This is a genomic window from Bradyrhizobium sp., from assembly GCF_016213215.1.
Lineage (GTDB): Bacteria > Pseudomonadota > Alphaproteobacteria > Rhizobiales > Xanthobacteraceae > Bradyrhizobium.
In genome coordinates this window covers 113,553-156,652 of the sequence record NZ_JACRAW010000163.1, presented here as the reverse complement: position 1 = coordinate 156,652, position 43,100 = coordinate 113,553, and the positions used below count along the sequence as shown (strand labels likewise).

Annotated in this window: 40 protein-coding genes, 2 pseudogenes and 1 riboswitch; of the genes and pseudogenes, 18 read left to right on the top strand and 24 right to left on the bottom strand. The window is 62.7% G+C overall.

Annotated elements, in window-relative coordinates:
- Positions 1-399 precede the first annotated feature (399 nt).
- Positions 400-654, top strand: a complete 255-nt coding sequence (locus tag HY852_RS27480; protein ID WP_291608107.1) for an MAPEG family protein — start codon at positions 400-402, stop codon at positions 652-654.
- A gap of 161 nt (positions 655-815) precedes the next feature.
- Here HY852_RS27480 and HY852_RS27475 read toward each other — a convergent pair whose 3' ends face one another.
- Positions 816-1,490, bottom strand: a complete 675-nt coding sequence (locus HY852_RS27475) for a hypothetical protein (RefSeq protein WP_291608106.1) — start codon at positions 1,488-1,490, stop codon at positions 816-818.
- Positions 1,491-2,112: 622 nt separating this feature from the next.
- Between HY852_RS27475 and HY852_RS27470 the strand changes: the two genes are divergently transcribed.
- The 3 genes from HY852_RS27470 to HY852_RS27460 all read left to right on the top strand — a co-directional run bounded on the left by HY852_RS27470 (position 2,113) and on the right by HY852_RS27460 (position 3,603).
- Complete coding sequence (locus tag HY852_RS27470) at positions 2,113-2,505, top strand: nuclear transport factor 2 family protein (RefSeq protein ID WP_291608105.1); 393 nt, start codon at positions 2,113-2,115, stop codon at positions 2,503-2,505.
- Positions 2,506-2,723: 218 nt separating this feature from the next.
- Entirely contained in the window at positions 2,724-3,059 is a 336-nt protein-coding gene (locus HY852_RS27465; RefSeq protein WP_291608104.1) for a hypothetical protein, read from the top strand.
- A gap of 67 nt (positions 3,060-3,126) precedes the next feature.
- A complete protein-coding gene (locus tag HY852_RS27460; RefSeq protein WP_291608103.1) occupies positions 3,127-3,603 on the top strand; it encodes a hypothetical protein in 477 nt (158 codons plus the stop codon).
- Positions 3,604-4,584: 981 nt separating this feature from the next.
- Here the strand turns inward: HY852_RS27460 and HY852_RS27455 are convergent.
- Positions 4,585-5,034, bottom strand: a pseudogene (locus HY852_RS27455) (integrase core domain-containing protein); the annotation flags it as partial.
- A 505-nt stretch (positions 5,035-5,539) separates the two neighbouring features.
- Here HY852_RS27455 and HY852_RS27450 point away from each other — a divergent pair.
- Positions 5,540-6,013 (top strand): VOC family protein, encoded by a 474-nt coding sequence (locus tag HY852_RS27450; RefSeq protein WP_291608102.1) that lies wholly within the window; start codon positions 5,540-5,542, stop codon positions 6,011-6,013.
- Between the two features lie 116 nt (positions 6,014-6,129).
- On the opposite strand, the gene HY852_RS27445 is transcribed toward HY852_RS27450, so the two are convergent.
- Both HY852_RS27445 and HY852_RS27440 read right to left on the bottom strand, forming a co-directional pair.
- Complete coding sequence (locus HY852_RS27445) at positions 6,130-7,329, bottom strand: extensin family protein (RefSeq protein WP_291608101.1); 1,200 nt, start codon at positions 7,327-7,329, stop codon at positions 6,130-6,132.
- Positions 7,330-7,685: 356 nt separating this feature from the next.
- Positions 7,686-9,545, bottom strand: a complete 1,860-nt coding sequence (locus tag HY852_RS27440) for an EAL domain-containing protein (protein WP_291608100.1) — start codon at positions 9,543-9,545, stop codon at positions 7,686-7,688.
- 319 nt (positions 9,546-9,864) lie between these two features.
- Here HY852_RS27440 and HY852_RS27435 point away from each other — a divergent pair, with 319 nt between their 5' ends.
- A complete protein-coding gene (locus HY852_RS27435) occupies positions 9,865-10,638 on the top strand; it encodes a DUF2147 domain-containing protein (protein ID WP_291608099.1) in 774 nt (257 codons plus the stop codon).
- A gap of 254 nt (positions 10,639-10,892) precedes the next feature.
- Positions 10,893-12,284, top strand: coding sequence for a FecR domain-containing protein (locus HY852_RS27430; protein ID WP_291608098.1), 1,392 nt, complete (start codon positions 10,893-10,895; stop codon positions 12,282-12,284).
- Between the two features lie 155 nt (positions 12,285-12,439).
- Here the strand turns inward: HY852_RS27430 and HY852_RS27425 are convergent, their stop codons facing one another.
- Entirely contained in the window at positions 12,440-13,048 is a 609-nt protein-coding gene (locus HY852_RS27425; RefSeq protein WP_291608097.1) for an NUDIX hydrolase, read from the bottom strand.
- A gap of 81 nt (positions 13,049-13,129) precedes the next feature.
- Positions 13,130-13,990, bottom strand: a complete 861-nt coding sequence (gene asd / locus HY852_RS27420; RefSeq protein ID WP_291608096.1) for an archaetidylserine decarboxylase — start codon at positions 13,988-13,990, stop codon at positions 13,130-13,132.
- 35 nt (positions 13,991-14,025) lie between these two features.
- On the opposite strand from asd, the gene HY852_RS27415 reads away from it, so the two are divergent.
- The gene (locus HY852_RS27415) at positions 14,026-15,687 is read left to right on the top strand and encodes an aminotransferase class III-fold pyridoxal phosphate-dependent enzyme (protein WP_291608095.1); all 1,662 of its coding nucleotides are present in this window, start codon (positions 14,026-14,028) and stop codon (positions 15,685-15,687) included.
- A gap of 298 nt (positions 15,688-15,985) precedes the next feature.
- On the opposite strand, the gene HY852_RS27410 is transcribed toward HY852_RS27415, so the two are convergent.
- The 3 genes from HY852_RS27410 to HY852_RS27400 all read right to left on the bottom strand — a co-directional run bounded on the left by HY852_RS27410 (position 15,986) and on the right by HY852_RS27400 (position 18,555).
- On the bottom strand, positions 15,986-16,618 hold the full coding sequence (locus tag HY852_RS27410; protein WP_291608094.1) for a hypothetical protein: 633 nt from the start codon (positions 16,616-16,618) through the stop codon (positions 15,986-15,988).
- 156 nt (positions 16,619-16,774) lie between these two features.
- Complete coding sequence (locus HY852_RS27405; protein ID WP_291608124.1) at positions 16,775-17,464, bottom strand: methyltransferase domain-containing protein; 690 nt, start codon at positions 17,462-17,464, stop codon at positions 16,775-16,777.
- 35 nt (positions 17,465-17,499) lie between these two features.
- Positions 17,500-18,555 (bottom strand): glycosyltransferase family 1 protein, encoded by a 1,056-nt coding sequence (locus HY852_RS27400; RefSeq protein ID WP_291608093.1) that lies wholly within the window; start codon positions 18,553-18,555, stop codon positions 17,500-17,502.
- A gap of 259 nt (positions 18,556-18,814) precedes the next feature.
- Here HY852_RS27400 and HY852_RS27395 point away from each other — a divergent pair, with 259 nt between their 5' ends.
- On the top strand, positions 18,815-19,477 hold the full coding sequence (locus HY852_RS27395) for a L,D-transpeptidase (protein ID WP_291608092.1): 663 nt from the start codon (positions 18,815-18,817) through the stop codon (positions 19,475-19,477).
- A gap of 59 nt (positions 19,478-19,536) precedes the next feature.
- Here the strand turns inward: HY852_RS27395 and HY852_RS27390 are convergent, their stop codons facing one another.
- Together HY852_RS27390 and HY852_RS27385 are read right to left on the bottom strand one after the other, a co-directional pair.
- Positions 19,537-19,983, bottom strand: a complete 447-nt coding sequence (locus HY852_RS27390; protein WP_291608091.1) for a hypothetical protein — start codon at positions 19,981-19,983, stop codon at positions 19,537-19,539.
- 35 nt (positions 19,984-20,018) lie between these two features.
- Positions 20,019-20,216: pseudogene (locus tag HY852_RS27385) on the bottom strand (antibiotic biosynthesis monooxygenase); the annotation flags it as partial.
- 86 nt (positions 20,217-20,302) lie between these two features.
- On the opposite strand from HY852_RS27385, the gene HY852_RS27380 reads away from it, so the two are divergent.
- Complete coding sequence (locus HY852_RS27380; protein ID WP_291608090.1) at positions 20,303-20,779, top strand: MarR family winged helix-turn-helix transcriptional regulator; 477 nt, start codon at positions 20,303-20,305, stop codon at positions 20,777-20,779.
- A gap of 120 nt (positions 20,780-20,899) precedes the next feature.
- Here HY852_RS27380 and HY852_RS27375 read toward each other — a convergent pair whose 3' ends face one another.
- From HY852_RS27375 to HY852_RS27340, 8 genes are all read right to left on the bottom strand, one after another.
- Entirely contained in the window at positions 20,900-24,238 is a 3,339-nt protein-coding gene (locus HY852_RS27375) for an adenylate/guanylate cyclase domain-containing protein (protein WP_291608089.1), read from the bottom strand.
- Between the two features lie 532 nt (positions 24,239-24,770).
- The gene (locus tag HY852_RS27370; RefSeq protein WP_367116432.1) at positions 24,771-25,046 is read right to left on the bottom strand and encodes a DUF3551 domain-containing protein; all 276 of its coding nucleotides are present in this window, start codon (positions 25,044-25,046) and stop codon (positions 24,771-24,773) included.
- Positions 25,047-25,286: 240 nt separating this feature from the next.
- The gene (locus HY852_RS27365; protein WP_291608087.1) at positions 25,287-28,622 is read right to left on the bottom strand and encodes an adenylate/guanylate cyclase domain-containing protein; all 3,336 of its coding nucleotides are present in this window, start codon (positions 28,620-28,622) and stop codon (positions 25,287-25,289) included.
- Positions 28,623-28,759: 137 nt separating this feature from the next.
- Positions 28,760-29,326 (bottom strand): hypothetical protein, encoded by a 567-nt coding sequence (locus tag HY852_RS27360; protein WP_291608086.1) that lies wholly within the window; start codon positions 29,324-29,326, stop codon positions 28,760-28,762.
- A 461-nt stretch (positions 29,327-29,787) separates the two neighbouring features.
- Positions 29,788-30,066 (bottom strand): DUF3551 domain-containing protein, encoded by a 279-nt coding sequence (locus HY852_RS27355; protein WP_291608123.1) that lies wholly within the window; start codon positions 30,064-30,066, stop codon positions 29,788-29,790.
- A gap of 81 nt (positions 30,067-30,147) precedes the next feature.
- Complete coding sequence (locus tag HY852_RS27350) at positions 30,148-30,657, bottom strand: DUF1269 domain-containing protein (protein WP_291608085.1); 510 nt, start codon at positions 30,655-30,657, stop codon at positions 30,148-30,150.
- A 135-nt stretch (positions 30,658-30,792) separates the two neighbouring features.
- A complete protein-coding gene (locus HY852_RS27345) occupies positions 30,793-31,248 on the bottom strand; it encodes a hypothetical protein (RefSeq protein ID WP_291608084.1) in 456 nt (151 codons plus the stop codon).
- 256 nt (positions 31,249-31,504) lie between these two features.
- Positions 31,505-31,723, bottom strand: coding sequence for a hypothetical protein (locus HY852_RS27340; protein ID WP_291608082.1), 219 nt, complete (start codon positions 31,721-31,723; stop codon positions 31,505-31,507).
- Between the two features lie 307 nt (positions 31,724-32,030).
- Here HY852_RS27340 and HY852_RS27335 point away from each other — a divergent pair, with 307 nt between their 5' ends.
- Positions 32,031-33,599, top strand: a complete 1,569-nt coding sequence (locus tag HY852_RS27335) for a DUF4403 family protein (RefSeq protein ID WP_291608081.1) — start codon at positions 32,031-32,033, stop codon at positions 33,597-33,599.
- A gap of 112 nt (positions 33,600-33,711) precedes the next feature.
- Here HY852_RS27335 and HY852_RS27330 read toward each other — a convergent pair whose 3' ends face one another.
- The 3 genes from HY852_RS27330 to HY852_RS27320 all read right to left on the bottom strand — a co-directional run bounded on the left by HY852_RS27330 (position 33,712) and on the right by HY852_RS27320 (position 35,080).
- The gene (locus HY852_RS27330; protein WP_291608080.1) at positions 33,712-33,927 is read right to left on the bottom strand and encodes a dodecin family protein; all 216 of its coding nucleotides are present in this window, start codon (positions 33,925-33,927) and stop codon (positions 33,712-33,714) included.
- Positions 33,928-34,110: 183 nt separating this feature from the next.
- Complete coding sequence (locus HY852_RS27325) at positions 34,111-34,638, bottom strand: PRC-barrel domain-containing protein (RefSeq protein ID WP_291608079.1); 528 nt, start codon at positions 34,636-34,638, stop codon at positions 34,111-34,113.
- Between the two features lie 241 nt (positions 34,639-34,879).
- Positions 34,880-35,080, bottom strand: coding sequence for a hypothetical protein (locus HY852_RS27320; RefSeq protein ID WP_291608078.1), 201 nt, complete (start codon positions 35,078-35,080; stop codon positions 34,880-34,882).
- A 272-nt stretch (positions 35,081-35,352) separates the two neighbouring features.
- Here HY852_RS27320 and HY852_RS27315 point away from each other — a divergent pair, with 272 nt between their 5' ends.
- From HY852_RS27315 to thiC, 6 genes are all read left to right on the top strand, one after another.
- On the top strand, positions 35,353-35,895 hold the full coding sequence (locus tag HY852_RS27315) for a transglycosylase SLT domain-containing protein (protein WP_291608077.1): 543 nt from the start codon (positions 35,353-35,355) through the stop codon (positions 35,893-35,895).
- Between the two features lie 108 nt (positions 35,896-36,003).
- Positions 36,004-36,149: riboswitch (TPP riboswitch) on the top strand.
- Complete coding sequence (locus tag HY852_RS27310) at positions 36,137-37,153, top strand: FAD-dependent oxidoreductase (RefSeq protein WP_291608076.1); 1,017 nt, start codon at positions 36,137-36,139, stop codon at positions 37,151-37,153. Its footprint overlaps the riboswitch before it by 13 nt.
- On the top strand, positions 37,144-37,341 hold the full coding sequence (thiS, locus tag HY852_RS27305; protein ID WP_291608075.1) for a sulfur carrier protein ThiS: 198 nt from the start codon (positions 37,144-37,146) through the stop codon (positions 37,339-37,341). Before HY852_RS27310 ends, thiS begins: the two co-directional genes overlap by 10 nt.
- Before the next feature lie 144 nt (positions 37,342-37,485).
- Positions 37,486-38,268, top strand: a complete 783-nt coding sequence (locus HY852_RS27300) for a thiazole synthase (RefSeq protein ID WP_291608074.1) — start codon at positions 37,486-37,488, stop codon at positions 38,266-38,268.
- Positions 38,255-38,863 (top strand): thiamine phosphate synthase, encoded by a 609-nt coding sequence (locus HY852_RS27295; protein WP_291608073.1) that lies wholly within the window; start codon positions 38,255-38,257, stop codon positions 38,861-38,863. Before HY852_RS27300 ends, HY852_RS27295 begins: the two co-directional genes overlap by 14 nt.
- A gap of 238 nt (positions 38,864-39,101) precedes the next feature.
- Positions 39,102-41,000: a phosphomethylpyrimidine synthase ThiC gene (gene thiC / locus HY852_RS27290; protein WP_291608072.1), complete on the top strand. Its 1,899-nt coding sequence runs from the start codon at positions 39,102-39,104 to the stop codon at positions 40,998-41,000.
- A gap of 210 nt (positions 41,001-41,210) precedes the next feature.
- Here thiC and HY852_RS27285 read toward each other — a convergent pair whose 3' ends face one another.
- Positions 41,211-41,789 carry a DUF2380 domain-containing protein gene (locus tag HY852_RS27285; protein ID WP_291608071.1) on the bottom strand — a complete coding sequence of 193 codons (579 nt, stop codon included), beginning with the start codon at positions 41,787-41,789 and terminating at the stop codon, positions 41,211-41,213.
- A 187-nt stretch (positions 41,790-41,976) separates the two neighbouring features.
- Positions 41,977-42,414 (bottom strand): hypothetical protein, encoded by a 438-nt coding sequence (locus HY852_RS27280; protein WP_291608070.1) that lies wholly within the window; start codon positions 42,412-42,414, stop codon positions 41,977-41,979.
- Positions 42,415-42,680: 266 nt separating this feature from the next.
- Between HY852_RS27280 and HY852_RS27275 the strand changes: the two genes are divergently transcribed.
- Positions 42,681-43,064, top strand: coding sequence for a RidA family protein (locus tag HY852_RS27275; protein ID WP_291608069.1), 384 nt, complete (start codon positions 42,681-42,683; stop codon positions 43,062-43,064).
- Positions 43,065-43,100: the final 36 nt, after the last annotated feature.

Genomic DNA, 43,100 nt, shown 5'->3' with positions numbered 1-43,100 from the left:
GCAAAACGCCTCCGCGGGCTTGACGCCAGCTTCGGGCGCCAGGACCACACGATTTGGCCGTCCGCGCACGTCCCCGCCCGGCTGCCGAAGGCTGGCGTGTGCTCACCCTCGAAGCCTTGAGCGAAGACGCTTTCAGCGCCGCTCGTCCGCGCGGGGGCACATCGCTCACGGACATAAAGCCCGCCCTGCAACGCTCCTCGCGCACGACGCAGTCGCGTCCACCGCATCCCAACCCGCGCTTCTGACGACTCGCGAACCGCCCCTCGTGTGGGTGAGACAGGTCGCATATACGCCAAATCCGAATTCTGGAAAAGCGAAATATCTTTGCAGAGAGGGCTTGACAGAGTTTTCCGCGATTTGCCCGGCGGGCAGTCAATTTGCATTCCGACTGTCGCCTTCATGGAGCGCCTCGCCCGCGCTTATGCCAACTGCATCGAGGGTCTGCCGATTTTCGGCGGCTTGTTGGCGATTGCGATCATGACATCAAGGACGGCAATCACGGATCCTTTGGCATCTCGGTTCCTTGGCGCACGAATCGTGCAGTCGATTATCCATCTCGCTTCAACCAGTCCGATAGCGGTAAGTCTCCGCTTCACCGCTTTCGCCGTCCAGATGGCGATAGGCGTTTATTGGTCGTGGAAGCTGATGTCGTAAGGACGCACGCGAGCAATCAATAGCGATAGACGTTTTGCCAGCGGGTTGCTGCGAACGTCTGAATGTTGCCGGGCCGCACGCGACGCTCGTCCAAGGGTCAGCTGGGAGCAGGAGGCGAGCCGAGCAAGCCGCGCACGTGTCTTGGTCTACAGTCCGTGGATTTAAGCGTTTTGGTCCACTTCGGCCCGCGCTGGTGAATGTCCGGCGATTCGCCGCCAAGCCGTCTTCGGATCGAGAAGTCGCCCGACCAGCACAGCCGCGGGAAGGGTCCGGCTCGAGCCTAGGAGAAAGACGATCCCGAGCGCCATCAGCAGCACGCCGAGCGAGGTCTCCATCCAGCCCCGCCCGTCGTCGCCCGTCTCGGCCGCAGGAGCGACCACTGGGGGCGCCGGACGGGAGGCAGCCGCATCGTCATCGGACGGAGCCGCCGCCAAAAGGGTCGCCACCCCGACCTGGCGCGGCGTGGTGTGATCGGGCGTAAGCTGATCGGGCGCGGGCTCGGCGACGACGGTCGCCGGAGCCACGAGCGTCACGGCCGCCGTACCGGGGACCGGAGCTGCATCGACCACCTTGAGCTCGGGCCCGGGCGGGGTCGGCTGGACCGTTTCCCCTGGTGCGGCGCGCAGCAGCTCCGCACGCGCATCCACGACCGGCTTCCGCTTGCGCCGCGCGGCCCCGTTCTCCTCACGGGCGGAGACACGCTGTTTCCCGGCGGGATGATGGACCCGGTTCTTCACCGCGACACCCTCGGCGGCCTGGAACCAGCATTTGCGGTGGCCCTCGAGACGATAGACCCAGCGCTGGCCGTCGGCCGTCGACTTGTCGGGTCGCGGCACGCATTCCGGTTCGGCAGGAGCAGGCGCGGGGGCGTCTCCGGAAGCTGCATTAAACAAGAAGCTCAAGGGATTCGAAGATGCAGGAGAGGTCGAGAGACCGGCGAAAATGAGAAAAGCGGCCAAGCATTGCAAACGCATGGTATCGCCCGGTGTTGCACCCCCCGCCGCGCACGAGCGTCGGCCGCGACCTGGGTCGCAATGCGACTCAAATCCGGCAAGGCAAGGGATTCATTTGGGCTGGGAACCCGGGAACCGGCTTTTGCTCCCGTTCTTTCAGAATCTGCGCGTGCTTCGGTCGAAGGCGTGCGTCCATCTGCAACGGCAGTTCAGCGCGACGAAGGAATCCGGCGCTCCGGCGATCACCGCCGCATCGTCGGCGCGTTGCCGAGCGCTCGCGCCGATTTACTTCAAGTCCTCGGCTGAGCTCTCCCCTTGCGGCGCGCTGTCACCGCCGCTGGATACGTCGGCTCTCGAGGCTGCAGCTGACCACGACGGAGCCAACCTTCGAAGGTCCCTTGTCACCCAGAACGGACTTGGGCCAACTCAAGCGTTGTCCGTGCTGGGACGACGTGATTGACTAAGGTTGTGGGGCGTTAGTCTGCCGATATCGCGGCGTATTGAAGTGAGCAAGGCGCAGATGGATATCCGAGCCAAGCTGGTAGAGATATGTGATGCGTTCAACGCGCACGATCTGGATCGGATCATGAAATTCTTTGCGGATGATTGCGTTTTGGAGATGCCGAAGGGGAGTAAACCGTACGGCTCCCGCTTTGAGGGTAAGGAGAATGTGCGAGAAGGGCTGGCTGCACGCTTTGAAGGACTGCCCGACGTCCATTACGGGAATGCTGAGCATTTTGTAGATTCGGAATCTCAAACCGGCATTTCGAAATGGTGCCTCACTGGCACTGGTCGGGATGGAAAGAAGGTGGAAGTCCAAGGTTGCGACTTCTACACATTCCGCGCAGGCGAAGTGGTTCGAAAAGACTCATATTGGAAACTCGTTGAACGGAACTGATACGTCTAGGATGTGATTGCGCGAGGTCGCGATGGCCCAAGGCTGCCTGAGGTGATGCTTGCCAAGAGGTCAGCTGTTGAGGGTAAACCGGGAGTGATTTGCATCGGCCTTGACCGGCGCTTCTGACCCGAAACGGACATTGGGTCGCAGCGTCGAGGGTCGATTGGCTGCCCTTTCTCACCGCCGCCCCGTCGCAACGTGTTAGGCTTGAGGCTTCGATGAGCTTTCCCTCAGGGGGATGCATGCAACGGCGCGAGTTCATCACGCTTTTCGGTGGCACAGCAGCGACGTGGCCGCTCGCAGCGCGTGCGCAGCAACCGGCGAAGATGAAGCGCATCGCGATAGTTAGCCCGGCGACCAAGATCGGCGACATGGGCGCAAATGGCCATCGGATTTACCGCATGTTTTTCGAGGAGTTGAGTCGCCTTGGGTACGATGAGGGCCGGAACCTCGATCTTGTTGAAGAACAACGTCCTCTTGGCGCATCAACATCCAACGCCATCCACAGTGCCTGCGACATAATTGACGGTGTGATGTCGTTCACACCGGGATAGATCGCATTAACCTAAAATAGCAAATCAGGAGAATAAACACCGCTAAGGCAAGTCTAAGGAGGCTTTAATGCGCAAATTCCTAGTCGTCATCATTGCCCTCGCCACACTCAGCTTCCTTGCAGGCGTGGCCTCTGCCGGAACCATCCAAATCCCGGGGACGCATTCCACCAGCGAGATCAAGAGCGCCTGCGACAAGGCAGGTGGCTTTTACTCGGAATACGGCGATCTCTATACTTGCGGCAAGAATTGTGGCAACGACTTTTGCAGGGTCTCCTGCATTGGTGGCAAATGCTTAGGTACTTGCCCCAAATGCGGTGAACGCCGTTTCTCGGTATACGGCGGCCGGGGTGCCGTGGGTAGCATCGTGACGAACATGGTTCAACGGCCGCAGGCTCGCAACCTTCCAGTGATACGTCGCGCGTCGCCGTGGGTGTCTTCCTGCATCGTCAACTGCATACGCCGCGCTGGGGGCACCGATCCGGTTGTCATTCTCAACACCTGTATGGGGCTGTGCGAGAGGACCGGCGGAATAGTGGTGTTTTGAGCAAGCCTCTGGGCCAAGAAGGCATTGGGCTGTCCTTAGATAACACGGCGGCGCGCGACCATTGCTAACTATATATCGGAACCTATTGCCTGGTCGGCGATGATGCCGTGCTGGACATTCGCGCAAACCTTCACGCCTCGGCTGGCCACCGCGTTAGCCGAAGACATGCCCTTCGCGGCCGCTTTCGCTGGCGAGAGTTCTGCTTCCAGCCGAGCCTCTTCCAGAGCTATGGCTGTCCTAAGAACGTCTTGCAGTCATCTAGAATTTAATTGTGCAAGACCCGGTGCCTTTTTGGCATTGCGGCCCTCCATCTTGATCACATACCGTCCTTTCCTCTCCATCGATCAACTTTTTTTGACAATTTTTATAGCACTGTTGCAGCTCACAAGAGCATTGCATGCCCCCCGCACTCCAATTCCCCGGGCCCTTACCCACACAATGTCTCCCAGCAGGGACCTGAGTTGGACTCTGGCTGAAAAGTTGAAATAACCGCTGTACTTCGTTGGGGATAGGGGAAACACTTTCCTGTGCGTGGGCCGTTTGCAATGTGAAGCCCAGCAACGCTATGAGTGACATCCGAGCGATTATCATGTCTCCGCCCTCCATCATGAGAGACATCGAAGCAGATCCGCCGGGACGACCAGCCTAGCACCATGCTGGCGTTTGAGCGCCGCTTCTGCCTGCGCTTGCTAAGCCGGAAAGCTCACGGCCGTTGAAGCAGACGTGCTTGCTGCGGCTAGCTTTCGTCGCAGGCTTGGCTGCTTGACCGGAACGCACCCGGGACATGACTCGAGCTTTTAACGCCTTCGTGGCCCTCCCGCCAGTGGCCTGGGCTTTTTTCATCCAGCGATGAGTGGAGTCACTGGTTGATTTAAGCCTTGTTGGCTCGGCGAAGCAACGGGACGGGGCGCGGAGCCCTCGGCATAGCGCAAGCGCCCCGTCCCGTTGCCTCTCGGGAACCCTGAGCTTCGCGTAGGCGACCGGGGGCAGATTGCCGACGCCGCTGTGCGGCCGCACAGTGTTGTAGTCTTCCAAATCGCCAGAGCCTCCCGCGCATGGCTGAGCGAGCCGAACAACGTCTCGTTCAGCAACTCGTCGCGCAGCTGCCCGATGAACGACTCCGCGAAAGCGTTCTGCTGCGGCTTACCCGGAGCGATGTAGTGCCATTCAACCTGCCGCTCCTGAGACCAGCCCAAGATCGCCATGCTGGTCGGCCGGCCGGCCATGTGCGTCTCCGATAACGGCACCGAGGCGCGAATGGCGATGAGGGCATCGAACTCACGCACCACCCGAAGTCCAGGCAACGACGTGTCAGCGATGAGCGCCAGGCACTCGCGCGTGAAGTCATCGACGATCGCCAGGATCCGAAAGCGCTGGCCTAAGCGCATCCGATGCGAAGTCCAAGCTCCGACGCTGATTGGTCCCTGCGGGAGCACCTGTGCAGGCCCCGACCAAGCGCAAGACCGCCAAAGGGCTTGGTCTCGAAGTGTCGCCCATGTTGCTCGCTCGCGCCGACGGATGCTCACAGCCGCTTTTGGCCCGTTTCGGGAGTAAGCCATCTAGCTGACGATGGCGGCTATCTGAGGAAGAGCGAACATCAATCAGATGCCGGCCGAGGTCTGGAAATAGCCTTGCGGTGGTTGGAGCCATCAGATTCTTCCGCTGAGGGCCTTAGCAGAAACGACATGGATTTGATCCATGTCGCCTTTGGCCCAGAGCTGATCAGCGATTTCATCGCCAGGACGTCAGCTGCGAGCAGTCTACCGGACTCAGGTATGTGCCGACCACGACTGCCTGACCCGAAAACGGACAGCGATGCTGCGGTAAGCCGTCAATGATGGCTAAGCAAAAGGAGAGGGCTGGAGCACGTCGACAAAGCTACCTATCTCAATAGAGAAGGATGAGCGTGATTCCGAGTGGAACCGAAAGGGTCGCAATGGCAAAGAACACGATTTGCCTCTGGTACGACAAGGACGCCGAGGCTGCTGCCCGCTTCTACGCCGAGACCTTCCCCGACAGCGTAGTGGGAGCCGTCCACCGTGCACCCAGTGACTACCCATCCGGCAAGGCGGGGGATGTGCTGACGGTCGAATTCACGGTTGCCGGTGTCCCCTGTATTGGCCTCAACGGCGGTCCCGCGTTCAAACATAACGAAGCCTTCTCCTTCCAGATCGCCACCGACGATCAGGACGAGACCGACCGCTATTGGAACGCCATCGTCGGCAATGGCGGACAGGAAAGCGCGTGCGGCTGGTGCAAAGACAAATGGGGCGTTTCCTGGCAAATCACACCGCGCGTGCTAACCGAGGCGTTAGCGGCTGGCGGTGATGAAGCAAAGCGCGCATTTGATGCGATGATGGGTATGAGGAAGATAGACATCGCCGCGATCAAGGCGGCGCGGCGCGGCTGAGGTTGCGCTTGCAGCGCTGCTATTCACCTATCAACGACGGTGGTGAGATCGAGCCAGCGGGAGGACGATCCCGGTCTGGTCGCTTACGTCTGCGACTCGTGGAGCGACTAAGCGCCCTACTCGTCCATGAACTCGTCTTCCTCGTTAATCTTCTCGCGCGAGGAGCGGCGCGTCGTGTGCTTGCCGGCGAGCGATCCGGTCACGTACGGATCGCGAGAAGCATACGGGTTGCGCTGGGAGGCGCGCGCGGCGACCTCGTCGCCGGAGACGGGGGCCGGCTGGCAGATGACGCGGCGACTGGCGCGCCGCATCAGGTCGACGTGGATGTGATCGTAGTGATAGATGTTGGAGCCCGGCGCGAGCACGGTCGTGAAGCGGTCGCAGGCCGCGGCCTCGATGTCGCGCAGGAAGCCCTGCTCTTCCGGCACGCCGCGCCAGCCGTCCTTGATCGTGATGCGCCGGCCGTCCGCGAGCGTGAACGCGGCAATGTCGAGCGCGTTGCCGAAAGCGTGCTCGGAGATATGCGAACTGCGATTGCCGTTCATGCCGCGGCAGGAATAGGCCGAGATCTGCTTGATCTCGACCACGGGTGAGCCGAACCATCGCATGGCAGCAGGCTGCACCGACTCGGCGAGCCAGCGGTCCAGCGCCGAGACGATCGGACAGGCGAGCGTCGCGGTCGGCTTGATCGCCACGGGTCCGACCGCGGCCACGGGATTGCCCTGCGCGGGGCCGAGGCGCGGCAAGGGCCGTTGTCGAGGACCTTGCGGATAAGACGTCGAGTAGGGAGCGCGCGCCGGATAGCTCGGCGCATTCATATAGGTGGTGCGGCCCGGACCGGTGCCTTCAGGAGGCACTTCGATCTCATCCTGCTGCGGCGCGACGCCGGGCGGCGTCAGTGAGATCGGCCCGCTTGGCGCGCCAGCGCTTTGCGGATGGCTTGAATTGGCAGGATGGTTCGAGGTGGGCGGATAATTCGAGCCTTGCGGATAGCGCGGCTGCGAAACCGGCCAACGCGGCTGATTGCCGATGCTCGCGGGCGGGCGCAAATCCTCGTCGGCAAAGCCGAAGGTGCCGGTGTTCTCGCCCAGCGCGGCGACCTTAAGCGGATACTCCGCCCCGCAGACGCCCGGACCGGAGATCGGCTCGACACGAACGATATCGGCACTTTCCTTGACCGAGCCGGACTTCAGGCACGCGATTTCGGCCTCGGCGCGCCACGGTTCACGTTCCTGGAAGAAGAATCCACGGCCGCAACCCGCAAGCGAGACGAGCACAAGGGAGCCGACGAGATACAAACGAACTCCGCGCGTCATCGCGCGCACGTTCGACGAATTTATTTAAGGACTCATCAACGCCTTGATTTCACGCTTCTTTAATCATGCTGGAGGAGCAACATACCGGCGACAGCAGGCGAGAGACAGCAAGGCTGACTTTTTCGCGGGGCGTCTTCGTTGCTAATCTTCGAGCACGTGAAGCAGTTGAAAACAGGCATTGAGGGAGCGGAGCATGCCCATGACGTTCGCCGCCAGGCTGAGCGTTATCACCGCGTATCTTGCCATGGCTTTTGTCGCAGCCATCATCCTCGGCGTCATCTAGGCCACAACGAGCCCGTATCGACGCGGCACCGCCGCCGTTGATTGTTGTGCGTTCGATACCGCGCGCGTCGCCCTCAGGCAGTCTTCGCCAGTTCGCCTACCAGCATCGTCTGGAGCAGGGCGACATGGTTCGCTTCGCGTCCCGCCTCCCAACAGGCAAATGCTTCCGGATCCATCGGCTTGCCGAACAGGAAGCCTTGAATCTCGTCGCAGCCCGCGCGCTGGAGGAAAGCGTACTGGTCGAGCGTTTCGACCCCTTCCGCCACCACCTTGTGGCCAAGCGCATGTGTCATCGACACGATCGCCTGCAGGATCTGCTGGGACTTCTCGCTGTGGCCGATCTCGCGGATGAGAGAGCGGTCGATCTTGAGCTGGTTGAGCGGCAGTCGGGAAAGTTGCGACAGATTGGAGAAGCCGGTGCCGAAATCGTCGATGGCGATGCCGATGCCGGCCGTTCTGATTTGACCGAGCCTGCAGTCGATGTCCTCGGCGTCGATCATGGCCATGCTTTCCGTGATCTCGATCTCGAACAGCTGAGGAGGCACCTCACTGTCTCGCAGGGTTTCGAGCAATTCCGCCACGAAGTTCGGATGCGAGAACTGGGCCGGCGAGACGTTGACCGACACCCGCCGCGGGGTGCCTTCGTGAATCCACTGCCTGCACTGGGCCGCAGCCATTCTGATCACGCTTGCGCCAAGCCCGTGCATCAGCCCGGCCTGCTCGGCAATATGGATGAACTCGCCCGGCGGAACCATGCCGAGTTGCGGATGCTGCCAGCGCACCAGCGCCTCGACACCGGTGACCGTGAGCTTGTGGCTGCAGAGCTTGGGCTGATAGTGGAGCAGCAGTTCACCGTTGTCGACCGCGCGCCGCAATTCAGCTTCCATCTCGGTCCGGCGGGCAAACGCAACGCTCAGGCCCGGAACGTAGAAGGCGACCCGGTTCTTGCCGGCGTCTTTCGCCGCATACATTGCCAGATCGGCAAAGGTGAGCAGCTTCTCGACCTCGCTGGTGTCGTCGGGCATGCGCGAGACGCCCACGCTGGCACTGATGCGCACTTCGCCGCCGAAAACATCGAACGGCTTGCTGAGCGCTTCGCGAAGCTGCTCGGCCGTGGCTTCCACCTGCAACAAGCCCGCCGGGCCCGGCAGGATGATCACGAATTCGTCGCCGGCGAATCGGGAAACGACCGGCTTGGTCGGCAAGCTGTCGCAGAGCTCGCCGAACGGCGTCATGCAGGTGTCGACGTCGGAACGGTTGACCTTTAGGCCCACCCCGATGATGCGGTCGCTGACCAGCCTGAGCAGTTCGTCTCCGGCCTCGTGTCCAAGACTGTCATTGACGGACTTGAAGCCGTCGAGATCGATGAACACGACGGCGCAGCGCGCTTCATCGCCCGCCCGCGCGAGCAGGCCCAGCGCATGCGTGACGACGCAGCGATTGGGCAGACCGGTCACCTGATCGGTGAACGCCAGAATGTTCATGCGAAGAATGTTGCTGTTCAGCCGCGCAACCATGGCGCGGAAACTGTCAGCCAGCCCGCCGACTTCGCAGGCACAATCGACATGCACCGGATGGTCCATGTCGCCCGCGATGATCGCTTCCGTGCTGCGGTGAAGGGCGACGATGTTGGCCGTGAGCTTTCGGGCCGCGAGCCAGGTGACGCTGGCCGGAATGACGACGCAAAGGGCAAACAGGGCCAGGGCGAGAGCCGTCGAAATCTCCTGCGCATCGTGCGCGCGAACAATCTGCACCTCGAGGGCGAGACAGAGCGCCCCGAGCACGAGCGCAAGCGTCGCAAATCTCGTCGGGATGCTGTTGACGCCTGTGCCTTTGCGGCTCGCCGGTTTCTGCTCGGCGGGGCGCGGTTCGATTGCCGCCACCGGCACAGGATCGCCCGGAAGCTCCTGTCGATGGATATGCGATTGAACCATGCTGCAACTCGATACGCGAAGAACACTCATCAGGGTCTGGTACGCCGCGGGTCTTAACGGTTGGTGAGAATGGATCCAGACTCGCAGATCCAGTCGCCACGACAGACGTGGATACCTCGAAAACAAACAACAGCAGAAACCGCGAGTTAATTTGCCGGTTTCTTCGGACGATCCGCATCCGCAAATATACGGGGCCGCGCGGCCTTCCCCTTCCTCACCACCGGGATCGTCGCGCGTGATCCCCGTCACAGAGCGCATGGGCGTCAGCGCGTACGGTAGGCGCAGCTTTCTGCCGAACCATATTCTCGAGGAGGCCGTCATGAACAAGCTCACGATCGCCAGTGTCGCGCTGCTTCTGGCCAGCTCCGCCGCCCATGCCGGCAGTTCGATTTCGTTCGAGATCGAAGGACAGAAGATCCGCATCGAGGCGCCGCGCCATTGCGACCAGCTCTCCTGCATTACGATTACGGCGCCGGGACTTTCCAAGACACCGATCAGACTGAAAGACCTGAACCTCAACGGATTTGGCGGCAGCAACGACGACGACGTTGACACCAAGTCCACGCCGGCGCAGGCCGCTCCGCCTGCCCCGACCGTTCAGGCGCCGGCGCCGCAGCCCTCGGCGCAGGCGACCGCGCCGCAGGTGCAGCCGCCCAGCATGAACAACGTTGCTCCCGCGACCACCGGCGTTGATGCCAACCCGCCCGCACCTGCCGCCACCAACGTTGCACCAACACAGCCGGCTCCTGCGACTGTCGCAACGGCGCCGCAGAGCGCGCCGGTTGCCACACCTGCTCCCAGTGCCGCGTCGGCAACGCCGATCGGCGTGTGGGCGACCGAAGAGAACAAGGGCAATGTCCGGATCGAGTCGTGCGGCGCGAACCTGTGCGGCTATGCCGAGAAGACCGGAGAGAAGATCCTGATCAACATGCGCCCCGGCGAGTCCAAATGGGTCGGCCGCATTCACGACCCCAACAGCGGCCGGAAGTACGACTCCACCATCGCCCTGAAGGGACCCAACGCCTTGCGCGTGCAGGGCTGCGCCTTCGGCGGCATGTTCTGCGGCGGCCAGACCTGGAAACGGGTGAGCTGATACCACAGCGTCATTCCGGGGCGATACGAAGCATCGAACCCGGAATCTCACTCACAACTTCCAGATTCCGGGTCTGCGCCCGTCGGCGCAGCCCTGAATGACCAGCCAGAAGATTCATCTCGCGACACATGATCGACCGCGGACGTGGCGCTTGATCGTTCGACCGGCACCTGACACAAGCATTCATCCGCGGTTCAGCCGGGCAAGGCTGAGATCGCGGACCTCGCCTAGCGGTTCTCATCGGATCTTCATTCGTGACGTCGCGCCCTCGGGTCTTTGCCCTTGCCGTCTTCGCCTGCCTCGCGCTCGGCGGCGCCCCGCAATCGCTGGCAGCCACTTCCGTCGCGATCGAGCTCGCCCAGGTGCAGACGAGCCAGCCATCCCTGACGCCGACACCCGCGCCGCAGGCGGCGTCCGCGCCGAGCCCCGAGACGCAGACCGCCGACGACGAGCCGATCGGCAACGTGGCGAAAATCACGGGCGTTGCGACCGTCATCCGCAACAAGAACTCGATCGCACTGAAGGTCCGCGACGACATCTACCTCAATGACGTGGTGCAGACCGCCGCCGACTCGACGCTCAGCATCACCTTCAGCGACGCAACCACCTTCAACCTTTCGGCCAACGCCAGGATCACTATCGACAACTACGTCTATGAGGACGGCGGCAACCAGAACGCAGGACTGTTCGACGTCGGCAAGGGCACGGTCGCCTTCGTCGCCGCGGCGGTGGCCAAGACCGGCGACATGAAGATCACCACGCCGACGGCAACGCTCAGCATCCGCGGCACGACCGGCGTGGTCGAGGTGCCGGAAGGCGCCGCCGCGAGCAACGCGCGCAACGTCAACATCAAGCTCTATCCCGACGCCGACGGCAGGGTCGGACGCATCGAGGTCAACGACCGCACGGGCGCGCGGCTCGGCTTCCTGAACCAGGCGTCGAGCGGCTTTGCCATCCGACCGGGAACGGGCGGCGTGCGTCTTGCCGCCGTTCCTCTCGCGATCACGCTGCAGGAGGCGCGGCGCGACCAGGGTTTCGTGCGCCAGGTCCATGCCGCGCAGAGCGTCGGCCGCCAGATCGTCACCGAGCAGCGCGCGTTTCGCCGGGCCAATCCCGGCCTGAACAACCGCGGCAACCAGCTGCGCCAGCCCGGCCCGCCGTTGCAGCGGCAGAACGGCCTGCCCGGCCAAAATCGTCCCGGCCTGCAGCAGCCGACGACGCCTAACCGCCAGGGCACTCCGCCGCAGCGTCAAGGCGGCTTGCCGCAGCAAGGCACGAAGCCGCTGCATCAAGGCCGTCTGCCCCAGACGGGCTTCGGGCCACGTCATCAAGGCAACCTGCCGTCGCAAGGTCCGAAGCCGAGTCGAGGAAACCTGCCGCAGCCAAATGTGCTGCCGCAGCGTCCAGGCAACCTTCCGCCGGTCGGCGCGCAGCGGACCGGAGCGGGTCAGTTGGTACCGCCGCGCACCGGACAAAACCCGCAAGGTCCCGGCGCGGCGCCGCAGCCGGCACTTCAGCCGCAGCAGGGCGGCTTGCAGCGCCCGCCCGCCCTGCAGCCGCGACTGCTCGGCCTGCAGCGTCCTGGTCCGGCCAAGCCCGCGCCAGGCCGGCCCGTGCCGCCGAAGGACAAGAAGGAAATACGTTAGCCGCTCGACTTGGTGATAGCTCGTCGTGCTGAGGAGCTTGCGCAAGCAAGCGTCTGGAAATCGGATCGAGCTCTCCGCACGCGGGGCGAGGTCAAGTGAGTTCGCGGATGGACCGATTCAGTCCGCAGCAAGCGGTAGCAATACGTGAGCCGCGCTCACGCCTGACCGCGCAGCCAGGCTTTGAACTTCTGTATCGGGCCGAGCCGCAATGGCGCGACCGCGGCCGTCTCCGCCGGCGACAGGGGTAGCAGCGCGCTCTCGAGCTGGTCCGGCTCGGGCTGGGGCTTCGCTGCCGGCTCGACCAGCGGCGGCCCCTCCGGCTCTTGCTGTCGCTTGTCCTGTGTCTTGTCCTGGCTCTTGGCCTCGAGCGCCATCGGCCCGACCTGGGCGAGAAAGACCCGCTCATATTCGCGCGACAGGCGTGCGATGGCTTCCTCGAGCGGCAACCACACGACAGCGATGACGTCCTTCATGAGCTTGCCGACCGGATCGCTATCGGCTTGCATGCGCCAGAAATGAACGAACTTCGGCCCGCCGCCGGACTGATAAGCGAGCGTCCCCAGGAATTCGTGGACGGAGACGGCGTGGCCGGTCTCTTCCAGCACTTCGCGGATCGCCGCCTCGCGCGCGGTCTCACCCCTCGCCAATTTGCCTTTCGGCAGCACCCATTCCTCGCGCTTGCGCAGCCGAACGACAGCGACGAGCGGCGTCGCGCCGTGCCGGAACACGATACCCCCCGCTGCCAGAACAGGCACCCGCGCCATCTTTCCTTCCTGCCGTCGAAACCCGATCGTCCCCGGAACCGAGCATATAGGTCCAAGCGGAAAGGAAATCGAGACCGGAGCTTACTTGCGCAGCAGCGGCTGGCCGGCGCGGATCCGCGCACCTTCCGAGACGTTGTCGCAGAAGTCGAAATGGCAGGGCGCCAGCACGATGATGGTTGATCCGTGCTCGAACCAGCCGAGCTCTTCGCCTTTCTTCACGTCGACGTCGCAGGGAAAACTGAAGGGACCCCTGGTCTGCGCGTTGAGAACGAGGTCAAGGAAATGCAGGCGGATGCTGGCGACCAGGATGGCCGCGACCGGGACCAGGGTCAGCGCCTCGCCGGTCGCAAGATGGGTACGGATCACGGCGCGCTCGTTCTTGCAGAACAGGCGCTCGATCCTTTTCAGCGCAATCGGATTGACGTTCCAGGTGTCGCCGTGGATCAGCGTGACGCGCTCGACGTGGGCATCGTACGGCGCGTGGAAGCGATGATACATGCTGGATGTCAGGCGCAAGGTGACGAAGCGCCCTCTGCGATGTTCTTCGACGAGCGAGGCGTCACCGAGCAGATCAATCAGCGAATAGGGTGCGCCCTTGACCTGGAACAATTCGCCGTCGGCGATGGTACCGTGCGCGCCGATGATCGCGTCCGAGGGGCTGGCGACGATCGCCGGATCCCGATCGAAGGGCCGCAGGCCTGGCTTCAGCTCGCGGGTGAAGCAGTCGTGCATGCTCTTGAAACGGCTCTTGCTCGCCTCCGACAAATCGAGGTCGGAGAACAGGCGCCAGCAGGCGATCGAGGCATCGCGCACGAGCGGGTTCTCGATTTTGGAGAACCAGCCCATGAAGCGGGTCAGTGCCGCGCGGGGGACACGGTTGGTGAGCAGGAAATTGAGGTCTTCCTGCTCGGTCAGGGCGGAAATCAGGGCTTTGACTGTCATGATTCTGTCAGCAGGTGTGGTTAGCGCTTGTCATTATGGATTCTGTCCTTTCGATTCTCTCGCTGTCCGCGGCCGCCGCAGCCGGCGTCGCCGCCCTCCCGAAGCTGAAAGCACGGATCGAGCTGTCGCGGGCCAAGCACCGCTCGCTCGCCGGGCATTCGAAGATGTCGCGCCGGGTGGCACGGCTGATCCCGTTCTACGAATTCGATATCAACGACTATTTCGCGATCGACGGCGCGCCGGCAAGCATCGCGACGCAGCGCCAGGACGGCTTCTTCCGCCTGGCGAAGCTCTACGCCGAGCGCTACCCCAAGGGCCGGGCGCTGACCCTTCAAGCCGCGGAGAAAATCTCCGACCTGCAATTCACGGAATCCTACCGGGTGCCGTTCCAGTTCAGCCGCCTCGTGCGCGAGCACCTCGGCACCAGCGCCTTCATGGAATCCTCTTCCGGCGTCACCGTCACCGACCTTGACGGCAACGTGTCCTACGACCTCACCGGCTCCTACGGCGTCAACATCTTCGGCTACGACTTCTACAAGGAGTGCATCGAGGCCGCGGAGAAGCGCGCCCACGCGCTGGGACCGGTGCTCGGGCCCTATCATCCCGTCATCGTCGACAACGTGGCGCGGATCTGCCGGATCGCGGGCCACGACGAAGTGTCCTTCCACATGTCGGGAACCGAGGCCGTGATGCAGGCGGTGCGGCTGGCGCGCTATCACACCAGGCGCAGCCACCTCGTCCGCTTCGCCGGCGCCTATCACGGCTGGTGGGGCGACGTGCAGCCCGGCATCGGCAACCCGATCGCGCCGCACGAAACCCATACGCTCGCCGAGATGTCGGAGAAGACGCTGCATGTCCTCAAGACACGGCGCGACATCGCCTGCGTGCTGGTCAACCCGCTGCAGGCGCTGCATCCCAACGGCAACGCGCCGGGCGATTCCTCGCTGGTGGACAGTTCGCGAAAAGCGCACTTCGACCGCGCCGCCTACACCGAATGGCTCAGGAAGCTGCGCGAGGTGTGCACGGAGCGCGGCATCGTCCTGATCTTCGACGAAGTGTTCCTCGGCTTTCGGCTGGCGCCCGGCGGCGCCCAGGAATATTTCGGCGTGCGTGCCGACATGGTGACCTACGGCAAGAGTCTCGCCGGCGGACTGCCGATCGGCGTGGTGTGCGGGCGCAAGGAGCTGATGCGGCGCTTTCGCGACGACCGGCCCGCCGACGTCTGCTTCGCGCGCGGCACGTTCAACTCGCACCCCTACGTCATGGCGGCGATGGACGAATTCCTGAGCCGGCTCGCCTCCCCGAACTTTCGCGCCGTCTATGACGGGCTGGACGAGACCTGGAACGGCCGCGCGCAGCGGCTCAACCAGATGCTTTCCGAGCACGACCTGCCGGTGCGCGTCGCCAACATGTCCTCGATCTGGACCGTCACCTACACCGCCCCGTCTCGCTACAACTGGATGCTGCAATACTATCTGCGCGCCGAGGGACTCGCGCTGAGCTGGGTCGGGACCGGCCGCCTCATCTTCACGCTCAACTACACCGATGGCGATTTCACGGAAGTGGCCGAACGCTTTGTCCGGGCCGCGGAGAAGATGAAGCGCGACGGCTTCTGGTGGCACGAAGCCGCCCTGACCAACAAGGGCATCAAGCGGCAGATCCTGAAGGAGATGATGGCGCGGGCGCTGCGGCGTTGACACCTGGTGCGCCCCCTCGCCCCGCTTGCGGGGTCGAGACGAGCGAAGCTCGCTCTTAGTGGGTTGGGGTGAGGGGGAGTCTCCACGAGAACGATGAGAGTTGGATTCGTGTAGAGTCCCCCTCACCCGCCGCGCTTTGCGCGTCGACCTCTCCCCGCGAGCGGGGCGAGGTGAACTGAGCGCGCGGACGAACTGATTCAACTCCAAGCCATCCGTTCGATAGCGAAGCCGTGGATGGCCGGGACAAGCCCGGCCATGACGCAGCCAACAGACGCCCTCTATCGTCAGCACGATGCTCTTACGCGTGCTTCTCGAAGGCCGGCTCGACCGAAAGATGCAGGCCGGGATCGATCAGCTCGCCGCGCAACAGATAGAGCGGCGCCTTGTGATAGAGCATCAAATCGTGGAACGGGTCAGTGAGGATCTTGGTCATCCACACAAGACCGGTCTGAATGTCGCGGATAAAGAAGAGCTGCACGGTGCGGAAGAGGGGCCCGCCGGCGCCGACCGCAAGCCAGATCTTCGCCACCTGCCGCATGAAGTCAACGGCAGTTGCCGAAGGCGTGAACAGGCCGAACAACGTCGGATCGGCGAACAGCACCAGCGGCGACAGCGCCCAGATCGCCATCAGTACGACCTTGCGCTGCAGGTTGTAGCCGACCTTGATCTCTTCCTTGTGCTCGTGCGTCGCCTGGTTGACGTAGTCATAGCCGTTCGGCTCGAAGAAGAAGTGGCCGGCCTGGCGCGTGCCCATCGAGACCAGCCAGCCGACAAGACCGGACACCACCGGATCGAAGAACAGCATCACATAGGTGAACAGGAAGCTCAGCGCGCTGACGAAGTGCAGGCTCTGGTTGATGCGGCTGTGGTGATAGTAGCGGTGGTCGTCCCAGCGTTGGATACGCAACGCTTCCAGGAAGCTCTTGATCATCATCTCCCCCTAATTGGCGAATGCGTCGCATCTACAGGGATTCGATGTAGGCCATGTGACATCACGATAATGACACATGGCACCCCCGCCACTTGGTGATCCGACTTGGTGATCCGACTTGGTGATCCGGCTTGGCGCCGCAAAGCGCGCAGCTATTCAGGCGGCAACGGCGACGTCGACCTTGCGGAAGCGGACCAGCGAGAAGTGGCCGAGCGGCGGGATCAGGCGGCGCTCCACCAGTTCCATGCCGTGCGCGCCGGCCAGCCACCGCACATAACGCGACCAGGCGAACTCGGCGGTGCGGAAGCCGAGCTGACGCACCACCGGCTGCAGTTTCTGCTCGATGAAGCGGCGCACGCCGTCATCGGCGGAAACGCGGGTCAGGATGATCAATTCGCCGCCCGGCCGCAGCACGCGCGCGAATTCGTCCATGGCCTTTTCGGGGTTCGGCACCGCGGTGACGACGTATTGGGCCATCACCACGTCAAAGGAATCGTCGGCGAACTCGAGATTTTCGGCGTCCATCACCGCGAGCCCTTCGACGTTCTTCAGCTTGAGCTCCTTGACCCGCCGCCGTGCCTTGTTGAGCATCTGCTCCGAAATATCGGTGCCGAAGATGAGGACGTGCGGCGCATATTGCGGCAACGAGATGCCGGTGCCGATGCCGACTTCGAGAACGCGGCCGCCGATCTCGTTGGTTGCCGCGATTGCCGCCTGCCGGCCCTTGGAGAACACGCCGCCGAACACGAGGTCATAGACCGGCGCCCAGCGGTCATAGGCCTGCTCGACCGTGCCACGGTCGAGGTCCACCTGGGATGTGCCGTCAAGGTTCATGATCTTCGCCATAGAGTTAAGTCCCATCTTGGTTTCGAATGTTTGCATCAGCCGCGGACGGGGCGGCGTCTTGCCGTCAGTCGCATCGGGAGCAGCGAGCGGCTTCCCTCAAGCGCCGTGAGATTGCCGATGAACTGGCGTGCGCTGTTGGCCCAGGAGCGATCGAGCGCAAAGCTGCGGCAGGCCTCGCGCGACGTCGTCAGCGCGCGCAGACAGGCAGTGCGCAAATCGTTATCCAGTGCGCCGATCGGCAGGTCGGCGATGACGTCCTTCGGTCCCGTGACGGGATAGGCCGCTACCGGCGTGCCGCAGGCCAGCGCCTCGAGCTGGACCACGCCGAACGTGTCCGTGAGGCTCGGAAACACGAAGACGTCGGCCGCCGCCAGATGCGACACGAGATCCGCGCCCTTTTTCTCGCCGAGGAAAGCGGCGTCGGGATATTTGCGCTCGAGATGGGCCTTCTGCGGCCCGTCGCCGACGATGACTTTCGTTCCGGGCAGATCGAGCGAGAGAAAGGCCTCGAGATTCTTATCGACCGCGACGCGTCCCATCGCCATGAAGATCGGCCGCGGCAGATCGAGCCTGGCGGGATTATCCGGCCTGAACAGTTCGGTATCGACGCCGCGCGTCCAGAACCCCAGCCTCCGAAAGCCCCGCGCGCGCAATTCCTGCTTCAGCGACGGCGTCGCCACCATGGTCATGGTGGCCGCGGCATGAAAGTGCCGAAGCACGGCATAGCCGATGCCGAGCGGAAGGCCGGTGCGAACCGCGACATATTCGGGAAAGCGCGTCGTGTAGGAGGTCGTGAAAGCGAGCTTGCGGCGCCGGCAATAGGCGCGCACCGCCCATCCGATCGGCCCCTCCGTCGCGATATGCACGGCGTCCGGCGCCGCAGCCTCGATCCGCCGCGCAACCTCGCGCCGGCTCGGCAGCGCGAAGCGCAATCCGGGATAGGTGGGAACCGGAAGCGACCGAAAGCCCTCCGGCGTCAGGAATTGCAGGTCGACGTCGAGGGCCGACGCGGCAGCAGCCAGCGATGTCAGGGTGCGGACGACGCCGTTGACCTGCGGATGCCACGCATCGGTCGCGATTAAAACCCTCATGCCGAAAACCCGAGATTTTGATGATTCTCAGTTTCCGACCCTCAACCATGGATATTTCAGGCGTGTGACGTCATCAAACTGTCGATGTGTGTTTTTCGCAGAGCTCGCCGCCCTTCGACACGAAAACTGTCATGAAGCAATCGCTACCGCGGCAAATGCGTTTTTGAGCGGCCGCGCAAACGTCGGGAAACTTTTGTCCGCTATGTAAACCGGCCAACGAGCACCGACAACGGTGCCGGTGTGAGGACAGGGGCAACCAATGTTCAGGCTGGACACGTTCAAGAGGCATTCCCGCGCCATTACTTTCAGCGCCTTCGCAATCGGCGCGATCGCATCTGGCGGCTCCGCTTCGGCCGCGCCGATGCAATTCTTTCCGTTCTTTCCTTCCCCGCCGATGATGACGGCTCCGCCGCAGGCCCAAACCGCACCTTCGGAAGACGAAGGCCGCGGCGGCGACCTGGCGCCGCGGCTGCGCCGGCAGATCGTTGCCTATGCAACACGCGAGGCGCCCGGCACGATCATCATCGATACGCCCAACACCTATCTCTACTATGTGCTCGGTGACGGCAGGGCCATCCGCTACGGCATCGGCGTCGGCCGCGATGGATTCACCTGGTCGGGCGTGCAGTCGGTGACGAGGAAGGCCGAATGGCCGGACTGGACGCCGCCAACCGAGATGATTCGCCGCCAGCCCTATCTGCCCCGCCACATGACGGGTGGCCCCGGCAATCCCTTAGGTGCCCGCGCAATGTATCTCGGCGGCACCATCTATCGCATCCACGGCACCAACGCGCCGGATACCATCGGCAAGCATGTGTCGTCCGGTTGCATCCGCCTGACCAACGAGGACGTGATCGACCTCTATTCCCGCGTCAGCGTCGGCGCCAAGGTGATCGTGCTGCCGATGGAGCGGCGGGCGTAGGCACAGCCGCAGTACTATGAATTCGCGAGATTCGCTCAGAGAGGCTCGGCTTCGACCGATCACGCCGGCTCGCGGCGGAGCCAGCCTTTAATCTTGAGTCCGTCCCGCATATTCATGCCGAGCAGCGTGAGGTTCGTTGCCCCCGCAGCGAGCTCGACGGCCTGCACGGCATAGAATGCAGTATCGAGCTCCGCAGCTCGCGCCTTGAACGCGAGGAATAGCGCCGACGGAATAAGAACCAGGATGCCGTTGGCCGCTATGAACGGCATGCGCTTGGCTTTCGCGCCGACCAATCCGGCCCGACGTCCCTTTGCCAAGGCGAAGCCCGAGCCTCCTGCCGCCGCCAGCGCCGGAATCAGCAACAGGAAGCCCCACGGGATGGCAATCTTGACCGTCGTCACCACTGCCTGAGACGCAAACAGCTCCGAGAGAGCCGTCGACAGCCAGAAGGTCGCAATCGTGAGGATCGCGACCGCTCCGGCAACTGGATGGATCATCTTGGTCATGGTGCCGATCTCCCCTTCGAACCTTTGCCCGCGAGCTAGACGGCGCAGATGCCGGGCACCGCGACCTTCTGGAACAGGTGCGGCGCAGCTACTGCCGAGGCCGGATAGGTCGAGAGTTTTGCCGCGAACTCCGGATGCGTGAATGCAGCGCCGCGTCTCCCAAACGGCGTAGTTCAGATAGTCGAGCTTTCGCCGATCGCGACGTGAAGCTGCGTGGAGATGAAGCCTCTCCTTTCCAGTTGGTTGCATAGTGTCGATTTGGTACGATACATCCATAACAACTTGACATCATCGTGTCAACTGTGGGTTATGGTGACATATGCAAAGAACCAGGCGAACCGCGGCGGGCGACGCCCTGACCGGACTCATTCTCGACCTGTTCAGGCTGAACAGCCTGCTGTTAACCGGCGGCGATCGGCTGGTTGCGGGGCTCGGGCTGACGAGCGCACGCTGGCAGATCCTTGGCGCAATCGTCGCCGCCGAACGCCCGCAACCGGTTGCGTGGCTCGCTCGCGACCTCGGCGCCAATCGTCAAAACGTGCAGCGGATCATCAACGACCTGCACGAAGAGGGACTTGTTGCATTCGAGGCCAACCCGCATCACCGGCGGGCGCAACTCGTCGTACTGACTGACAAGGGAAGACGGACCTTCGAAGCCGCGATGGACTTACAGGCTCCCTGGGTCAATCGCATCTCGGAGGGGCTGTTGGTCAAGGACATAGAAACAGTCCATCGCGTGGTCACGGCGCTGCGAAGCAAACTGGAGAGCAACCGTGAAGCTGAAGAGCGCGTGTAGCGGGCGGCCCCTGCAGAGAGGCGGGCGCAACACCGGAAGCGCAATTCCCTTGAACAACGACGGTCCCAGCGCAGAGCGGGGCCGGTTTCGCAGGCGTCCGCGGTCTGGCAGGTCTGCACATCAAGCGATCTTCAACATTGTCTTGGCTCTCAGTAGATCCCTGCTGTCAAAACCCTCGCTAAAAGACCGGTAAATCTCGTCGAGTTGCGAGCGACAGTTCGCGCCACCTTGCCTCAAGTCGTGCAGATCACACATGCTCAGCCAAAGTCTGAGTTCAAAAGACCTGGCTTTCTGTTCGCGCGCGACGCTAATGCCCTTGCAAAAGTAATGCTCAGCGTATTCCAGGTTTCGGTTCGACCGCAGATGCGCTTCGCCGAGCAAACGATACAATTCAGCCTCGTAAAAGTGTTCGGAGTTCTCTTCGCCGAGCCTCGATTGCGCCTGCTCCAAAAAGTCCAGCGCTTTCCCGTAATGCTTGTTCTTTATGCATGCATCCGCCAGCAACCCCAGAGAGTACGACTCAAACAATAAGGCACCGGTAGCCCGCTCTCTTTCCAAGCCTTCTTGAATTTCAGCAACCCCTTTCTCAAAGGCGCCCTGATCGGCACTTGCCCATCCGCGCAAAATCAAGGCCATGGCCAGGTAGTGAACAAACTCGTGCTTTTCGCAGAAAGCGATAGCATCGTTCGCCTGAGCTGCAACCACCGCAGCGTCGCCGCAAAGCTGGTGCACGCGAAGGGTTATCGTTCGCGTCATTGCCTCGGTGAACGGGTGTTGAGATGCACTTGCGTAGCGGCGAGCCTCCGCGCAAATCCGCAACGCCCGATCCGGGTAGCCGAGCATCCAAAGCACCATGCCGTCATATGACCTTACATGAACTCGCGGATCCTGTGCTGACAAGTCAAGATATGCTGCGGCCTTGCTATCCTCACAAAGGCTCATGCTGCATTCCAGCTCCGCATGGGCTGCGGAAAACTTCCCTTGCCCAAACAAAGTAAAGCCCAATGCCTGGTGGGCAAGAGCCTTGTAAACCGGGTTGTCTACGTTCTCAGCGCTATTGAGCAAGTGTTCGGCAAGGGCGTGAGCTTCACCAAGCGATGCATGAACGAAATTCCAGGTCCATAAACCAAACACTGCAGGCAAGATATGTTCATCAAGTCCACTTTCTTTGCACAGTTCAAGCGCTCGAGTGTACGCCTGCTTCACGCCGTCAGTGCTCCAGCCTTGGATCGCCCGAAGGGAATTGCCGAGAGACGTCTGCAACAGCAACTCCGATTTGACGCGTAGCGTCGGGTCGTCGATATGAGGAATCAGATCCAACCCTTGTTGCACATGACCGATCGCTTCCTTGTGCGCCGAACGAGCCGCTGATTGTTTGCCTGCTTGGTACAAGTAGTGTACGGCCGCTTCGTAGTTTCTCGCCTGAGTGTAGTGGTATGCAATGATCTCGGGCTGCGCCTGCACGACTTCAGGAAATTTCTGCTCGAGCGCGCGTGCCATGGCCGCATGTAGCTGTACGCGACGGCTCTTCAGCAGCCCGGCGTAAGCGGCATCCCGTACCAAGGCGTGCTTGAAGGTGTATACCGCATGTGGAATTTCGCCCCGACAGAACACCAGTCCCGAGCGCACCAACTGGCCGAGCGCCTCGTCCAATCTCTGCCTCGGCAGCCCGGCGACGGCGTTCACAAGTTCATAATGAAATTCGCGACCGGCGACGGCACCGATTTGGGCTACGTCGCGCACCGGCGACAACCGATCAAGGCGAGCCATTAGCGATGCTTGCAAGGTGGTTGGGATCGCGAAAGATGGAAGAGGACCCTCGAGAACATATTCGCCGTTCCGCCCGCGCAACAACCCGCCTTCCAGCACCATCTTCGTCAATTCCTCGATGAAGAGGGGCACCCCATCGGTGTGTGCGAGAATGTGCTCCATGATCTCCTTCGGAAGCGCTTTGCCCCCGGTCACCCGCAGGACCAACTCTGTGCCGTCGCGTCGGCCAAGGCGCGTGAGCGGGATGGTCGTGGTGTGAGGGTAGCTCGGCCACGGGGGAGTGAATTCCGGCCTGGTCGTGATCAGCAAAAGTGCCCGAAGCTGCGGCACGTGATCCACAGTAGCTGCGAGGAGCTCAAGCGAGGTCGGGTCAATCCAGTGCACATCTTCGAACATGAGCAAGACTGGCTGCCGCTCCGCCAACCCATCGAGTTGGGCCAATAATGCCGCGAAGGTCTTCTCTTTGCGTTTTTGTGGGGTGAGGTCCTGCAGCCGGCAATGATCATCTCCAGGCAGAGCCAATAGGTTGGCCAGAACTGCGAGGTGCTCGGGGTTCTGTGTGGATTGCGCCAGTAGGGCGGCGAGCTTGGATCGCTTCTCCTGAGGTGTGTCGCTGTGCTTGAACCCGGCAGCACGTTCCAGCTGGCTGATGAATGGAAATAGTGCGCTGTGGGTATGATGCTCAGAGCAAAAATAGCGCAGCGTGACGTGTGGTTCACCCTGGAGCCGCTCGTTGAGTGCCAAGGCAATGTGCGACTTGCCGATGCCTGGTTCTCCTGTGAGAGTAACCACCCGGCCTTCTTCATGTACCGCTTGTCGCCAGCGGCGGACCAGCTGCTCTATTTCTTCCTCACGCCCTAACAAGGAAGGCAGCTTGGCAGTATGCATTGCCTCGAACCGGCTCTCTACGCCGCTCGTTCCCAGGACCTGATAAACCTGAATCGGATCCGCCCAGCCTTTCAGCGCAACGGGGCCGAGGTCGCGGTAGTGGAACTCTCCCCCGGAGAGCCGGCGCGTGCTCGCGCAGACCAACACTGTCCCCGGCTCCGCCATTGTTTGTAGCCGAGCTGCGAGGTTCGGCGTTTCACCAACAACCGCTTGCTCCGCCGGCGTTTTCTCAATCAGAAGCTCGGTCACAACCACCGTGCCGGTGGCAATGCCGACGCGAATCTCCAGCGCTGCAGCGACGTTCCGGATACTCGCAACGGCATCAATGAGTGCGAGTGCGCACCGCACCGCCTGTTCGGCATCATCCTCATGTGCTTGCGGAAAGCCGAAATAGACCAACGCCCCGTCACCCATATAGCGGGCAATCTTTCCCTGATAACGGCCTGTGACCTCTGCAATGCAGCTGTGGTAGGCGCCAATCAGGGTTCGCACGTCCTCCGGATCCAACCGCGCCGCAAGGGCTGTAGACCCAACCAAGTCACAAAACATCACTGTCAGGTGGCGTCGCTCATCCGGTCGACTGGCTTCGGCCGCTGTGTCGCCGGCCCTAGGACGAGCCGCGTCGTCAAGCTCTGCGATGGCGCGCAGGATCTTGCGGCGATGACCCAGCAGGACGCCAAGGTCTTTGAGGTCCTGGTCTGTCAGGTCACGGACCACCGAAAGGTCAATGCCGTTCTCGGCGAAGCGCTGGGCATACTCTGACAAGCCGATCGACTTGAGCCACTCGGTGACGCCTTTCATGGCGATTGGCACCTCCCTGCTCAGTTCTCTATTCCCGCAGGATTACTTCACGTTAGGCGTCGCACACAAGGCGCCGATGCTGCTGTGATACCGGGCAACGCTGAACAGATCGCGACCAAGGCGATCAAGGGCAAGCAGCGGCGCTTGTTGTACGAGTTCTCGCTTGAGCCGCACGATCCACCCACCGCGTGCTGAGTTCGATCGGTCGCTTCGTCGCTTTATCTGAGGTCCCAAGGGCCAAGCGTAGGCGGCTACACCACAGCGCGGCACAATGCGAGCTCCCATACATGAGTCGGCAGCCACAAAAAGAGGTTCAAGGTTGCCGCCAAATTGCTCCCAGATGCGAAGCAAGGAACAAGGCCAAGACGCGAGCAAGGCGCGGAATTCATGAAAGCTTCTAGGTTTGGCCACACCTAGACGGCTCTGCCGTTTTGTCATCCGGGGACGTTGGTATGATGATCATATTGCAAATGAGCGATCCCGGCGCAGCCGGCCGTTTCGTATGCGTCCGAGGTCCCGGAACAACAGCGTGTCAGCGCCAGGGTCGTCGTGCTGCTGATGGAGCGCCGGGCGGAGCCTGGAACCCTCCTTGGGGGTGGTATGGATTGATCAGGCATGTTGCCCCTCGCCCCGAGGCCGAGGCTGCACATTGAGCCATCGACGTATAGCCGCACTCGATATAACCGCCGGGCAGACCGCCGTATGCTTGCAGGCAGACCGGATAGCGGGGATCGTACGTTTGAGCCGCCGCGGGAACTGCCGCCAAGATCGTCCCGATCGCTACGGCCGTAGACGCAAGAATGAGCATGCGCATCACAACCTCCAAGACTCGGTCAACGGCTTGCCGCATTAATTCAGGCTTCTGACCTGCTTACAATTGAACCTCCTGGCACGATTGCCATCAGCGGGATCTTGAACAAGACGTGCCCCGGCACGGCACTGGGCGATGTCGTTGGCCCGTGGGCACTCGCAACTCCGGCCGGACGGAGCTGCGCGTTGAGGGTGTCGTTGGGCGGTCGACCGACGAGTATCGAGCGCCAGAGCCTCGCTAATGCCCAAGCTTGAGCAGCTTCTCCGCTTGTTCGATTTCGGGGAGATCTTGCCCCGTATCGAAATCATCGAGGACCGGCGCCAGCACATCGCGTACTGCTCCCGCTCGACCATTTGCGTTGTAAAGGCGCGCAAGTCCAAGCGCGCTGCGCAACTCGAAAGTCTTCGTCTGCTGGCTTCGAGCGATTTGCAGGGCCCTATTGAAGGCATCCTCGGCGGCGGAAACATTCGGCGGGTCACTACGCAACAAAAACTCACCACGGACACGATGCAGTTCGGCGTCCAGCCAACGCTGGCCGGCTTGTTCCGCCCATCCGATCAGCCCTGTTAGAATTTCCAGCCCAGTCTCGAGTTGCCCTGCCTCTGCGTTCGCCACGGCAACCTGCAATCCCCAAAATGGTTCACAAAGATAGCAGTCATTTTCGTGAAGCAATGCCCAGCCGCGGCGCATTTCCGAGAGTCCACCTGTTCGGTCGCCGGCATGCCACCTTGCCAAGCCGTTCAGGTGCGTGCCAGCGGCCACATACAACGGCATCGTGTGCTCGCGGGCGATGGAAAGGATCGTCTCTGTTGATTGCAACATGCGAGGATGCACCCCGCATAGTCCGTCGAAAACCGCCTTGTGAACGAGCGCATTCACTTGAGCAAGCGCGCGTTTTTCTCCAGGGGCACTCACCGCTTCCCCGGCGAGCCGGCGCGATCGATCAATCTTCCCGAGCGGCCAAAGCACCAGAGCAAGAAACCGGATGATAACGGACGGCAGGTCCAGCGTCGTCGCCTTGAAGGTCGCGGGATTCGGCTCAGCACCATAGACCGCGAGTGCTTGTTCAAGATGCACTCTCGCATTCAAGTAGTCGCCTCCGAACCAGCAGGTCACCCCGCTTGTCCAGTGTGCGACGATTGCGGCTACGGGCGATTCCGGTCGCCGGTTGGCGGCGCTCATTATTGCCTCCGCCAAATCCCGCATCGGTGCGATCTCGCCGTGATTCAAGCTGGCATTGAACAGGCCCGAATTGATCGGCGCCAGTTCAACCGGATCATTGATGTCAGCCGCGAACTGTCGGGCGCGCGTCCATGCGGCCACCGTCTCGGGGGCGCTGTACCCAAGGCTGCCCCGCAGCGCACGACCATATGCGATTTGAAGCTGCAGCCGATTCATGCGCCCGCCCAACTCATCAGGCAGCGCATCGGCGATGGCAACCGCCTTACCGAGATGTGCGATTGCCTCGGAGTATGCCGAGCGCTTCAACGCCTGCTGGCCCGCCTTGCGCCACCACTCCAAGGCTGCCTCGTCCAGCCCCGCTTCGGTGAAGTGGTATGCCACGACTTCCGGCTCGGTCTCGGCGATGACCGGAAATCGATCGCGCAGGACATTGCCAATGTGCTTGTGAAGCAGTTGCCGGCGGCTTTTGAGCAGGCTCTCGTACGCCGCTTCCTGAACCAGCGCATGCTTGAAGCTATAGTTCGCTTCCGGCGGCGTCCCTCGGCGCAATAGCAGTTCGGCCTCTTCGAGCTGGCCCAGTGCCGCGCTCAGCGCCAGATCATCGCGCCCCGCCACACAGCGCAGCAGCGTGTATGAGAAGTCGCGGCCAATGGCAGCGCCTATCTGTGCCACCTCCTTGACCGGCGCCAACCGGTCGAGCCGCGCCATAAGCGAGTCCTGCAGCGTCGCGGGAATGGCGAGCGGTGGCAGCGGACTATCGAGGCGATAGCGCCCGGTATCTTCCACCAGCAGTCCGGACTCCAGCACCATCTTGGTCAACTCCTCGACGAAGAGCGGGATACCATCCGTCCTGTCGATGATCTGCGTCATCATTTCGCCCGGCAGCTGCCGACCGACAGTCACCTGCTCGACCAGAGCGCGCGTGTCCTGCCGGTCGAGCCGATCGAGCCGCAGCAGGCTGACGTTGGCAAGGCCGGTCCAGGGCGGCTCGAACTCGGGCCGGAATGTCATGAGCACGAGGATGGGCAGTCCCCTGATCCGATCGACCGTGAGATCGAAGAGTTCGAGCGTCGTTGCATCAGCCCAATGCATGTCCTCGCAGACGATCAGCACCGGCTGCTGCCGTGCCAAGCCCTCGAGCTGGTCGAGAAGGGTGGCGAATGTCTGCCGCCGCTGTTGCACCGGACTCAAGCCGAGCGGCGGATAGCGCTCGCCGGTTGGAATCGAAAGAAGCGCGGCAATGAGCGGCGTCGCTGTAGCCACTTGCTGCGTACCAAGCGCCAGCATTGCCTCAAGCTTGTCGAGCTTTTGCCCGGGCATGTCCTGCGACCTAATGCCGGCAGCGCGCTCGAGCTGAGCGATAAAGGGATGAAGCGCACTGTTCGTGTGGTAGGGCGAGCACTGATAGCGCACCCGGCGGTGCGACCCCAACGCGAGGCTCTCGGACAGCGTTGCCACCATGCGCGATTTGCCGATCCCTGCCTCGCCGGAAATCAACACCACTTGGCCTTGGCCCTGCCACGCCAGCTGCTGGCGCGCGAGCGCGAATGCGATCTCTGCCTTGCGGCCGACAAAGCCCATCGAGCGCGCGGTGCGCACCGCCTCAAAGCGGCTCTCCGACGCGGCTCTCCCTTCGACCGCCCAGACCTCGATGGGTTCTGAGATGCCCTTGACCTCGCGGCTGCCGAGGTTGCGAAAAGTGAATAAGTCGCCAAGCAGCCGGCGCGTCGAAGCAGCAACGACAACCGCCCCCGGCTCCGCCAGGCTCTGGAGCCGGGCAGCGACGTTCGGTGTATCACCGACCATTGCCTGCTCCTCCGACGCGCCTCCGCTGACGAGGTCGCCCACCACCACGAGCCCGGTCGCGATGGCAATTCGCACCTCGACCCGTTCTTCCGCGCGCGTTTGCAGCGGCCCTGTTGCGGCGATGATGTCGAGGCCCGCTCGCACTGCGCGCTCCGCGTCATCCTCATGTGCGCGGGGATAGCCGAAGTAGGCGAGGATCCCGTCGCCCACAAACCTGGCGATAACACCGTCGTAAGTGGCGATGACGCTTGCGCAGGCGGCCCGATAATCACGGATCACCTCCCACATGTCCTCGGGATCGAGGCGCGCCGAGAGCGCAGTCGAACCTACCAGATCACAGAACATAACGGTGAGGTGGCGCCGCTCGGCATCGTGCCGGCGAATCGGCTCGGCGACCAATTCGGCTTGATTGAGTTCGGCGATCGCGCGCAGCATTTTGCGACGGTGTCCGAGCAAGACCCCGAGCCTGTCAAAGTCCTCTTCGGTCAGTTCGGGAAGGACACTTACATCGATGCCATTGTCGGCAAAACGCTGCGCGTATTGCCCAAGCCCAAGTTTCTCGAGCCAGTCCGCAATCTGCTGCATTGGCTCCACCGACTGTCTGATTGGCGGCTAGCCGAATTTTTGACCACGGCAATAGAAACGTTATCCCGATATTTCCCCGATAGCACATCTTGTCTGCGGCACGGTTGCCGCTCGGCCGGAAGACATCGAGGTCTTCGTCATTTGATTTCCCACGTCGTGTTATGCGGGATGTCCATCGCAAAATAGCCGCCGGGGCCGGCCAGCGCCGGCATTGTTATGCAGGCAAATGGCTCACTCCCGGTGATCCCCTTATACTTCCCGGTACCGCCGGTGATGATATGAGTGCCGCAATCCATTTTCGGCTGCGACTTGTCGAGGTCGCGAGTGTCGAAAGTCGAGAAGATCTTGTCACCGTCGCTGTCGGCCAGCACGCAGGCGCCGTCAATGTATTTCTTCTCGCCCGACGAAACGTTCAGGGCGGTGCAATGTGCGGACATCTTGTCCAACATCTTCTCTCCCTTCATGTTTTGGGTGGTCCCGACCGCCTCCAGTGCGGTGGCCGTACCGAGTCCGGCGATGTCAATGCTCATCAACGGCCGAAAAATGAAGTGCGTCACGTAGGGCGTAGTTCCCTTCTTTTCAATCGACTGTCCCAGGACAGCCGCGGGGGAAAGGGCCACGAGCACCCCGGCGAAAAGCGTGGTCTTGGCAAGGGTAATCGCTGCCGCGGGTGTCACGATCATGCTCAGGTTGGTGGGCTTCATTGGTTCCTCCTCGGATCAAGCGGCAGCTTCAGGCCTGTGCCGTGAACTGCCGCGAACTCTTAGAGATGACCTGTTGGTGCGTGATACGCCTATGGCGTCTCGCTTCGAGCCTGAAAACTATTCCTGCATTCCGAAGTCCGGATGCGGCAGCAATGTTGCCGCGACTTCGCGACTCATCAGCAGAATCGATTGGAGCGCGAAGGGTCCCGGGAGGTGTTGAAAGCACCCGCGAGGTTTTGATCCGCATCCGATAGCTGTTAGGGACTGCAAATAAAGTATACCATATCTACTCTGCCAACAAGAGCCGCGAGATGCGGTAAGTGCGGCGCTGGCTGCCAAAGCATTCTTGCGGCTTTGTCGTTCGGGGACGTTTGCTTGGCATGATGATCATATTGCAAATGAACGGACCGGCGCGGCTTGGCCGTTTTCGTATGCGTCCGAGGTCCCGCAGCAACAGCGCGTCAGCGCCAAGGCGATCGTGCCGCCGCTGGAACGAAGGGCGCAGATCGGAACTTTCCATCGGCGTAGTACGGATTGAGCCGGCACGTCGCGCCTCGCCCCGAGGCCGACGCCGCACATTGAGCCATGGATGCATAGCGGCACTCGATGTAACCGCCGGGCCGACCGCCATAAGCCTCCAGGCAGAACGGATAGCTCTTGTCGTAGGTTTGAGCCGCTGCCGGAGCTGCCGCCGAGATCGTCCCGACTACTACGGTCGCAAACGTGAAATTCAGGCGCATCACATCACACCCTCCAAAACCCGACCGCGAGCCCGGCCCCAGAATCGCACCGCACCGTGCGTGGGCGGCTCGAAGCCAACTTCATGCCGAAGGCTTCACAGCGGCCTGGACGCCGGCAAGAGCCTCCCGAAGCGCCGCTTCCTTGGTATGGTCCAGCGACGTCTTCATCACCGTGCCACCCTCGCCCTTGAGCGCTTCAAGCACCTTGTCTGGCGTGACTTTGCGAACCAGCAGGAACAGCGCCGCCGTACCTGGTTGGATCGCAGCCGCGGTTTCCTTCATCCATTTGTCATCGAGGCCAATATCGGTCAAAGCGCCCCCAATCGCGCCGGAAGCCGCTCCAAGCGCGGCACCAGCGAGCGGCATCAAGAAGATGAGACCAATCAGCGCCCCCCAGAAGGTCCCCGAAACGGCTCCGACGGCGGTAGTGCTGATCAGCTGATTCAGCTTGATGTTGCCTTCGGCGTCCTTCACGGCGATCACCGCGTCACCCAATTCGATCAGGTATTCCTTCTGCATCGCCAGCAGCTTTTGCCGGACCTCCTCCGCCTTCGCCTCGGTGGGGAATGCGATCACGACCAAATCACTCATTGCGCTCCTCCTTCCGACTGTTTGACCTTGGGGCCGCGGCAGCATCGCGCCGGATGCCGTCGCGAATGTGGCAGCGAGCCTGCCCCTTAACGAAAGATCTCGATCACCGGTTCAACGTTTTGCAGGCGGGCGAGGTTACTCTGTCCACCAGATATAGTTATCAAACCCAAACCGCGGTGGTCCTCGAAGCAGCGCCGCGCGCCTCTTGGCAATTTTGCGCTGGTGTTGCAGCCGTTCCCGCTTTTTCGCATCCGACAATTGTAGCTGTTTGGCATCGGAGGGCTGCAACCGCGCAAGTGTCTCACGCGCCCGCGTGTCGGGCGAGGCATCGGCACGCATCACCGGAACCTTTGCCTCCGTCTTCTCGACCGGCGGAGGAACGATCGTCTCGACCTGCGGAGGAACGATCGTCGCAAGGCCGGTATCGTAAACAACGCGCTCCGGCCATTTGCGGTCGGAGTGGATGAGGACGACTGGCGGCTTGAAATCTGTCCTATCCGCGACGGGCGCTTTTGGCAGATATGCATTCGAAATCATCAGCAGCACGAGCAATGCTCCGCCGACAAACATAAAGTAGCGGGCCAAGGGCATTCCGCCCTCCATCCGCCCCCGCGACCACACTGCGGAATTCCAGATCGCAACGATTGATCAAGATCAAGCGATCAATGAACCACACGGAGACGTGTCCAAGGCAGGCCGCCATGTGTAATGGATCAACACCAGTTCTGGTGGCGTTTGCTTGATCACTGGCGCGAGCCCCTTTCGGGCTATCACCCGTATCACCGGGCCAACCACACTTGGATGCCGAGCAGCTGACTGCACTCGAAAATGGCTGAGCGGATGTACCTTAGTCCGCTTTGCTTCCGGCAACCGACGTCGCCCGGATCGGACTGACCTCATCGGCCTGCAAAGGCCTTTGTTCGGATCGGTTCACGTGCAGGTGGGATTTCACTGCGCGAAAGAGACCACGCCACGAAAGGTCCAACACGACCTCATGGTGCCTCAGTCCCTTGCCACCCTTGACCAAGCCCAAGTCCCGGATCAAGCAGTAGTGCCCGCTACTCATTCGGGCCAGCCGCGTACGCGTATTGAGTCCCATTGGGTGAGCATGCACCGGGAATTGAACGCGTCAATTCTTGACAAGGTGATTCGCGCAAAGATCGGGGGCCGTGCGCCCGCGAATCCGGGGAGGCAGGTGGAGAACCCGGCCACCGGAACGTCAAAAAATCCCCGCGCGCACGCCTGCGAATTCCGATCGCGCCGGGCGCCTGCTTTGGGGCGCTCAAAGGAGGGGTCTCACGGCCCCGCCCTCCCTAGCTTCGCCCTCCCCCGCCCTGTAGAATTTGCGGCTTGAATCAGTCCCGCGGGAAACGATGCGCCTGACGTTCAATCTCAAGACGATCCTGATCGCGGTCGCGGTGGTCGTGGGGTCGTTTTTCCTGAGCCTGAAGGTGATGGACTGGCTGGCGCCGGGCGACACCACCCCTGGGCCGGTGCTGGCGCAACTTGAGCCGCTGCCATCGGCCTCGCGCAGCTCGATCGTGGTGGCACCGGTCGCGATCGCGCTGTCGGCGGTCCGCGAAGCTGCCGAGCGCGCAACGCCGCGCAATTTCGCTGGCAAGGCGGAGAACCCGATCTCACAGATCATGCAGAACGCCGACATCGGCTGGACCGCCTTGCGCGGGCCGATCAACGCGACCGGCGATAAGGACGTGCTCTCGCTTACGACGCCGCTCACCGGCAGGCTCAACGTCACCGGATCGCTGTCGGCCAAGGCCACCGGCGCGCTCGGCGAGGCGCTGGGCAGCGTGCTCGGCAACAACGCCGCCAAGCAGATCGGCGAGGTCAACATCAAGCAGATCAACGCCAGCGCCGAGATCAAGGGCAACGTGATCATCACCTCGCGCCCGAAGCTCGCAGCCGGCTGGCACCTGGAGCCCAATTTCGGCGCGCAGGTGAACCTCGGCGACACCAATCTTTCGGTCGCCGGCGCCCGCGTCAACGTGCCGGGCCAGGTCAAGCCGCTGATCGACAGGACGGTCGGCGAGCAGCTCAATGCGGTCGGCGAGCGCATCCGCAACGACCCGACGCTCCGGCAGAACGCGAAGGCGCAGTGGGCCAAGGCGTGTCGCTCGATCCCCCTGCAGGGGATCGGCACGTCCGGATCGCTTCCGCCGCTCTGGCTGGAGATGCGGCCGACCCGCGCCATCGCCGCGCAGCCGCGTGTCGACTCCTCCGCGGTCACGCTCGCGATGGGCATCGAGGCGGAGACGCGCGTGACGTCGACGCCGACGAAACCCGAGTGTCCCTTCCCTGACAAGATATCGATCGTGCCGCCGACGGGAACGGGCGTGAGCATCGGCGTGCCGATCGATATGCCCTTCACCGAGCTCAACAAGATCATTGAGGCCCAACTCGTCGGCCACACCTATCCGGAAGACGGCTCCGGCCCGGTCGACGTCACAATCAAGCGCGCCAGCGTGACGCCGTCCGGCGAGCGACTCCTGATCTCGCTCCTGGTCCGCGCCAAGGAGAAGAAGAGCTTCTTCGGCTTCGGCACTGATGCCACGGTGCACATCTGGGGCCGGCCGATGCTCGACCAGGCGCAGCAGACGCTGCGGCTTGCCGACATCCAGCTCGCCGTCGAGTCCGAGGCCGCCTTCGGATTGCTCGGGGCCGCGGCGCGGGCAGCGGTGCCGCATCTGCAGCGCGCTTTGGTCGAGAAGGCGACCTTCGACCTCAAGCCGATCGCCATAAACGCCCAGAAGAAGATCGCCGAAGCGATTGCCGACTATCAGAAGAACGAGGACGGAGTGCGGGTGGAAGCCAATGTCGACAGCCTGCGGCTTGCCGATATCGCCTTCGATTCAAAGACCCTGCGCGTCACTGCGGAAGCCGGCGGCACGCTCAACGTCTACGTGACCAAGCTGCCGGAACTGTAGGCGGCTTCCTCGTTTTCGCTCGCATGCGCTGATAGGTTCTTGCGAACATTGCTCTCCCCGCATTGCGGGGAGAGCGTCCATTCAGTGCATCACGACGGCGCAACGACACAGGTCACGTGCCTTCGAATTTGAAGGAGACGTTGAGTTTAGCCCGATAGGCCTCAACCTTCCCCTTGGAATCGAGCTGCAGATCGAGTTCAACAACTTCCGCGACGCGAAGATCGCGAAGAGATTTCGCCGCCTGCTCGACCGCGGCCGCGGCAGCCTTCTCCCAGGATTCCTTGCTGGTACCGATCAGTTCGATAACTTTGTAGACGCTCTCGGTCATCTCGTCCTCCCGTTCGGTGTGTTGCAGGAAGCAGGGGCGCTCCCTGCCGCTCCCGAACCTAACATCACGATATGGCCGCTGTAAGGATGGGCCCTTGGGTGAGACGCGGGAGAGAGCAAATCGAGCATCAATGGCCGGGGCGGCAACGCCGCCCCGGCCCTTCAGGACAAAACCGTCGAACGGTTACTCCGTGTACTTGAACTCGGGCAGCTTCTTCAGCTCGTCCTTCGTGGTGTTGAACACCGCGTGGTCCGGGTACCACTTCGACGCGCTCGACGAGGCCGCCGGGCTGGTGGTGGTCGCAGCGCCCGTCGTCGTGGTCGATGCCGGGCGGCTGGGGGTGCTCTGCGCGCCCGTATAGGTGATCGGCTGGTTGGAGAATTTCAGCTTGTCGAACGGCACGGCGACCAGGTGCTCACCCATGCCGAGGAAGCCGCCAACGCCGATCACGGCCGCCTTGATGTTTCCGCCCTTCTCCATCAAGAGATCGTTGATCGAGCCAACGTTCTCGTTGGCCTCGTTATAGACCTTCAATCCGACAACTTTGGAGGCGCGCCAATCGCCCTGGACGGACTGCGGCGAGAGGGTTTCCGCCTTCATTTCGGATTTCGCGGGGGTATCGGACGGGGCCGTCGGGGTCTGCTGAGCGAGAGCAGCGGTCGCGAACAACGCGGAGCCCACCAGGCCGGCGGTGATCGATTTCATCAACATTTGGTTCTCCTCCAATCGAAATTGATGACGGGAGAACCACGACGCTCGGCATGCAGTTCCTTGCGTGCGGCAATTTCGACGTTGCAGCGCGCAAGACGGTTCCCGCCCCGCTGGCGAAGCAGCTTGAATTCCGGATCATGAGATCACGAGCGGAACCCCTGCAACGAGGTTCCTCGCCGACAGCTACTCGTTCATGACGCGAGTGCGGCAGTAGTCGCCGCTCGGCGCCTAGCGAGGCGATTCAGGCGGCCAGCGGTCGGGACTCGGTGTCGGATTGCTCGTAGATGGCGATCGCTTCGAAGCGATAGTTGCAGGCGCGGCAATGCCAGAGATAAGAAACGCGGCCTTCGCCGGCCTCGGTCCATTCCGGCAGCGCGATCGGGCTGCCGCATTGCGCGCAAGGATTTTGTGTCGGGATGTGGCTTACGCTAACTCTTGCCATCGCGCGTCTCCCTTTGCCTCACGCTCATCTGCTGATTTGTGTGGGACGAATTTGTCTGGATGAAGAAATCCGACAGGCTCGCTGTCGCGACGAGCAGATCGCTCGCGATGCGAATCAAAAGAGCAGATTGAGTCGTAATGACGGCAAACGCCAACATGGGGTGAACAAAAGCGACAAACCCGGTTTTGGCCACACCACAGCCCGGCGTTCGCTCGAATCACAATGCCTAACGCGTTCGGGCGCAGGTTGTTTGCGAACTTGAGGGACATTTAATGAAATCTTCACTTCTTATTGCCGTCTCGCTGGCGGCCGTGGTGGCGCTGTCATTTGCGCCGAACGCTTCGGCCGGACAGGCTGACTATGCCGATCTGGTCGCAACCCATGCCCGCGCCAACGGCGTGCCGGAAGCCTTGGTGCATCGCGTCATCATCCGCGAGAGCCGTTACCAGCCGCACCTTGTCGGCCGCGGCGGAACGATCGGCATGATGCAGATCAAGCTCGCGACGGCACGCGGTGTCGGCTACACCGGCGATGCCGCAGGCCTGCGCGATCCAAATACCAATCTGACCTATGCAGTGAAATATCTCGCCGGCGCCTACCGCGCTGCCAACGGCAATCATGCCCTCGCCGTGCGGTACTATGCGAGCGGCTATTACGCGGCCGCCAAGCGCCAGCGGCTGGAGTCCGCCCGGCAGCCTCAGGTGGCAGCCGGGATCGATCCGAACGGCAGTCCCATGCCGCCGGTGGGCACGGCTGCGCCAAGACGGGCGGCGAAGCACATCCACAACGCCCGGGCCCAGGTTCCGGCCTGGTGAACGCCGGGCCGGGCATGCCCGGCCGCTATTTCGCAGTGCCAAATCCGGTGCATGCCCGGTATCACGCCCGGGCATGCGTTGACACAGCGTCGCCTACGCTTACATTAGCGCTGTTCCGAGGGGAGCTCCGAAGGAGGAGCTGAGATACCGCAAGCTCGAGGCGCCGCCGGGAAGGCGACCAGCCGAGAGACCGCGGTGACCCTTTGAACCTGATCCGGGTCATGCCGGCGAAGGGACAGGGATGCACCAGAACACCAGACGGCCCCGGGGGGATTCCCCGGTTCACATCATCGGCGCAGGCATCGCCGGCGCCTGGCAGGCGCTGCTTTTCGCCCAGGCCGGGCACGCCGTGACCCTGCACGAGCGCAGCGACGAGCAACTCGCGCTCTCCACCAGCTACTGGGCCGGCGGCATGCTCGCGCCCTATTGCGAGGCGGAAGTCGCCGAACCCATCATCAGCCGCCTGGGGCTGCGTTCGCTCGACATCTGGCGACGCGAATTGCCGGATACGCCCTTCAACGGCTCCCTCGTCGTGGCTCATGCGCGCGAACGCAACGATTTCGAGCGCTTTGCCAAAATGACCGCGGACCATCAACGGCTCGATGCGACGGGCATTGCCGGGCTTGAGCCATCGCTCGAAGGACGCTTCCGCGATGCATTGTTCTTCCCGGCGGAAGGCCATGTCGAGCCACGACGCGTACTGCCGAAGCTGCTTGAGCGCATCCGCGCCGCCGGCGGCACCGTCTGTTTCAACAGCGAGGTGAACTCCAAGGATCTCGACGGCATCGTGATCGATTGCCGCGGGCTGGGAGCGCGCGACGAGGAGCCGGAGCTGCGCGGCGTCAAGGGCGAGATGATCCTGATCGAGACGGACGAGGTCGAGCTGGCGCGGCCCGTGCGCCTCATACATCCGCGCTGGCCGCTCTACGTGATCCCGCGCGAGGACCACGTGTTCATGCTGGGCGCGACCTCGATCGAGACGGAAGATTGGGGTGTCAGCGTCCGCTCGGCACTGGAGCTGCTGGGCGCCGCCTACTCGGTGCATCCTGCCTTTGCCGAAGCCCGCATCGTCGAATTCGGCTCGGGCCTGCGCCCCGCCTATCCCGACAATTTGCCGCGCATCTCCGTTCGCGGCAGCAACATCGCGGTCAATGGCCTCTATCGCCACGGCTTTCTGATGGCCCCGGCGCTGGCCGAGCTGACGCTGCGATTTGTCGAGCGCGGCATGATCGACAACGAGGTGATGCGATGCGGCTGATCGTCAATGGTGAGCTGCGCGAGGTCAATTCGCACAACGTGGATGCGCTGCTGAACGAGCTTGAATACGAGGGCACCCATTTCGCGATCGCGCTGAACTACGATGTGGTGCCGAAAAGCCGCTGGGCGGAGACGGCGCTCAAAGCCGGCGACGAGATCGAGATCATCACGCCGCGCCAGGGAGGGTGATGGTGGGCTTTGTGCCGTCATTCCGGGCGATGCGAAGCATCGAGCTAAGATGTGCAATTGCACATCTGAGAAACTTGCGTCGCAACTTCGAGATAGCGGATCGGTCCGCTTCGCGGACCGTCCGGAATGACTGGGAAAACTGAAATGGTGAACTTCTACGGCAAGGAATTTCCCTCGCGCCTTCTGATCGGCAGCGCGCTGTATCCTTCGCCTGCGATCATGCAAGCCGCGATCCGCAGCTCAGGCGCCAACATCGTCACGGTGTCGGTGCGGCGCGAAGCGGCCGGCGGCAAGAGGGGCGATGCGTTCTGGAAACTGATCCGCGAGCTCGATGTCACCGTGCTGCCGAACACCGCCGGCTGCCGCACCGTGCGCGAAGCGGTGACCACCGCAAAGCTCGCGCGCGAACTGTTCGGCACCACCTGGATCAAGCTCGAGGTGATCGCCGACAACGACACGCTGCAGCCCGACGTCGTCGGCCTGATCGAGGCGGCAAATATCCTGATCAAGGACGGTTTCGAGGTGTTCCCCTATTGCACCGAGGACCTTTCGGTGGCGATGCGCCTGGTCGATGCGGGCTGCAAGGTGGTGATGCCGTGGGCGGCTCCGATCGGCAGCGCCAGGGGCATCATCAACCGCGATGCCTTGCGACTGATGCGCGACCGCCTGCCCGATATCACGCTGGTGGTCGATGCCGGCCTGGGTGCGCCGTCGCACGCGGCGCAGGCGCTCGAGCTCGGCTTCGACGCCGTACTGCTCAACACCGCGATCGCCAAGGCCGTTGACCCCGTCGCCATGGCCAAGGCGTTCCGCCTCGGCATCGACGCCGGCCGCGCCGCCTTTGAGGCGGGCTTGATGGAAGCCCGCGACTTCGCCTCCCCGTCCACCCCTGTCGTTGGGACCCCGTTCTGGCATGCCGTATCCTGATCCCTTCTACCCGATCGTCGACAGCGTCGAATGGGTGGCGCGGCTCACCCGCCTCGGCGTCGGCACCATCCAGTTGCGCGCAAAGAATCTCGACGACGCGCAGTCGCTCCAGATCGTCACTGATGCGCTCGCCGTGACGCGGGGTACGCCGACAAAACTCGTTGTGAACGATTACTGGCGCGCGGCGATCGTCGCCGGGGCAAAACACCTGCATCTCGGCCAGGAAGACCTCGTCAATGCCGACCTGAAGGCGATCCGCGATGCCGGGCTCACGCTCGGCATCTCCACCCATGACGACGAGGAGCTGGCGACCGCGCTTGCCGCCAGGCCCGACTACGTCGCGCTGGGCCCGATCTTCCCGACCACGCTGAAGTCGATGCGGTTCGCGCCGCAGGGCATTGCCAAGATCACCGAATGGAAGAAGCGCGTCGGCACCATCCCGCTGGTCGCGATCGGCGGCATCAAGTTCGAGCACGCGCCCGAGATTTTCGCCGCCGGCGCCGACTCCATCGCCGTCGTCAGCGACGTCACCCAGAACGCCGACCCCGACGCAAGGGTCAAGCAATGGCTGGGCTATCACGTGGAGGCCGCGTGAGACACCTAACGCACTGTTCGACCCCTTACCCTGAGGTACGCACTGCATCTCCTCATCCTGAGGAGCCGCGAAGCGGCGTCTCGAAGGATGAGGCCCATCAACGGGCCTCATGGTTCGAGACGGCGCTGCGCGCCTCCTCACCATGAGGGTTGAAAGCGTGGGGACGAGAACGACTGATTACGCCATTCGCCAACGCGGATGAAATGACAACAAGACAACGGAATAAACGGAGGACATCATGAACATCCGCTCCAAGCCGGACGCTACGATTCCCGCCGTGACGACGGGGCCGCTGCCCTCCTCGCGCAAGATCTTCGTCACGCCCGACGAGGCGCCGGACCTGCGCGTACCGCTGCGCGAGATCATCCTGTCGGAAGGCGCGGGCGAACCCAACCTGCCGGTCTACGACACCACAGGTCCCTACACCGACCCCTCCGTCACCATCGACGTCAATGCGGGGCTGTCGCGCAATCGCAAGGCCTGGGTGCTCGAGCGCGGCGGGGTCGAGGAATACGAGGGCCGGCCGGTCAAGCCCGTCGACAACGGCAACGTCTCAGCCGACAAGGCGGCCCGCGCCTTTTCCGCCTATCACAAGCCGCTGCGCGGCCTCGACGGCCACAAGGTGACGCAGCTCGAATTCGCCCGCGCCGGCATCATCACCAAGGAGATGATCTACGTCGCGGCGCGCGAAAACCTCGGCCGCAAGCTTAAGCTCGAGCGCGCGGAAGCAGCTCTTGCCGACGGCGAAAGCTTCGGCGCCTCGATCCCGGCGTTCATCACGCCGGAATTCGTGCGCAGCGAGATCGCGCGCGGGCGGGCCATCATCCCGTCCAACATCAACCATTGCGAGCTCGAGCCGATGATCATCGGCCGCAACTTCCTCACCAAGATCAACGCGAATATCGGCAACTCGGCGGTAACCTCCTCGGTGGAGGAGGAAGTCGACAAGATGGTGTGGGCGATCCGCTGGGGCGCCGACACCGTGATGGACCTCTCGACGGGCCGCAACATCCACACCACGCGCGAATGGATCCTGCGCAACTCGCCGGTGCCGATCGGCACCGTGCCGATCTACCAGGCGCTGGAGAAGTGCGACGGCGATCCCGTCAAGCTGACCTGGGAGCTCTACAAGGACACGCTGATCGAGCAGTGCGAACAGGGCGTCGACTACTTCACCATCCACGCCGGCGTGCGGCTGCCCTACATCCACCTCACCGCCAACCGCGTCACCGGCATCGTGTCGCGCGGCGGCTCGATCATGGCGAAGTGGTGCCTGGCGCATCACAAGGAGAGCTTCCTCTATACGCGTTTCGACGAGATCTGCGATCTCATGCGCAAGTACGACGTCTCGTTCTCGCTCGGCGACGGCTTGCGTCCGGGCTCGATCGCCGATGCCAACGACCGCGCGCAGTTCGCCGAGCTCGAGACGCTGGGCGAATTGACGAAGATCGCCTGGGACAAGGGCTGCCAGGTCATGATCGAAGGCCCGGGCCATATCCCGATGCACAAGATCAAGATCAACGTCGACAAGCAGCTCAAGGAGTGCGGCGAGGCGCCGTTCTACACCCTCGGGCCGCTGACGACCGACATCGCGCCGGGCTACGACCACATCACCTCCGGCATTGGCGCTGCGATGATCGGCTGGTTCGGCTGCGCCATGCTGTGCTACGTCACGCCGAAGGAGCACCTCGGGCTGCCCGACCGCAACGACGTCAAGACCGGCGTCATCACCTACAAGATCGCGGCCCACGCCGCCGATCTCGCCAAGGGCCACCCGGCCGCGCAGCTCCGCGATGACGCGCTGTCCCGCGCCCGCTTCGACTTCCGCTGGACCGACCAGTTCAACCTCGGCCTCGATCCCGACACCGCGCGCCTCTTCCACGACGAGACGCTGCCGAAGGAAGCGCACAAGGTCGCGCATTTCTGCTCGATGTGCGGCCCGAAATTCTGCTCGATGAAGATCACCCAGGACGTGCGGGACTATGCCGCCACGCTGAACGATCCGGCGGCGGTGGGCATGTCGATGCAGGGGACCATCGAGGACGGCATGGCCAAGATGAGCGAGAAGTTCAAGGAGATGGGCGGGCAGGTGTACCTGGATGCGGAGAAGGTGAAGGAGAGTAACAGGGTGTTGTGAGGTCTCTCCTCATCGTGCCGGGGCTCGCTCGACCATCAAGGTACAGGGTGGGGTAGCAAAGCGTAACCCGCCACTTCGGCTTCGACAAATCTGTCATTCATCACGGATGGTGGGTTACGCCTTCGGCTAACCCACCCTACGCACGCTACTAACCCACCCTACGCACGCTCATGCGGGCTGAAACGCCTCCATCCCGAATCCCACGCGCCTTCACTGCCTCGGCATGGCGTCCTTGAGTGTGTCGCCGACGAACCGGGCGGCGCGGCGAAAGGCTGTGTCGTTGTCGCCGCGGAAGCTCACCGTCCGTCGCAACAGCAACTTGTTGTTTTCGAGATCGAACAGTTCGACATCGCCCCACTGCACCAGTGTGCTCATCTTGCGGATGCCGCCGTAGGCGACAAACCGCGCGCCGGACTTCCGCGCGGCGGCGACGAATTCGTCCACCGGCATGCTTGTGGCCGTGCAGGGGCGCCGGTCGCATTTAACGGCCAGCACGCGATAGTCGCCGCTGCTGCCGAGATCGTCGCGCAACAATTCGGCGAAGGTCGCCACGAGCTTGGCATGCTTGGCGCTCTGATCCGCAGGTTCGCCCGACGTGTCGACATAGTCGAAATCCGCCACCGCGACGGTGACCGGCGTCGCGGCACGCGCGGCTCCGGGATGCAGCGACAGCATTGCGGCGACGCATATCGCCGCGAACGCAGCCTTGGCGAACGCAGCCTTGGCGAGCGCGCCGCCGCCGGGCAACGCCCCGCCGCGGCGCCATGGCACACGCGTTGTTCGATCCATGATGCTCCTCCCGAATGCCGGCACCGGTTCGGGAGGAGCATAGCAAGAGCAGCCCGGATGAGCGAAACGATATCCGGGTTCCCGCATGTCGCTGGCGCTCATGCGGGCTACTGGTCAGGGTTGCTTGATTGAACCCTACTGCGGGAAAATTGGTGGGTCGGCTAACCCACCCTACGATTCCGGGCGATTACCTCAACGTAATCGCGAGCCCGCTGAGATCCGCGTTCGCCATCAGGCCGATCTGCTGGCCGGACAACTCCAGTACCGCGCCCTTCTGATTACTCAGCACGATGGCGCGGGCGCCGGCGCCGACGGCTAGTCCCGCGCCGGCCGCGCCGTAGACGCCGGCGACGTCCGACGGGCGGTTGATGTTGCTGACGCGGCCGCGCAATACCGTCTTCGAGCCGCCGAAGACGAGCCCGTAGTCCAGGCCGCCGGTGGAGAGCGGATAGCTGCGGCCGCGGAAGTTCAGGACGCCGCTCCCGCCCGAGCCGCCGATGATCCAGCCCGCCTTGTAGATCGTCAGCGTCACGGTGCCGCTGTCGGCGCTCGCGGCAGTCAGGCCGGCGCCCGCAAAGGCCGCAAGGGCGATCAGCGCCGCGCGGAGGGTGGAGGAAATCTTCATGGGTAAGTCTCCCGATGTTTGGAGGGCCGGCGCAATGTTGCGAATTCGAATCACGCGCACAATTCTAGCCGACGGATTGGGTCGGCAACATGTCACGGCCCAGCGCGGCCGCTGCTGGAAGGTATGACGCATCAGCCTGGAGCTCGGTTCACCTCTCCCCCTGGGAGAGGCCGGGAGTGCCTTTGCGGAGGCCACGTCATTCATGAGTTGCAAGAGACCCGCATGTCGCTACGCTCATGCGGGCTACTCGTCCCCGGAGGTGACCCATGTCGATCCAGCACTTTGCGCCCCCGCCCAACATCAAGGCCCCGCCGCTGTCGTTTGCCACCCGCGTCGGCGATCTCCTGTTCGTCTCGGGCATTCCCGGCTTCGACGACAGGGGCGCGCTGCCCGACGGCTTCGAGGCGCAGTTCGGCAATGTCGTCACCAACATCAAACGCGTGCTGGACGAGGCCGGCGCCACCTTCCGCGACCTGGTCAAGGTCAACGTGCTGCTGACGCGCGCCGCGGACGTGCCGGGGATGAACGCGCTCTACGCCGGCGCGTTCGGACCTGCGCCCTATCCCGCCCGCACCACCTGCGTGGTGCAGGCGCTGCCCGACCCGAGAATGCTGATCGAGATCGAGGCGGTGGCTTCGCTGGCAAGATGACGAATATCCCGATGCATGCGCATCTGCGCTGAAATT

Bases quoted from the DNA above. Each gene is read 5' to 3' on its own strand.
- HY852_RS27325 (WP_291608079.1), bottom strand. From the start codon at position 34,638: ATGTTGATGAAATCGATCACCGCCGGCCTGGTGGGCTCCGCGTTGTTC.
- HY852_RS27360 (WP_291608086.1), bottom strand. From the start codon at position 29,326: ATGAAGCCCACCAACCTGAGCATGATCGTGACACCCGCGGCAGCGATT.
- HY852_RS27320 (WP_291608078.1), bottom strand. From the start codon at position 35,080: ATGGCAAGAGTTAGCGTAAGCCACATCCCGACACAAAATCCTTGCGCG.
- HY852_RS27355 (WP_291608123.1), bottom strand. From the start codon at position 30,066: ATGCGCCTGAATTTCACGTTTGCGACCGTAGTAGTCGGGACGATCTCG.
- HY852_RS27405 (WP_291608124.1), bottom strand. From the start codon at position 17,464: ATGGCGAAGATCATGAACCTTGACGGCACATCCCAGGTGGACCTCGAC.
- HY852_RS27480 (WP_291608107.1), top strand. From the start codon at position 400: ATGGAGCGCCTCGCCCGCGCTTATGCCAACTGCATCGAGGGTCTGCCG.
- asd (WP_291608096.1), bottom strand. From the start codon at position 13,990: ATGACAGTCAAAGCCCTGATTTCCGCCCTGACCGAGCAGGAAGACCTC.
- HY852_RS27330 (WP_291608080.1), bottom strand. From the start codon at position 33,927: ATGACCGAGAGCGTCTACAAAGTTATCGAACTGATCGGTACCAGCAAG.
- HY852_RS27285 (WP_291608071.1), bottom strand. From the start codon at position 41,789: ATGGATCGAACAACGCGTGTGCCATGGCGCCGCGGCGGGGCGTTGCCC.
- HY852_RS27390 (WP_291608091.1), bottom strand. From the start codon at position 19,983: ATGACCAAGATGATCCATCCAGTTGCCGGAGCGGTCGCGATCCTCACG.
- HY852_RS27335 (WP_291608081.1), top strand. From the start codon at position 32,031: ATGCGCCTGACGTTCAATCTCAAGACGATCCTGATCGCGGTCGCGGTG.
- HY852_RS27450 (WP_291608102.1), top strand. From the start codon at position 5,540: ATGGCAAAGAACACGATTTGCCTCTGGTACGACAAGGACGCCGAGGCT.
- HY852_RS27400 (WP_291608093.1), bottom strand. From the start codon at position 18,555: ATGAGGGTTTTAATCGCGACCGATGCGTGGCATCCGCAGGTCAACGGC.
- HY852_RS27445 (WP_291608101.1), bottom strand. From the start codon at position 7,329: ATGACGCGCGGAGTTCGTTTGTATCTCGTCGGCTCCCTTGTGCTCGTC.
- thiS (WP_291608075.1), top strand. From the start codon at position 37,144: ATGCGGCTGATCGTCAATGGTGAGCTGCGCGAGGTCAATTCGCACAAC.
- HY852_RS27440 (WP_291608100.1), bottom strand. From the start codon at position 9,545: ATGGTTCAATCGCATATCCATCGACAGGAGCTTCCGGGCGATCCTGTG.
- HY852_RS27460 (WP_291608103.1), top strand. From the start codon at position 3,127: ATGCGCAAATTCCTAGTCGTCATCATTGCCCTCGCCACACTCAGCTTC.
- HY852_RS27340 (WP_291608082.1), bottom strand. From the start codon at position 31,723: ATGAGTAGCGGGCACTACTGCTTGATCCGGGACTTGGGCTTGGTCAAG.
- HY852_RS27345 (WP_291608084.1), bottom strand. From the start codon at position 31,248: ATGCCCTTGGCCCGCTACTTTATGTTTGTCGGCGGAGCATTGCTCGTG.
- HY852_RS27375 (WP_291608089.1), bottom strand. From the start codon at position 24,238: ATGAAAGGCGTCACCGAGTGGCTCAAGTCGATCGGCTTGTCAGAGTAT.
- thiC (WP_291608072.1), top strand. From the start codon at position 39,102: ATGAACATCCGCTCCAAGCCGGACGCTACGATTCCCGCCGTGACGACG.
- HY852_RS27315 (WP_291608077.1), top strand. From the start codon at position 35,353: ATGAAATCTTCACTTCTTATTGCCGTCTCGCTGGCGGCCGTGGTGGCG.
- HY852_RS27300 (WP_291608074.1), top strand. From the start codon at position 37,486: ATGGTGAACTTCTACGGCAAGGAATTTCCCTCGCGCCTTCTGATCGGC.
- HY852_RS27370 (WP_367116432.1), bottom strand. From the start codon at position 25,046: ATGCTCATTCTTGCGTCTACGGCCGTAGCGATCGGGACGATCTTGGCG.
- HY852_RS27350 (WP_291608085.1), bottom strand. From the start codon at position 30,657: ATGAGTGATTTGGTCGTGATCGCATTCCCCACCGAGGCGAAGGCGGAG.
- HY852_RS27465 (WP_291608104.1), top strand. From the start codon at position 2,724: ATGAGCTTTCCCTCAGGGGGATGCATGCAACGGCGCGAGTTCATCACG.
- HY852_RS27380 (WP_291608090.1), top strand. From the start codon at position 20,303: ATGCAAAGAACCAGGCGAACCGCGGCGGGCGACGCCCTGACCGGACTC.
- HY852_RS27280 (WP_291608070.1), bottom strand. From the start codon at position 42,414: ATGAAGATTTCCTCCACCCTCCGCGCGGCGCTGATCGCCCTTGCGGCC.
- HY852_RS27415 (WP_291608095.1), top strand. From the start codon at position 14,026: ATGGATTCTGTCCTTTCGATTCTCTCGCTGTCCGCGGCCGCCGCAGCC.
- HY852_RS27275 (WP_291608069.1), top strand. From the start codon at position 42,681: ATGTCGATCCAGCACTTTGCGCCCCCGCCCAACATCAAGGCCCCGCCG.
- HY852_RS27410 (WP_291608094.1), bottom strand. From the start codon at position 16,618: ATGATCAAGAGCTTCCTGGAAGCGTTGCGTATCCAACGCTGGGACGAC.
- HY852_RS27435 (WP_291608099.1), top strand. From the start codon at position 9,865: ATGAACAAGCTCACGATCGCCAGTGTCGCGCTGCTTCTGGCCAGCTCC.
- HY852_RS27425 (WP_291608097.1), bottom strand. From the start codon at position 13,048: ATGGCGCGGGTGCCTGTTCTGGCAGCGGGGGGTATCGTGTTCCGGCAC.
- HY852_RS27310 (WP_291608076.1), top strand. From the start codon at position 36,137: ATGCACCAGAACACCAGACGGCCCCGGGGGGATTCCCCGGTTCACATC.
- HY852_RS27395 (WP_291608092.1), top strand. From the start codon at position 18,815: ATGTTCAGGCTGGACACGTTCAAGAGGCATTCCCGCGCCATTACTTTC.
- HY852_RS27295 (WP_291608073.1), top strand. From the start codon at position 38,255: ATGCCGTATCCTGATCCCTTCTACCCGATCGTCGACAGCGTCGAATGG.
- HY852_RS27365 (WP_291608087.1), bottom strand. From the start codon at position 28,622: ATGCAGCAGATTGCGGACTGGCTCGAGAAACTTGGGCTTGGGCAATAC.